Below are 57,671 nucleotides of genomic sequence, written 5' to 3'. Positions count from 1 at the left end.
ATAATGTAGACGCAACCCACTCAGCAGTTTTCCATCAGATCGAACTGTTAGCCATTGATGAGGGACTGACTTTTACAGACCTCAAAGGCACAGTCAAGATGTTTTTACAAGCGATGTTTGGTGACTTGCCCATCCGTTTTCGTGCCAGTTACTTCCCCTTTACTGAACCTTCGGCTGAAGTTGATTTGCAGTGGAATGGTCGCTGGCTAGAAGTGATGGGTTGCGGTATGGTTGACCCAAATGTGCTGAAATCTGTAGGCTATGACCCAGAAATTTATACTGGGTTTGCTGCTGGTTTTGGTGTAGAACGCTTTGCAATGGTGTTACATCAAATCGATGATATTCGCCGTTTGTATGCCAGTGATTTAAGATTTTTGCGGCAGTTTTAAACATCTACTGCAATCAAGGCAGCAAGAATAATGACTCAATCTTCTAGATTAGATCAAGTTCTAGACAGCATCGAAGAATTATCAATAGATGAACAAGAAATACTCATTGATCTGATCCGTCATCGATTAGCAGAACAACGACGTTCTGCTATTGCTGTGAATATCACGCAAGCACAAGCAGAGTACCAGTCTGGTAAAGTGTTTCGTGGCAATGTTAATCAAATCATGGATGAGTTAAACAAATGATGACTCTGGTTTTAGCATCATCGTTTAAACGAGCATTTAAGCGGTTGGTGCGACGACAACCAGAGTTGCAAGAGCGAATAGAAGAGCGTTTAACGCTTCTAGCATCTGACCCATTTGATCCACTGTTACAAACCCATAAGCTCAAAGGCAAATTGTCAGGAGCTTGGGCTTGTTCAGTGGATTACGATTGTCGTATTGTCTTTAACTTTGTGCAGAATCCCGAATCTGATCAAGAAGAAATTTTGCTCATCGATATTGGCTCTCATGATGAAGTCTATTAAACCAAAATAGGTGCATTCGTTAAAATACCTATATACCAATTACTGTTATGCGATATGACCTCAACCACGAGCAAAAAACTAACGCTTGAGGAATATTTAAAATATGAAGATCGCACTGATCACCAGTATGAACTAGTGGCTGGAGAACTAGTGAAAATGCCGCCTGAAAGCCCAAAAAATGTTCAGATAGCTCTGTTTTTACTAGTCAACTTTCTCAAGTTTGTTCCAGTCAATCGTGTGAGTAATAAAGCTGAAATTGTGATCAGTGGTTTTCGTGCAACTACTCGTGTGCCTGATTTAGTTGTGCTGACAGAAGAACTAGCAACAATTTTACAAGGTACAACTAGATCCACAATTACTTTAGATATGCCACCACCTGCATTGGTTGTTGAAGTTGTGTCTCCTGGTAAAGTGAATGAAGACCGAGACTATCGCTACAAACGTTCTGAGTATGCTGCGAGGGGAATTGCTGAATATTGGATTGTTGACCCGCAAGCTCATAAGATTACTGTACTCATATTAGTTGATGGGCTTTATGAAGAAACTATATTTGTAGAAAATGCAGTGATAGTTTCTAACGCTTTCGCACAATTAGAGCTAACCGCAGAGCAAGTACTTAATGCTGGGATTTGAGAGGTGCGCTTAACTAAGTAGGCAGTTAAAGTTTCAGGGTAAAATTTCGAGAATTATCCATATTTAAAATATATACTATGAGCCAATGGCTTTTTTACCACAAGATGCAATAATTGCAGAAGAAAAGCTAACTAAGTATCTGCTTGTACCGTTACCAAAAGACGATAAATCTAACTTTTTGGCTAAGGCTGGGTACACATTAGAAAATTGGCAACAACTGGAAAGGGATATCCGCACTCAAATTTTAACGCAACCTGCTGAAGAGATTGAAACAACTCGCTATGGTCAGAAGTATTTAATTCGTGCGTGTCTGCGAGGAATTAATGGCGTTGAAATCAACATAATAACTATTTGGATGATGACCAAAGATACAACAAAATTTGTTACCTTAGTGCCAGATACAGGAGCAAATTCATGAAGATACAGTACCCTCTATTCTCCCAAGTTGCCTTAGCGCAGGACTTACCGGAATACAACCTGAAGCGAGGTAATGTTGCCACAATTGTAGAACATTATCCTATGCCTGAAGGGGAAGAAGATGGGTATAGTCTGGAAGGATTTGATCTGCCCCATATAACTATAGAAGTATCAGCCTCTCAAATTATTCCTGTTGCTCAATTGCAGGAAGAAGAAATAATTTTAACTAAATTACGCAAGCTATCTGGAGCGAGACTGTTAGAATTACAAGACTATCTTGATTTTCTCTTACAAAAAGAAGATTCTGAGCATAAGAGTGCTTAGGAAATCTGATGTTAACGACAATTATCGCAATGTCCACAACGCCAATTAGTGGCATCTTGAGAAAAACCAAAGGAATTTAATAAAAACTGCCAACGACATTGTTTTGTTGTTAAATATAGCTGCATTTGTTTAACAGCTTGCAGTTGTGTGGCTGGCTGTTTCTGCACATTTGATTCAATTTTGTAATGGAAAGGATCAAGCCATTTTAATTGTCCGCTACTGTGAAGTAATGCTAATGCGACAGCAGCATCGGGAAATTGTCGCGTGACTGTATGAATATCGCCTTGCTTGGGTAATTTTTTGACTAATTGCTGTGCTGTTTGCAGCTGCGATCGCATTTTATCAGCAAAAAACTGTTGTCTTTGCTTATCGCCAGAATCTAACCATCCTGTAGGTTCACTCACCAGTGTCAATGCTTCGGCTGGTTTACCATCTCTTCCAGCACGGCCGATTTCCTGCACATATTCTGAGAGTAAATGTGGTGCGTGATAGTGGACAACCCATCTGACATCAGGCTTATTTATCCCCATCCCAAAAGCACAGGTACAAACCACAAACGGTATCTTACCACCTAACCAACTGGCTTCGACGGCGCGGCGTTCGACTGCACTTAACCCTGCGTGGTAACTGGCTGTCGGATAACCCATCTCGGCTAACCATGCTGCTAATTCTTCGCTATCGCGGCGGGTGCGAACATAAATTAAACCAGCTTGTGGCGATCGCTTTTGAATAAACTGGAGTAACTGTTGTTTTCTCCCCCGTGGTGTCCATGCGATGCGAACACTAGGATGCAAATTAGCACGGTAAGGATTCTGCCGAAAAATTTCCGGTTGCTCTAATTGTAAAACTGTTTGAATCACATTTTGCGCTAATGGATCAGCCGTCGCTGTAAAAGCAGCAATACTAATTTTCGTTCCTGGTGGTTTTGATTTGAGCAATGCCGGACGCACCGCCCCTAATCTGCGGTAAGCTGGTCGAAATGTATCTCCCCATTGCACCAAACAATGTGCTTCATCTAAAATCAAGCCATTGATTTGCAATTGTGGCTGAGATAATCTTTCCCAAACAGGTGGACTTAATAAAGTTTCTGGCGATAAATAAAGTAATCTTAGTTGTTGTTTTTCTAATGCTTGCAATGCTGCACGGCGTTGAGATGAAGCTAATTCACTATGCAAAAGTGCTGCACTCAGATGGCGTTGATGTAGTTCTTTTACTTGGTTTTCCATCAACGCTACCAAGGGAGAAATTACTAATGTTAATCCTGTTTGTAATAATGCTGGCAGTTGAAAACAAATAGATTTACCACCACCTGTTGGCATAATAATCAGAGCATCTTGCTGTGCTAACAAAGTTCTGATTATTTCTCCCTGTGGTGGACGAAAATCATCGTAACCCCAAATTTTTTGGAACGCTGCATGAACATCCTGCCAAGTGGTTTTTGTGGGTTGATTCATGCTGAGAAATAGTAGATGCGCCCTTGGTTTTCCACATTGAATATGAGGTTACTATGAATATAACTGCTGCTATTTAGCCTCAGCTTCAGTAATTTCCTCATAATTTTATGCCGCCAGCATTTAAAGTCGATTTTAGTTGTCCCGAACATGTTTGTATAACTGTGGAAATGTTCAGTCAGGAACAGCAATTGTTATTTTCTGCTTCTTATACACCTGAAAATTCCTCGTGTGAACTATTGGATGCACTCATAGCTCTTTTAAATGGTCAATATAAAGCAGTGGTTATGTGGAATACAGAACCAATTAGATATGAGTTTATCTTTGCCCAAAATGATAAACAGTTAACGTTGGATGTTGTCAAGCTTGTAAATTTACCAATTAACCAACAGCAAAATGAATTAGTGTTTAAAGTCAAGAGTTCTTGTATCTCTATGGTTTTAGCTTTTTGGCGTGCTTTACGTCATCTTGAAAGTTATGAAAATTTTGCACAGCACTGGGGAAGAAGTTTTCCTAAACGGGAAATGCGGTTATTAGAAAAATCAATTTTAGAGGTTAGATGAAGAGGCTAATCAAAAATTTTGATGTGCAGAAATTTTGGAATATTACCGTAATTATGAGGGCTACACTCATTTTTATATAAAAATATATTACGGTAATTTTACTGGATAAATAAAAAAAGCGTGCTATACTACTAAGCAGGATTACATAAAATAAAAAACCTGCAAGAGCAGGCTAAAAGATATATCGACGCTAAAGAAAACATAGCGATATTTTTCCATGTTGAGATTAGAGTAGTTGGGTAAGAGAATCTACTCTGAGAAATTTAGGATTTGTTTAATTTTGATATTTGCTGTCAAAGAAGTTTGGCTTTCAGCTTAGAGCTTTTGTCCTGTGTAAATAGAGCGAACTTCACCATTCCGACGGACGATTGCTTCGCCGTTGTTGACTTCTACTAAAGTCCAGCCACTAGTACCAATTGTTTCGCCAACATTGATGCGCCGAGTTACGCCATCAACTTGAAATAAAGCCGCAGATTTCTTACCTAACTCCAGTACACCTTCTAAGGTATGACTGGGTGCAGGTTGAGGGTTGGAGGCTAAATATACCTGTTGGGGGGTTTTTGGTGATGCAGCTACACTCGTTACAGGCGCTGAAGCAGCCCGCAGTGGTGCAACTGGTAAGGCGGGAAGGGGACTGGCTGATTGTCTGACAGTAATTGGGGCTGTACGTACAGCTACAGGTTTGAGATCAGTACGCACAGCAGCCGCTAACATATTGACACTGACAGGTTTACCTGGTTGCTTGGCAGTGTTTAAAGCTGTTTTGACGGCATTCGGCTGAGTTGTTTGTTTGGCGTTGGCTATTGGTGGTAGAGGTAAGGGAGTTCCGGGAAGCCTTGGTAGCCCGTAGCGCATGGGTGAAGGCGCTTGATAGACAGGAATGTAGATACGTTCAACAACACTGTTTGCTGAACGGTTAGAGGTGGGGGCTGTATTGTTAGCGGTCAAGGGAGATGGTAAGTTACCGATGGGTGAACTACCAGCATAAGCAATGGTATTCGGGTTAGAGGTTATGCGGTTGCGAAAAGATGCTTGATTAGTTTTTCCGCTCTGTTGGTCGATGATGGCTAACGAACCCAGCATGTAATCGGCTAAATCTGCCTCAATTTCTGCTTTGGTGGGTAATTGGGTTCCTGACATGAAGGCGGTTTGCTGTGTCCATCTGCCAGTGATCAAAGAGAGAACTTCTGCCCGTAGTAGATAAATCGTACCAGCGATCGCAATCCCGATGGCTGTTCCTAAAATCACCAGCTTGCTGAAAGCCCGTTTGATTTTCGGTCGTCTGATTCCCGAAGTCATTACGGGAGTATCCACTACAACTGTACTAGGGTGCTGATTTCTGACTTGAGGAACGCCTTGTACAGTGCTGACCATATTGGGCAGGATAATCTGCGGTATGTTCAGCGTTTGCAGTGGCTCGTAATCTGAGTAATACCAATCGTTTACAGATGTTTCTTCTCTAGAACGCTGTGGTATGCGGCCACCATACCTCACAGTATGGGAAGATAAACTGCCACTGCCATCTAAAATGTCGTCAATATCGGCAAACAAATCATCCATCAAGCCATCAGCATAAATTTCGATTGACCAAGGCTCGTTGCTAATTAATTCTTCTGATGGTTCCGGAACGATGAGATGGTTGTTGAATTCTTGTAACATAGGCATGATTTTGGGTTTTGTTTGCCAGGATTAAGTAATGCTCTTAACTCCTGGAAATCAGGATTTTGCAAAAATATCAAACTGCCAGCCTAAACTTGACGAGTTTATTTTTATGTGGTATTAAATTCAACGTAGTCTAGAGATTGCTGTTGATGCCAGGAAAAAATTCGTGTCATCAATCATACCAATCCCCTCCCTTCTACTATACTCACCCTTGTTAAAACTTTAACTTACGTTAATGCCGGAAAGTCTGTCTGGTGTTTGGTTTTACGCAATTCCAAATATATTAACAGTGCGTTAATATCCGCAGGATTAACACCCCCGATACGGGCAGCCTGACCAATAGTCAGTGGTTTTACTTGAGTTAATTTTTCCCGTGCCTCTTTAGAGAGAGTATCAATTTTGCCATAATCTAAATCCGCAGGTAGCTGGCGGTGGGCTTGTCGGGCGGTTTGTTCAATTTGGTTTTGTTGTCTGGCGAGATAGCCAGAATATTTGATGTCGATTTCTGCACCTTCTCTCTCCGCCTGGGTGAGACTGGAATTACCCAAACCGTATTTATGCAGGTCAACATAATGAAATCCTGGTCGCCGTAGCAAGTCAGCGAGGGTGATAGAACCTTTGATGGCTTGTTGGGTATCAGAGGCGATCGCTTTTCCGACTTCATCATGTTCTTTGATGCGGGTGGTGTATAATCTTTCTTTCTCTGCTGTAATTTGAGCTTGTTTAGTGGTGAATAATTGCCAACGGCGATCGTCAACTAAACCAATTTCCCGTCCTAAAGGCGTTAAGCGTTGGTCTGCATTATCCGAACGCAACAGCAAGCGATATTCAGACCGACTGGTTAGCATCCGGTAAGGTTCTCGTAGGTCTTTTGTACACAAATCATCTAGTAACGTGCCGATGTAACTTTGCTCACGCGGAAATACAATCATTTCCTGACCACGCACAAATCGCGCCGCGTTAATTCCGGCTACAATTCCTTGGGCTGCGGCTTCTTCATAGCCTGTTGTCCCATTAATTTGACCAGCACAAAACAACCCAGCAATTTTCTTCGTCATCATTGTGGGATAACACTGAGTCGCAGGTAAATAATCATATTCAACTGCATAAGCTGGACGCAGCATCACACAATTTTCCAAGCCTGGTAGACTCCGCAACATTTGTAATTGCAGAGTTTCTGGCAGACCCGTGGAAAAACCTTGAATATATAATTCAGGAATATCTCGCCCCTCTGGTTCAATAAAGATTTGATGGCTTTCCTTATCAACAAAGCGCACAATCTTATCTTCAATACTGGGACAGTAACGCGGCCCTTTCGCCTCTACCCAACCACCATAAACGGGTGATAAGTGTAAATTCTCTCTAATTAAACGGTGGGTTTCGGCAGTAGTACGGGTCATGTGACAAGGCATTTGTTCCCGTTCTACCCACACTTCTTGGTCAAAGCTAAACCAGCGAACTTCTGCATCTCCCGGCTGAATTTCCATCTTACTGTAGTCAACCGATCGCTTGTCTACCCGTGCCGGTGTCCCAGTTTTTAACCTTCCTGTTTCAAAACCCAAACGATTTAAAGTTGCAGTCAAACCCTCAGCCGCAAATTCTCCCGCACGTCCCGCCGCCATTGATTTGTTACCAACCCAAATCTTGCCACCCAAAAAAGTACCAGTGGTCAAAATCACTGTTTTACATGCAAACGCCACGCCGAAATAAGTTTCCACACCCACAACTTCATCGTTAGCACCCAAAACTAAATCTGTCGCCATCCCTTCCCGAATGGTCAAGTTTTCTTGATTTTCCACAATGGCTTTCATCACCGCCGCATATTCGCGCTTGTCTGTTTGGGCGCGTAATGCCCAGACCGCAGGCCCCCGTGAAGAGTTAAGGACACGCTTTTGCAAATATGTACGGTCTGCCATTTTGCCAATTTCCCCACCCAAAGCATCTACCTCATGGGTTAACTGAGATTTAGCTGGGCCACCTACGGCGGGGTTACAAGGTTGCCAAGCAATTTTATCTAAATTCAGTGTTAATAGCAGAGTCCGACAACCAAGACGGGCAGAGGCCAAGGCGGCTTCGCAACCAGAGTGACCTGCACCGACGACAATCACATCATAAGCGTCTTGGAATTCAATGGAATTGTGCATGGTCATACTTATACAACAGCAAGCTAAGAGTCATTGATATTTTAGCTGATCCAGTGCTTTCCAGGATGCGCCTTGTTAATAAAAAAGCTATCAAAAGAGCTAGGCATATAGTAGTAGAGAAAATCTCAATTTTAGGAATTATAATTATTAACTAAGTTCTATTTAAGAATTTAGTTAAATCTAGCTTATATGTTCTGAATGCAACTATTTTTACAATGCTTGCACAGGATAGACTATTCAGTATATTTACAAATTTAAGTAATTAATGAAACGTCTAATTAAACCAGCAAAATTTATCTTGACTGCTATTTTTATTTGTTTGGCATTGGTAGCTAGTAACAGTCTGCAACGCCATCAATCAGTTAATAATTTACAGTCTGAAAATCAATGCTTAGTTGCATCTGTATCTGGCTGTAGTGCTAATGCCCAAGAACCAAACCTATCCCAACCTGTTGCTAATGAACCATTAAGCCCACAAGAAAATTTTGTGGCTGCAATTATGCAAAGCTTAAAGGTAATGCCCGCACCAGAAACTTATGAATATACTTTACTCCGTTCCTACGGGGCGGCATTTATCAATTCAACTAGTAATGTAAAATTACCGCCAAAGTTAATTTTTGATAATGAAGTTGATACTCAAGAATTTCAGTCACAATTAACACTAGAAAGAGTTGTTGATACAAAAGATTGTTATTTACAAAAATCAGCAGCCGATGCTTTAAATAAAGCTAGATTACAGTTTAATATTCCTCTTAAATCAGGCTATGGTGCGAGTGATTGTCTGCGTAGTTACGCCACAAATTTAAGATTTTGGCATAAATATGCCAATAATAAAACTTTAGAAAAAGTCAAAGAAGGTAAAGAAACAGCAATTCTAGGCGTAGTTGCACCACCTGGAACATCTCAGCATCTTTGGGGGTTAGCAATTGATTTAGGTGTATCTAATGCAAAACAAAGGCAAATTCTGAATCAAAATGGCTGGTTTCAAACTGTAGTTAAAGATGTACCGCACTGGACTTATCTTGGTGTATCAGCAGAAGATTTGCCAAAGTTGGGTTTTAAAAATCAAGTTATTCAAGGAATTACTTATTGGTTAACACCTTTGTCGTAGTGAGTATTAGATCCCCGACTTCTTTTAGAAGTCGGGGATCTGGGCGTATTCATCAAATATGAATCATCCATTTACTAATTTTTCAATCTCAATAAGTTTGTCGTAGTACTTCTTCTATTGAACCTAGCTTGTGAAACTTCTCAATTAATTCGTGGGATTTACTTTTTCGCTGTTCTAGCATTATTTTTAATGGGGTGAGCAATTTAACATCTGGGTCATCATTCAAAGCAACCTCGGATGCTTGTAGAATTTTTGTGGCATTAGCAAAAATCTCTTCATTATCAAAACCTTCCCTAGCCGAAAGCTGGTGCAAAGCTGCATCAGGTACAGTTAATCTCCCCTGTAGAGTTTCATCTAATATCAAACCTTTTAATAATGCCAATAAAGCTGCATAAATATTAAAATCATCACAACTATCAAACGCTTTAAATTCTATACGTCCAATTTCTGCTGGAATACGAGCAACTTTGGTTAATGATGGGATGCTAGGAATTAATTGTTCTGGTTTTTCCACGAAAACCAGTGTTGCTGAACGTTTACCTGTTCTAATAAAAGTTCTGACTGATAATCCTTCCCACAAACTACCATTGTAAAAAGGTGAACTATAAGTAAAAGGGACGATATAAGGACTGTAATAAGTTAACTTTTGACCAATATCAATTAACTTTTCTGTAGACATATCTGCTACAGAAATATTTAAATCTGGCCCGTAACTGACCATGTAAATATTAGCAGTTTGCTCGTCAGGATAAGCTTGTAGTTGTTTGATTTCAAAATCGTTTAATGGGGGTTGGGGTTCAAAAGCTGTTTTGTAAGGGTTAAAACTAGCTAAAACTGGTGTGTAACCAAAGCTAACTGCTAATTCTTGCAGTAACCGAAAACTTTCTGATAATTCATTCACCGCACCTTGAATATCAGTATGTATGGTGGTTCTAATTTCAATACCTTTGGCTAAACAATCTATTGGTTGATCAGAATCAGCAAATCTTTCAAACCCTTCAATGTACCATCTTTTCTTTTTAATTCCAGCATCTCCTACACGTAGTTGAGGATAATCATTAGGGTATATGGGTAATTTTTCAACAATTTGAGCAAAATCGGCAAATTTAGTGTGGGTAAAATCGGCAAATTTACCTTCTTGGTTTAAGAACGCGACTTCATGCTCAATCCCAAAATAAAACATAGCTGATACCTTTGCTAATTATGTGTTCGGCTATATATAGCAGTCATGTTTGATATGTGGACAAGGGAGACAAGGGAGGAGAGGGTAGACAAGGTAGAGAGATGTTGATAAATCATTTAGGGCTGTTTTGGGAATATTGTTGAACAACCCTTGCTGATGCTGTTTGAGGTGGGTGTCTGCTGACCTAATTGATGAATTTCTACATATTTGATATCTATTCTCAATAGTCTATGTTTAATACTTGACTATTTGAGTGTGCTGTGAGCAGTATTCAAAAGTCACAAGTTAACAATTGCCCAGTACCTCCCCTACCTAGATTAATTATCCTATTACAAATTTAAGTATAAAAATTCTCAAGATTATTTTAAGAGTAGTTTAACTTGCAATGTGATCAGGAAGCGATCGCACTTTACTTGTAGTTAACAAAACAGCAAATCTTAAAAGCCTGTGAGTTAACTGTGCAATCAGTTACCTTCAAGTTAGCCTAGTAATCACTGAAAGAAGCTTGAGGAGTAAATGTATGACTAGTGTTGTACAATCCCCATACAGTAGTGAACAAATAGCCGCTTGGTTGCGTGGGCTGCTAACCATTGCTTGGGCAGATGGCAACTTTGATGACCATGAACAGCAGTTTATTGCAAGTCTGACCAAAGAAGAATTAGCACCGAGCCTAAAATGGGAGTCTTTAGAGGTAATTACACCAGAAGACTTAGCCGCCGCCTTGGGTAAAGGTACACCAGCAGCCGAAAATTTTTTACGTACAGCAGTGATGGTAGCGATCGCTGATGGTACATATTCTCCTAGCGAAGATCAAGTATTACATCAATTTTGCCAAGTTTTAGAACTACCAGAAGATATTATTGAGGCCTTGCGCCATACCTTAGAAATTCAAGATCCGCTAGTCTCATCCAAAGCGCCACCCCACTTACCACTCGACTCACTACGCGACTGGTTAGATGGGCTAGATGTTCAAGACCCCAGAGTTGCCCGCTTTTTATGTAAAATGATTCCCTCTCAATGTCCTTTTGAACGAGATGTCACCTTATTTGGGCGTAAAATTGTCCACATTCCACCCTTGTGTAAGATTAATCCACTTTATGAACAACTAGTTGGTTTACGTTTCCGCTCCCTCTCCTATTTAGCAGATGAATGCGGCGAGGATGTTACGCCATATATTTGAGTGCTGAGTGCTGAGTGTTGAGTTAAAAGTAGAGAATAAAGATAAAGCATTGATTAAAAAACTTATAATTTAGAACTCACAACTCAGCACTGTAGAAATATGCAATTCATTGATCAAGTAGCAATTGAAGTTGAAGCAGGTAAAGGTGGCGATGGTATTGTCGCTTTCCGCAGAGAAAAATATGTGCCGGCTGGCGGCCCCTCTGGTGGAAATGGCGGACGCGGCGGTTCTGTGATATTCCAGTCCGTAGAAAACCTCCAAACCCTCCTGGACTTTAGATATAACCATCTATTTAAGGCAGAAAATGGTGGTCGAGGCGGCCCTAATAACCGTACTGGCGCATCCGGGAAAGATTTAATCATCGAAGTTCCCTGCGGTACAGTGATTTATGATGCGGAAACTGATGAAATCATCGGCGATTTAATTGCACCAGAACAAACTTTAATTATTGCTGAAGGCGGTAAAGGTGGACTAGGCAATCAACATTTTTTAAGTAACCGCAACCGCGCCCCAGAATACGCCCTCCCTGGTTTAGAAGGAGAAAAAAAGTCTCTCCGTTTGGAGTTAAAACTATTAGCAGAAGTTGGAATTATTGGTTTACCAAATGCTGGTAAATCGACTTTGATTTCCTCATTATCAGCAGCTAGACCCAAAATTGCTGATTATCCTTTCACCACTCTGATACCAAATTTGGGTGTCGTGCGGAAACCCACGGGTGATGGTACAGTTTTTGCTGACATTCCTGGACTAATTGAAGGTGCAGCCCAAGGTGCAGGTTTGGGACATGATTTTTTACGTCACATTGAACGCACAAGGGTACTATTGCATTTAATTGACGCAACTAGTGATGATGTCATCAGAGATTACAATACTATTCAACAAGAATTGCAAGCTTATGGACGCGGTTTAGCAGAGCGTCCGCAAATTTTAGCACTGAATAAAATTGACGCAGTTGATAGAGAAGAAGTTGATCTAGATGCGTTGGCTACTCAATTAAATCACCTTGCTTATGCTCCAGTTTTCTTGATTTCTGCGGTCACTCGTACTGGTTTAGAGCCAATGTTACAAGAAGTTTGGAATGTTATTGACCAAATTAATGCTATTGAAGCCGAGCAAGTGTTGAGTTGAGTTAACTTAAAATAAACAATAAATATACCCAGATAAATTATTTGTGTTTATCTGCGGTTAATTACTCATTATTTTCGTAGTTATGCAGTTACAAGAACAACGCTACTATTCGCCTGAAGAATATTTAGAATTTGAGGTTAATTCAGAGGAAAAGCACGAATATATTGACGGGCAAATTATTCTTATGCCAGGTGGAACACCAAATCATAATAAACTTGCTGGTAATTTGTATGCCGCAATCCTTTACGCTATCAAGCGTCTGCATTACGAAGTGTATTCTAGTGACCAGCGTATATGGATACCTCAGAAACGTATCCTTACTTATCCTGATGTATCGGTAGTGAAAACTCCTTTGGAATATCAAGAAGGAAGAAGGGATACTTTAATTAACCCAGTGTTTATTGCTGAGGTGTTATCAAAATCTACTAAAAGTTATGACCGCGACGAAAAGTTTGCTGCTTATCGGACAATTCCTAGTTTTCAAGAATATATTCTGATTGACCAATATAAAATCCACGTTGAGCAGTATTACAAAACCGATAATAATAAGTGGATATTTTCTGAATATGAAGATGCAAATCTGCTGTTGAATTTATCTTCTATTCCTTGTCAGGTTTTGCTGGGGGATATTTACGATAAGGTAGATTTTAGTGTAGAGGAGTAAAAACCTCACACAAAGGCTCAGAGAAGAGAAAGAGCGTTAGAGTTGTAATTGAGCATAAATGCGTAGACGCAATTAGTAGCTTGTCCTAGACATCGGTTTCTACTCAACTATGACTGACACCAAAATTAAGAAAAAAGGCAAATCTCTACCGCCAAAGCTCATTATTGGTTTAGGTAAGTTTGTCTGGACGACTCTTTGGCATATTATGATGTCCCGACTCGCCCCCCGCAGTCAATCAGGGGAATATATTCGTCCCGACAGTCAGTTTAGAAGTGTTGTGAGTCAAGCTGAAGGTAACATTTACCAACCAGCAGCAGGACGTTATAAACTTTATGTTGGCTTGGGTTGTCCTTGGGCGCATCGCACACTAGTTGTCAGGGCGCTCAAAGGGTTGGAAGATGTGATCTCAGTCGTAACAGTTGAACCTTCGGCGGAGTCTGGGGGTTGGGTATTTACGAGCGAAGATGAAGGTTGTCAAACTCTCGCCCAATTGTATCAGCTTGCCCTACCTGGTTACACTGGGCGCTGTACAGTTCCAGTTTTATGGGACAAACAAACCAAAACCATTGTCAATAACGAAAGTGCGGAAATTATAGTCATTCTGAACTCAGAATTTAATCAGTTGGCGACAAATCCCACACTCAATCTCTACCCAGACGAACTCAAAGAAAAAATTGACTGGTGGAATCAAAAGATTTACACAAATATTAATAATGGCGTTTATCGCTGTGGTTTTGCTCAAACTCAAGCTGCATACAACCAAGCTTGTGATCAATTATTCGATACATTGGATGAAATTGATGCAGCGTTGAATAATAGCCGATATCTTTGTGGTAACAATGTCACTTTAGCGGATGTACGTTTGTTTACAACGCTATTTCGCTTTGACATTGTGTACTATGGATTGTTTAAGTGTAACCGCCACCGCATTCAAGACTATCCCAATTTGGGAGGCTACTTACGCGACTTATATCAGTTACCAGGTGTGGCTGGAACTTGTGATTTAGAAAGTGTCAAGCAAGACTATTATGGCAATCTTTTCCCGCTTAACCCTGGTGGAATTGTGCCGACTGGCCCTGATATGGCATTTATGTTAAAACCACATGGGCGTTTTAGTAAAATAACTTAAATCTTGCTAACTGAACTTCTAAGGCTTTAATAATAATTTTATTGAGTTCGGTACTATTTTTGAATTGCAGAATTTGTTGTGTTGGTAAATCAAAAGGAATTTTACCTTCTAAATCTGGGCGCTGCATGTGTGCTAACAAAATTTGCTCAGAGCGTTTACTTTGAATTGCATAGCCAATTTCTACGCAAACATTGGGACTAGGAATTAATTGCTGATTTTCTTGGCTATCAATGCTGGCGATGGCTGTAGTGTCGGCTATAAACAATAAACTCTTGCGGATTTTTCGCATCATGGCTTTATTTAAGCGCAGAATGCCATCACTCGGTCTATAGGATTCTACTAATGTTAAAGGTAGACGCGATCGCAGATTCAAAATTTCCAAGCTTTTTTGCAATCCCTCGCGCAAGGCTTCACTGGCTGCACTATACTCAGTTTGATAGCAGAAAAAAATGGTTGGATCTAATTGCGCTAACAATGCTTGTTTGGTGAAATAAATTTCATGACTAATCAAGTCAATATTAGCTACACAATAACCACCGCTACCTTCAATATAAAATTCAATATTTTCCCCTTCTAAATAACGCTCAAACCACACAGATTTTTTCACGTCATCACTATCTTCTAAAAAGTCTGCTCGCAAAGCCGAACGCAGTAGACTTTTTTTACTGAGACGAATATCTGCTGGGCGTTTTTCCAGTTGTGCAATCGGTTCGTAATCTTGAAGATACCATGCTCTGAGCGCAATAATTGACATAAGGCGCTATTTGAATTATTTAACTGTTTATTTCCATAGAATTCAGAATTTGCTAGGCGAATTGCCATTTGAGCTTACAGAAGTTATGAATCTGAAGAAGTTGCACAACCCCCACTCAATAACTTACTGCTGAATTCTGGATTCTACATTTTACTGCAATTAGCTGGCTACTAGCTTACACTGATTTACCTAAATACAACAACACCCAAGCATCTACTAGCTAAGATTATTTCCTCCTCTTGTTTCTTCTAGACAGGGATGCAACGTCTTTCACCACTTAAAACAAGCAATGAAAACCAGTTTACAGCGCCCCCTGATTTTCAATATTTGAGGAAATATCAGCGATCGCGTTGGGTGTTGTTGGGTTTGTACGAGACAGACATAAATTCAACAGCGTTTTACCTCTTCTTTTATTGCAATCTAGCTGTTTTATCTGCCAGGAAAGCCTAATTAGCTTTATTTATTAGAGTAACATTCAGTAGATTAGTATGGATATTTATGCAATTAAACTTTACTTTGAACAGGAGAATATCTAGCTGAACAGTCAGAAGTCATTACTGATAAATATTGGGTTGACCCGAATAAAATGACTTGTGATTTTTTGTTTTCAAAATAACACAAATGTTAAGAATATTTTTATTGTTATTACACTTTATGGAGAAAAGTAAAAACTCATCAGCTATTGTAAATCCATCTCTAGGTCTATTCTACAGCCTGCTTTTCTCTATTATTGATATGATGCAACAATCGAATTGGAATCTCAATCCAAAACTCTGTTCCTTTACCTATTTCAGAAATACAATCCATCATTCCACCATGTTTTTCAACAATAATTTGGTAACTAATTGCCAAGCCCAAACCTGTACCTTTACCTACTGCTTTGGTGGTGAAAAATGGATCAAAAATGCGTTTTCTGACATCTTCTGTCATTCCTGGCCCATTATCTGCGATGCGAATTAATATGCGTGATGTGTCATTAGCTAGTCTAGTAGAAATTGAAATCTTTGGCTTAGGAAGCTGAAATTTTTCCTGGGCTAAATCTCCTTGATTCTCCAAGACATCAATAGCATTTGTCAGAATGTTCATAAAGACTTGATTGATTTGTCCTGCATAACATTCTATCAATGGTAAATCACCATAATCTTTAAGAACATCAATGCCTGTAAAATTAGTAGTTGATTTCAGACGATGTTGCAAAATTAATAAAGTATTATCTATACCTTCATGTAAGTCAACTGGTTTATTTTCGGCTTCATCTAAGCGGGAAAAGTTGCGTAAAGATAAGACAATAGAACGAATGCGATCGGCTCCAACTTGCATGGAAGAAATCATTTTTGGTAAATCATCCGCCAAAAATTCTAAGTCAATGCTTCTAGCAGTGGAAATAATCTCAGCATGAGGTTGAGGATAGTGCAGTTGATAAAGCTCGATCATTTTTAACAAGTCTTGAGTATACCGATTTGCATAGTGTAAGTTACCGTAGATAAAGTTAACTGGGTTGTTAATTTCGTGGGCTACACCTGCTACTAGCTGACCCAAACTGGACATTTTTTCAGTTTGAATTAATTGCGTTTGTGCTGCTTGCAGTTCTAGTAAAGTTTGTTCTAATTGTGTAGCTTTTGCTCTGGCTTCGGCTTCAGATAGACAACTTTGTTCATAAAGTTGAGCTTGCTGAATTGCGATCGCAGCTTGATCTGCCAACTGTTGTAGTAAATTTATTTCTGTATCTTGCCAATCTCTGGACTTGGCACACTGATGCACAATCAGCAAACCCCAAAGTTGCAAACCAATATTGATGGGAACAACTAAATTAGCTTGTACTTGTATACTCTGTAAAAAATCTCGGTGACAATCACTTATAGAAGCTGTATTGACATTATTAATAGCTTTAACTTTACCTTGTGATAATAAAACTGTTGATTCATCGGGGATACAGCCTGCTGGTGTGGGAATTCCCAAAGTTGATAACCAAGATCCGTTGATTTCTTCAACAATTACCTGACCCTCAGATTCATCAGTTTTTTGATAAATCAGAACCCTGTCAGAATTAAGCAGTGAACGGACTTCATGAACAATAGTTTGTAAAGTAGTTTTCAAATCTAATGAACGGCGAATTTGTTCAGAAACTTGTTTAATTACCTTAGTAAACAATAAGGATTTTTCTAATTCCGCCGTTTTCTCTTGTACCCACAGTTCTAAATTGGCATTGAGTGTTTGTACTTCTTGGTACATTTGTTGTTGCTGAATAGCAATCGAAAAGCTATGAGACAAAGCCTGAGCAAGAGAAATTTCTTCATCTGTCCAAGCGATCGCTTGTCCTTTTTTTTCTTCTCGCCACACATCAAAAGAAATTTGTGGTAATTGTTGTTGGGGATTTTGTTCGCGTCGTCCAGCCCACAAGATTTCGGTGTTGAATTCTGGGCGAAACACACTCAACACACCAATGAATTTTTGGCGATAATGCAGAGGTATGACTAACATACCCCGAATTTGGGTTAACTGAAACGCAAATACCAAAACACGCAAATGTGCTTCATGGTAAAGATTGGTGGTCATCCAAATTTGACCTTGTTTGCATTCATCCATCCATTTTTGCCAAACAGGATGTTGTTCGATGATGCTAGTTTCTAACTCGAATGGAATTGTTGGTTGTTCGCCAAAGGTGTAAACTTCTGTGGTTGGTTCAATGTAAAGGCGGCCACCTATACCATCTAAGGCTGTGATCGTTTCTTCCAAAGCAGACTGTAATTCTAGTTTTGGTAATTGATGCAGTAGGGTCGTAACACGATTAATCGTCTCTTCTCGCTTTTGTCTTGCTAAAGTTTGGCTATAAAGATTACTTTGAGCAATAGCGATCGCTACTTGATCAACAACTTGCTGGACTAGAATCAGTTCTGCTGGCGCAATTTCTCGTGGTTGACTGTGGTGTGCTACCAATAGCCCCCAAAGCATTGGTTTGAGAGAATCACCTTGAACTTCGCTATGTAAAATTGGCACCACTAGCGAAGACTGCACCCCCATTGCTGTTAAATATTGAATGTGACAGGGGTCTACTTTTTGATCGTAGATATTTTCGCTTTCTAGAAGTTCTTCTTTAGCTGTGGGCGCTGGCAAAGATAACCCTAATTTGCCCTTCGATACATCCACAATTATCCGTGGCTGTCCTGATAACAGCATTTTTCTACTTTCCAGAGGAATATCGGCAGATGGAAAGTGCAACCCAATTAAGGATGGTAGTACTTGATCAGTCAGAGATTCAGCAATAACTTCACCACTACCATCAGCATCAAACCGATATATCATCACTCGGTCTGTAGCCAAAAACAAACGGATTTCGGCAACGGTAGCTGTTAAAATATCTGCCAGTTCCAGCGATCGCCTAATCCGGTTAATTATCCGGTGTAATAAACCCTCTTGACCAAAGGGAGGCTGCGAACCGCTTGGGTTATCAGTATATTCCATTGCCTACTAAACCTATAAAAAATAATTAAACTATGTTAGAAAAGTGCTGCTATACCCAGAGCCGCCATTTCTATCTTTGACTTTTAATAACAACGAGAAAATATTAATTGTCAACTAATTTTATACCTACTACAAAATGATGTATTCGGTAGGATTATGTAAATCAAGCAATTCCAAAATTGTCTCGATGAATCTAATTTTTTTTATAATTTTTTAATTTTTAATCGTCTCAATTAAGTAAATTTAGTGAAATAGTCTCTCAATTTTGTTGATTTAGGGAATGTCAGCATTCCCCCTTTCAGTACTCCGATACTTTTATGTGTATCTAATCTTGGCGACAATCCCTGGTAATTACGGTGTAAAGGCGTAAGTGACGAATTTCTTCGCGTACGTTCATCAGAATTTTACCTAGATGGTTATGACCAGTTTTATCTTGACCACAACCCCAAAAATAGTCAGTAGGAGAATTTTCCACAATCGTCTCATCGCCTGTGGCTAGTAAAACTTCTCGAATATCATTATGGGTAAGAAATTTTTTGAGTACTGCTTCCCGCATAACTTGAGTTTTCACCAAATCCCAATCTAAACGTACTGTCCTGGAACTACAACGCCCCAAGGCTGCGGCTTCTTCTGGTGTGGCAGCAGCATGAATCACAGGTATAATTGCTGCATCTTTGCTACCTACAAACTTTTGGGCTTGATAATAATGCTCAACTGTTGACCAATAAGTACCTTGGATTTGGATGGGATGGGAGGAAAAGTTAGAAAAACAGCCGTAAGGCTGCCAAACTTTGTAAAAGTAAATAGTCATTTGAAAATTTATGTTCATATATATTCAATCTATAGCAGTCCTAAAACTTTCTTGAAAAATCAAGATCCCCAACTACCTCAAAAAGTCGGGGATCTGAGTAGAGAGATTTTCAGAAAATTTTAAATATCGGTTAAAAAAACAGGTTTTCCACCTTGAGTGAGAGATGTAGTTAAAGCTGCCAGAATTTTGACTAAGTTTGTACCTACCCAACCTGATGACACAAGCGGCGGTTGATCCTGGATTATAGATTGAATAAAGCGATCGCACACTTGTTGTAAAGGTTCACCTGGATTTAGTTCAATCACTTCTCGGCTTTGATTCACCGGAATAAAAAGATTTCCTTGGCGTTCAAATTCACCATGTAATAAAGTCAATAAGGCATTCGGTGACATTTCATCAAAAATTAAACTACCCAGACTACCCACTACAGCCAAACGCCTTTGTTTATCAGGGTTTAGCCAGCACAAATGTATGTATGCTTGAAAGTTATTCGGGTAGGTCAGCGTTACCCAAACTAAATCTGCCAAATCAGATGGTGAGTTTTCTGCTGTTTGTAACCAAACTGTCCCTGTTGCTTGCACTTTTACAGGTACTTGTCCCAGCCAATTGTTAAAAATCGCAATATCATGAATTGCTAAGTCCCACAGCGCATCAACATCTTGGCGGACTGGCCCCAAGTGGGTGCGAGAAGCATAACCATAACGTAATTCACCCAATTTATTCGCCTCCACTACCGCTTTTCCCGCTGTAACGGCTGGGTGAAATAAATAAGTATGGTCAACCATCAAGATTAACTTTTGTAACTCTGCTAAATAGCACAGTTCCTCAGATTCCTTGGGGTCTAAAGTTAAAGGCTTTTCAGCTAAAACATGGTATCCCTGCTGGAGAGCATCTTTGATTAAATGATAGTGAGTTGTGGCTGGTGTGGCGATCGCAACTGCGGCTAAATCTGATATTTCCTGCAAAGCAGACCATTGAGTTGTTAATAATACATTCTCATCCAAATTAAATTGCTGTTTGACTGCTGTTAATCTTTCAGCATGAGGATCTAATACTGCTACCACACTTACTTGGGGATGTGCTAAAAAATTCCGCAGTAAATGTACTCCCCAACGCCCAACCCCAATAACTGCGATTTTAATCATTGGTTAATCGTCAAAAGTGAATAGTCAATAGTCAGCGTTAAAAATGCGATCGTCAACAGTAAAGATGCCAAATTTCTTGTTTATTATAAATTTTTTATGTATTTATTTATACAAATTCATGACAGTAATTTTTGGTGAGTGCAAACTCTGAGGTAATTTTTGGGAAAACTTAAATTTAGCTGACTGCCAAGGTATGCCTGAATTACTGGAACAAGCCAGTACGAAAAAATTTATCAGTTTTGGTAAATCTCAAACTAAAGCAATATCATCAATATGAAATGGATTAAGTCATCCGTATATTTTGCCGTCTTGTCCATACTGTGCGTAGATGTTCTGCCAATAGATAACTTCACAGCACAGGTAAAGGCTGAATCTTTCTCGAAAAAGCAAGGATGGCAAATTAGCCAAGCATTTAAGCCACCAAAGCGCGGAGATCCACCTGCAAGTTCTGGTGGTTCAACTCGCGGTTCTAGTTGTTTAAAAGGCAAGAAACAAATAGTCCCGCTCTTACCTCCAAATAAACTAGGTTTGACATTAGCTGAACGTCCAACATTTTTTGTGTTTGTACCCGAATCTTCAGTCAAAACAGCCAAGTTTGTGCTTTTAACTGATAAAGATGAGAACTCTGTTTACGAAACAACCTTGAAGCTGCCAAATAAACCTGGAATTATCAGTTTTAACTTACCTAAGACTGCCCCAGAATTGGCAGTAGGAAAAACATACCATTGGTATTTTACTGTTGTGTGCAACGCTCAAGATGCCAGCACAAATCCTTGGGTAGATGGTTGGGTAGAACGCACTGAAGCAGAAGCTTCATTATCAGCAGCCTTAGCCAAGGCGCAACCTCGCAAATTACCTAGCCTTTACGCTGAAGCTGGGATTTGGTATGAAGCACTAGCGACTTCAGCACAGTTACGCCGCAGTGATCCGAAAAATATCCGAGCCAGAATTGATTGGTGGACATTATTGAAATCAGTGAATTTAAATGCACTGGCTTCTGAGCAATTTGTTGAGTGATGTAAGAGTGACTAAAGAAGAATTAAGTAGTCATAATTCAGAATCCAGAAGCAACTAGTGAGGAAGAACTGCTACTAATTTAAGACACCCAAATTTTCAAGTTGGTAGTTTATCTAAGGTTGCACACAGAATGAATTCTGACTCCTGCATTCTATTTGATCAGTAAATAGGTAACAAAGAATACGGATAGGTAACTGGGACGTGCGAATTGAATGAAATACGAATTTGCTATACCCAGTACCTAAAATTATGATGTGGTCAAAACTTAAGCCGCGAATTTGGCAATGGCGGGGTGTTCTATTTGCTGTTCCCAGCATGACAGCCTTAGTGATTGGCTTAAGGTTGATGGGCTGGTTGCAACTATTAGAATTAGTAGCTTTGGATAATTTTTTCCAAATGCGTCCTTCAGAACCATTTGATAGCCGCATTGTGATTGTCGATATTAATGAAGCAGATATCCGTCGGCAAACACAATGGCCAATGACTGATGCTGCTTTGGCTAGTGTGTTAGAGAAAATCAAGCAACAAAAACCCAGGGCGATTGGTTTAGATATTTATCGTGATTTACCAGTTAATCCTGGTCATCAAGATTTAGTTAAAGTATTTAAATCGACACCTAATATTATTGGAGTCCAAAAAGTTTCTGATACTATTGATAGTTCTGCTGTGAATGCGTCGCCTGTATTGAAGCAACAGCATCAAATTGGGTCAAATGATTTACCGATAGATATTGATGGCAGAATTAGACGCGGATTGCTCTACGTTAATTTAAAAAATGACGAAGTTTTAGAAAGCTTTGCTCTGAAACTGGCTTTGTTATATTTAAAGCCTGAAGGGATTACCGAGCAACCATCAGCCCATAACCCAAACTATTTACAGTTAGGTAAAGGTATTTTTCCTATTTTTGAAGCTAATGATGGCAGTTATATTCGGGCAAATGCTGGCAGTTATCAAGTGTTGCTCAACTATCGAGGACGAATACAGAAGTTTCCGAGAATTTCTTTAACTCAAATCCAAACCAATCAGATTCCAGCCGATTTGCTGCGGGATAAAGTGGTACTAATTGGCGCAACTGCTGAAAGTTTAAAAGATTTATTTTATACGCCATATAGTAGTACTGTGTTTGCCATACCAGAGCGTATGGCTGGTGTGACGATTCATGCAAATTTAATTAGTCAAATTTTGAGTGCAGCTCTTGATGGTCGTCCACAAATTCAAAGTTTCCCTGAGCCTTTAGAATATTTGTGGATTTTGAGTTGGTCGATCGCAGGTGCAACTTTATGTTGGGTACAACGCCACAGCAGTCATCAAAAAATCCGCTTACCTATTAATGTGGTGTTAACTACTGGTACTTTAGTCGGTACGAGTTTTGTCGCTTTTTTAGCTGGTTGGTGGATTCCGGTTGTACCGCCATTTTTAGCATTAGCTGGTTCAGCGATCGCAGTTACCTACTACATTGCAGAAACCGCCAATGGAATGCGGAAAACCTTTGGGCGCTACCTGACTGATGAGGTAGTGGCTAATTTACTGGAAAATCCTACCGGCTTAACCATCGGTGGCGATCGCCGCAAAGTCACACTGCTATTTTCTGACTTACGTGGCTTTTCTGCTATGTCAGAACAATTGTTACCTGAAGAAGTTGTAACAATTCTGAATTTTTACTTAGGAACTATGACCGAGGTGATTAATCAATATAAAGGTACGATTAATGAGTTTATGGGTGACGGTATCTTTGTGATGTTTGGTGCGCCTGTGAATCGTCCTGATGATTCTCAAAGAGCGATCGCTTGTGCTATTGCCATGCAATTAGCAATGGAGCAAGTCAATGAACATAATAAAAAAATGAATCTCCCGATTCTGGAAATGGGTATCGGAATTAATACAGGTGAAGTTGTTGCAGGTAATATCGGTTCCCAAAAACGCGCTCAATATACAGTTATCGGTAGCCATGTTAACTTAGCTGCCCGTATAGAAACTTATACCGTAGGGGGACAAGTTTTAATTTCAGAAAATACCCTCAAAGATGCCGAAATTGAACTAAACATTGGCAGCCAAATGCAAATCCAGCCTAAAGGCATCAGAGAAGCAATCACTATTTACGAAGTTCGTGGTGTTGGTGGGCAATATAATTTGTTTCTGCCCCAAGAAGATGAAGGGATGGTCACTCTCAAGCAGCCAGTTTTAGTAGAGTATACAATTTTGCAAGGCAAACAAGCAGTTGGCACAGCATTTACGGGGGAATTGATTAGCCTTTCCGAAAAGATTGCACAGATGCGATCGCTCAATTCCTTAGAAGTCTTAAATAACCTGAAACTGAAATTACTTAATACCGAACTCACCACAGAAGAATTTATCTATGCCAAAGTCATGAAAAAATCTGACCTTGACGAACATCTGGTGACAATTCGCTTTACATCTGTACCACCAAAAGCGATCGCAGTTTTGGAGGCAGAAGGCAGTGGTTCGGCTACGCTCACCAACCGGAGGCAAGAGACAGGAGGCTAAAAGATTTCATTTCACACTTCATACTTCAGATTTCACACTTCATAAGAAATCGATATTATAGAAAAGTAGACAAAACTTAAAAAATATTTATCAAATGCTCATTGACTCGTCTGGCTTGTCCAAGGTCAAAGACTCGATAACTGAAAAAATCTTCTTCGGCCATGAACCCAGTGCCGAGTTAATTGCTATTCTTAGCGTTTACTTTGTCCAAGGGATTTTAGGACTGGCGCGTTTAGCTGTTAGCTTTTTCCTCAAGGATGAATTAATGCTGAGTCCAGCGCAGGTATCAGCATTATTTGGTGTTGTTGCCTTACCTTGGATGATTAAGCCGCTATTTGGCTTTATGTCTGATGGCTTGCCGATTTTTGGTTATCGTCGCCGCCCATATTTAGTATTGTCTGGGATATTGGGTGCTATTGCTTGGGTGAGTATGGCCACAATAGTTCATAGTAGCTGGGCGGCAACAGCTGCGATCGCCCTCAGTTCCCTGGCTGTAGCAGTCAGTGATGTCATAGTCGATTCCCTGGTTGTCGAACGAGCCAGAGTCGAATCCCAAGCAGATGCAGGCTCACTACAATCTTTATGTTGGGGTGCATCGGCTGTTGGGGGTTTAGTCACAGCATACTTTAGTGGTATCTTGCTCGAACATTTCACCACCCGCACAGTATTCTTTATTACCGCTTCTTTTCCGTTAATTGTGTCTGTGGCTGCTTGGTTTATTGCTGAGTCTCCCATTAATCAAGAAACTAACGATACTAGTAACACTCAAGACCTAAGTATTAAACATCAACTTAAACAACTACGCCAAGCAGTCAGCCAAAAAACAATTTGGCTACCAGCAGCTTTCGTCTTTATTTTGCAAGCTACTCCAACCGCCGAATCAGCTTTTTTCTACTTCAGTACCAACGAACTCCACTTTGAACCAGAATTTTTAGGCAGAGTCCGCCTAGTTACAAGTCTCGCCTCTTTATTAGGCATTTGGATTTTTCAACGCTTTCTCAAAAGTGTTTCATTCCGGCTCATATTTGGTTGGAGTACCGTAATTTCAGCAGCTTTAGGTATGACAATGTTGCTGTTGGTAACTCACACCAACCGGACTTTAGGTATAGATGACCACTGGTTTAGTTTGGGAGACAGCCTCATCCTCACTGTGATGGGACAAATTGCCTATATGCCAGTTTTGGTATTAGCCGCCAGACTTTGCCCCCCTGGAGTAGAAGCCACCTTATTTGCCTTATTAATGTCTGTATTTAACTTAGCTGGTATGGTCTCTTATGAATTTGGAGCCATCATTATGCACTGGCTAGGTATTACCGAGAGTAACTTTGACTCACTGTGGATTTTGGTAACTATCACCAATCTCAGCACCTTATTACCACTGGTATTTCTCAATTGGCTACCAAAAGATGACACCCAACCCCAAAGCTTACCAACTAGCAGCGAACCATTCATTCAAAATTTAATACTTCAAGAAGAAGAATCAAAAGTTATTGAATAAAGTGATTTTCATCAAACCAGCAAAGACATAAATAAACCTTGATGGATTTGAAAACAACTGTACTTTGATTTTACAAACTTATTGATATCCCTTTTTGCAGACATCAAAGTCTCACTTTTGAAGGGAGATTTATGAGTATCTAAAATGTTTTGCTAATCACAAGAGGACTGTTCAAATATCCTCTTAATCTTTGCTTCTCTGTGTCTCTGTGCGAAATCAATCAAACCATGCAGAATTTAACAAACCAACAAACACCAACTTTAGAAAAATCCTACACCCGTGAAGATTGGCAAGGAGGATATGAATCTCTCACCCAAGAATATGACTATTGGATTGATAATATAGAAGGACAAATCCCTTCAGAACTAGAAGGTACACTGTTTAGAAACGGCCCTGGTTTACTTGATATCAACGGACAACGTATTCATCATCCTTTTGATGGCGATGGGATGATTAGCCGCATCACCTTTACTAACGGCCGCGCTCATTTTCGCAACCGCTTTGTCCGCACCGAAGGTTATTTAGCAGAACAAAAAGCCAGAAAAATTCTTTATCGCGGTGTATTTGGTACCCAAAAACCCGGTGGTTGGCTGGCTAATATCTTCGACTTTAAAATTAAACATATTGCTAACACCAACGTTATTTATTTAGGTGATAAACTCCTAGCCTTGTGGGAAGCCGCTGAACCCTATCGCCTCGACCCTGACACCTTAGAAACATTAGGGAAAGATTATCTCAAGGGTACATTATCAGAAGGTGAAGCCTTTAGCGCCCATCCTCGAATTGACCCTAGTTGTGAACAAGATGGTGGTCAACCTTGCTTAGTCAATTTTTCAATTAAACCGGGACTGTCTACTTCAATTACAATTTTTGAGTTAAACCTTGCCGGAGAAGTTATCAGAAAACACGCCCATAGCGTTCCAGGGTTTTGTTTTATTCACGATTTTGTAATTACGCCTCATTACTGCATCTTCTTTCAAAATCCTGTGGCTTTTAATCCCATACCCTTCGCTTTGGGAATGCGTGGTGCAGGGGAATGTATTAAAGTACAACCAAACCAACCCACTAAAATTATTGTGATTCCGCGCTTTCCTCAGCCAGGACAAGCAGAGGTCAAAATTTTAGAAACCACATCAGGGTTTATTTTCCATCATGTAAATGCTTTTGGTATGGGTGATGAAATTTTTATTGACTCGATTTGTTATGACTCATTACCAGAGGTAGAACCAGCAAGCGATTTTCGCCAAGTTAATTTTGAAGCACTTAAACCAGGACAACTTTGGCGATTTTATATTAACCTCAATGATGGAACAGTAGAACGAAAGTTAATAGAAGCACGTTGTTGTGAGTTCCCGACTATCCATCCCGCGAAGGTAGGACGCGCTTATCGATATCTATATACAGGTGCGGCTCATACACCAAGTGGGAATGCTCCTTTACAAGCCATTTTAAAATTAGACCTAGAAACAGGCGAAAGACAACTTTGGAGTGCAGCACCCCGTGGTTTTATGGGTGAACCAATTTTTGTTCCCCGTCCCGGTGCAGAAACAGAAGATGACGGGTGGCTGTTAGCTTTGGTTTATGATGCTACGTATAACCGTACCGATGTAGTAATTTTAGATGCCAAGGATATAGAAAAAGGTGCGATCGCTCGCCTCCATCTCAAGCATCATATCCCCTATGGATTACATGGAAGTTTTACTGACGAAGTTTTCTGTTCAATTGATCCCTGACGTATAAATATTGATTCTTCACTGTTTATTAGGCACATTTCACGAGAACTGTGCTTTTTTTAACAAAAAACAAAATTGTAACAAAAACTACAGAAAATAATTCTTTTTTGAATATAGAGGATAAGCTAGGCATATATGTATCCGGTTCGCAAAGATACCGCGATGAGGAGAAACTTTTATGATTGCAACACCGACAATGCCTCTGGAAGCTGCTACGCCAGCCCATATATGCCCATTCGATCAAGCTTGTAGCTACTTAGAAGCAGCCGGGAAAGAATTAAGGTTAGACCAAGGTGTACTAGAAATTCTCAGCCACCCGCGCAAGGTGGTGACAGTTTCCATTCCTGTGAAACTAGATAATGGCGAAATACGGGTATTAGCAGGACATCGGGTACAACACTCTGATATTTTAGGCCCCTACAAAGGCGGAATTCGTTATCATCCGGCGGTCACACTGCGGGAAGTCTCAGCACTGGCTATGTTGATGACTTGGAAATGTGCGTTGTTGGGTATACCTTATGGTGGTGCGAAGGGAGGTATTGCCATTGATCCACAACAATATAGTGTGGGAGAGTTAGAACGCATTACCCGTCGTTACACTAGCGAACTAATTAAAGATATTGGCCCTTCCCTAGATATTCCCGCGCCAGATATGGGTACTTCTGCTCGTGAAATGGCTTGGATGATGGATACATATTCAGTTAATGTTGGTCATGCTGTCCCAGGGGTTGTGACTGGTAAACCCCTATCTGTAGGTGGTTCCCTTGGTAGAGACAAGGCCACCGGACGCGGCACAATGATTATTGTGCGGGAAGCTTTAGCAGACCAAGGCAGAACTTTAGCAGGAATACGAGTCGTTATTCAAGGTTTTGGTAATGTTGGTGGTGCAGCAGCTGAACTACTTCATCAAGCAGGCGCGAAAGTCATAGCGGTTTCTACAGCTACAGGTGGGGTATATGCGGCTGATGGGTTGGATATTCCAGCTTTAAAAGCTTACGCTGCCGAAAATCGTCACCATTTGGCTGGGTTCCCCAACGCTACAGTTATTACCAACGCTGAATTACTAACTTTACCTTGCGATGTCTTGATTCCGGCGGCTTTAGAAAACCAAATTACAGCAGAGAATGTCCATCAAATACAGGCGCAAATTATTGCCGAAGCAGCTAACGGCCCTGTAACTCTAGAAGCCAACCGAGTTTTAGAAGCGCGGGGTGTAACTGTACTACCAGATATTTTGGCTAATGCTGGGGGTGTGGTGGTGAGTTATTTGGAATGGGTGCAAGGTTTATCTTACTTATTTTGGGATGAAGAAAGAGTCAACCGGGAAATGGAACATTTGATGGTGCAAGCCTACCATCAAGTAATTCAACAGTCCAAACTTCGCCAAGTGCCTCTGCGGTTAGCAGCGTATACTTTGGGTGTAGGAAGAGTAGCACAGGCATTGAGCGATCGCGGTCTTTATCCTTGATCAAAAATCATATATATTCAGTAGAGATGTACCTCGGCACATCTCTACAACCATTCCATAATTTGATATTTGATAGATTTTTCCAGTTCTAGTCAGCCAAAATTAATATATGCTGAATCTTTGTATGTTAACTGTATTGATCAAGAAGATTCTAGGCTAAAAACTGAGAAAAATCTGTGCTGGATATCAAGCAAATACGGGAAAATCCCCAATTAGTACAAGAGCGGTTGAACGGTCGTAGCGGTAATTATGACATTCAGCCGATATTAGAGTTAGACAAGCAACAACGAGAACTGGAGGTGAACCGCAGTCAACTCCAAGCTCGGAGTAACGAAATTGGTAAACTTGTTGGTCAAAAGATAAAATCTGGTGTTAATCCTCAAGACCCAGAAATTCAAGCTTTGCGTGATGAAGGTAACTCCATTAAAGCTCAGTTGAGTGAACTGGAACCAAAAGAAAAAGAACTGAAAGCTGAAATTAACAGACTGATACTCGCTTTACCCAATTTACCGAGTGACTCTACACCTGTTGGCAAAGATGAGGAAAATAACGTTGAAGTTCGCCGTTGGGGTGACGAGTATATTCCACAAAACCCCAACATTCTGCCGCACTGGGAAATCGGCGAAAAACTAGGCATCCTCAATTTTGAGCGTGCTGTTAAAGTTGCCCAAAGCCGCTTTACTAGCTTAATTGGGGCTGGTGCAGCACTAGAAAGAGCATTAATTCAATTTATGCTCGATCGCCAAATTCAGGCAGGATATATAGAAGTGAGTCCGCCATTGTTAGTTAACACTGACTCACTGACAGCAACCGGTCAACTCCCGAAATTCGCCGAAGAAAGCTTTAAATGTGCTGATGATGATTTGTGGTTAATTCCCACAGCAGAAGTACCTGTGACAAACCTCTATCGCGGGGAAATTCTCGCTGCTGAAGACTTACCGATTTACCACTGTGCTTATACTCCCTGTTTTCGCCGGGAAGCTGGTAGTTATGGCCGCGATATGCGGGGGTTAATTCGCCTGCATCAATTTAACAAAGTGGAACTGGTAAAATTTGTCCAGCCTGAGACATCCTTTGACGAACTAGAAAAATTGGTGGGTAATGCCGAAGCAATTTTACAGGCATTAAAGCTACCTTATCGAGTAGTAAATTTATGTACTGGAGATTTAGGATTTTCCTCCACCAAAACCTACGATTTAGAAGTTTGGCTACCTTCGGCTGGCAAATACCGCGAAATTTCTAGCTGTTCTAACTTTGTAGACTTCCAAGCACGACGAGCTGATATTCGTTTTAAGGAAGCAGGTAAAAAAGGTACACAGTTTGTCCATACCCTCAACGGTTCCGGTTTAGCAATTGGACGTACTATGGCTGCGGTTTTGGAAAATTACCAGCAACCAGACGGGACGATTTTGATACCAGAAGCACTGCAACCTTATTTGGGGCGCGAGGTGTTGTAATCAAAGGTTATCTGTGGAGATTGGGTTTAGGGGTGAAAGGGTTTTGGATAAATACACAAGCCACTTGGCTCAAGTCGGGAAACCCTTTGTGAAGTATACCTCTATACCCAGTTTCTACAGACAATCTTGATTAGCCTAAATTACACAATCAATTTAAACTTTTTGAGCAGCTATCTTTTGTCTTTTTAAAGTTGCGGCACCTGTCATTGTAGCCAAGAAGATAGCCGCAAGAGTACTAGGTTCTGGAACTGATTGAGAAGTACCGACTTTGATTTGGAAGGCTAGGTTAGAACGAGCAGGTGCAGCACCAACCCAGCTAAATGCTGTTTTACCAGTTAGTGTAAAGGGTGCAGAAAGACCAGTGAGATGGAGATAATCTAAGTCTTTTGTAGTATTTGTACTTGCCGATGCTAAACTGCCTAACGCTGTACCATTAAGAACTAAATTAGTTAAAGAAACAGCGTTTTGAAGGTTACTACCACTACCTTTATTAGCAAAGGTGCGGATAAAGATATCTGTGACAGCACCGCTAAATTCTTGAGTCATTAATTGGAAAGTTTGGTTAGCATCAAACACTTTGTAAGTTACCTTGCTACCTGTATATTCCAAACTAAAATCCCAAACTTTACCATTACCCCAGACTAAATCTGCTTTAGCCACAGGTTGTCCTGGATTTACAGTTGCTCTCACATCTCGATTAATCCCTAATTCCCGCTCACCGTTGCCACCAAATCCATTGTTACCAATTCGAGCTTCAGCAACAAACAACTCCTTAAAATCTCCTTGGTCTAGGAGTAAATTAAAGTCTGTGTCATCAAAGCCTGGGTTAGCATCTTGTGATGTTAGAGGCGCGATTGTAACCGCTTTTGCTGGGTTAGGTAATATCAATAATCCCGATATCATTAACCCTAGGGTCAATAATAATTGACTATTAGCTCGGTATTTGGTTAAAAATGACATACATTCTCCACAAACAGCTATTTTCGACAATTTAGTAGTCTGCATCTGATAATATTTAGTTCTATTTTTTACTCAGTAAAACAATCCAGTCCTCATCAATTTTTAGCTTTGCGGTTCACTAAGTATGTTGATGAGTAGAGTTTTTTATATACCAGTAATAGAGATAGGTGATGTTTTGTGTTTTCAGAGTAAAACAAAGTCATCTCTGCTGTCGATAACTAGTAGCTAATTTTGATTGAAACTTTATATAAGATAAATTTTTAACTTTTTAATCAAATATACGTACGTATGCAACTAACAGCTTGATAAATATCATCTGTGTTCATCTAGGAACTTCTAAAGTCAATAAATATTCCATGACTCTGAGCAAGCTGGGGGAGCAAGAGCTGGTTTGAGCTTGGCAAATTGAATCTTGATATTTCTGGAATTACCCAACTGACAGCTTGTATCTAACAATGAAAGTTAAATTTCACCTTGCACACCAGCAAAACATATACCCACTCTTGGGGGTGAACATCATTGGTGATGCTGGTCTGTGGGTGATTAAGGGGTATTTACTTAACGTCAAACTCAATTTCTTTCTGTCAAACAGAATACTATTTTATAAATTCTCCGGATACACATTCAGAAACTCAGTAGCAGTGAATATTAGAGTTCAAAAGAAATATCTGCCATGCGTGTTACATTTTCGCTTTTAGTTTCTAGTGTGGTTCTCGGTTCTTTGGTATTTAACGGTTCAGACAGTTTAAATCGCTCACATACGCTAATTGGTGAGACAGGAGGCACAATGTTGTTATCAGCCAAACCAAAACCTAAACCCAAATCAAATGAGCCAGAAAATCCGACACCTCATCGCGGTAGTGGACGCAGAGATTTAATTGAGTCTCTGAATAATGCTTTTCCTGTTGGTTAGAATTCTTTTAGGCTAAAATCAGCGACTGATCAAAGAATCCAATAAAAATCAAAGCATTTTCCCCAATTTCTAGCAATTAGATCACATTTTATCCTCAAAGAAATTTAACATCATCGCAGTAGTTCTGCCCTTCTTTTCTTAAAATCACCTATTCCTTCAATCAGATAATTTCTTGTTTTTTGAAAATTTTTTGAGATTTTAAATTTTAAAATCCAGGAAGTTTCATTGAGATATTGTTGAACTTGGCATCTACCCGTTTCTCAGTGCGATCGCATCATCTTCGTGCCGGGAGCGGTAACATAAGAAAAAACTAATATTGATGCTGTATTATGGCAACCCAACTCAGTGCAGCTAAATCGCCAACTGACATGGTAATCTCTTGGGAAGCGTTACCCAATGATTATCATTTAGACGATAAACCTGTGGAGAATACCAATCAGCCAATTTTGGCTGGTGCGTTGCGTGAAAGCCTAGAAATTAGTGGTTTTATTCAATCACAGATGTTGATAGCCTCGAATTTTGGTCTTTGTGCAACTGTCAATGGACAATTGATTTTAAAAGCACCTGATTGGGTTTATGTTCCAGCAGTAAATCAAGTTATCAGCGATCGCAAAAGTTATACTCCTAATTTAGATGGTGAAGTACCTGCGATCGTCATGGAATTTCTCTCTGATATTGAACAAGAACGTCAACGCGCTGAACAAGAATGTCAGCAAAAAGAACGATTAATGGCTTATCTTGCATCTCAAGGCATTGACCCGAATAATTTGCCTCCTTTGAAGTAGCTAATAAAGGCGAACATTTGTTCGCCTTTATTAATTTAAACACTAGTTTTCTCTGTTTCTATCTCGCTCTTTTTGATGCCGTTGATGAACATTGGCACAAACTTTTCCATAAATTCTTGTGGGTTACGCTGCCAAGCTTTTTGTGCTGCTTGAATTCTAATAAATTGCAACTCCGGTGCAAACAAGGTTTGTGGTAGGCGTTCCATTAGGTATTGGGGACGTTCCCAGAGTGGCATGGTATTGGCTACTTCCACCAGTCTTGTTACACCTCGAAGTTCTGCACCCAGAGTAATATCCATACCTGACTCATAAGCAGCCTGTTCAATTGCGGCATATTTGCGCTTGGCTTGCTCGACTTTTTGCCGATGTTCTGGACTTTTATCGGCTATTTTGCCTAACCAACGGTTTCCCCAACGGACGTGTCCGGCTTCTTCTGGCAGAATTTTTTCGATAGTTTCGCGGATTTTGATGTTTTCTTCTGTCTGTGGTGCTTGTTTGAGGGCATAAATATGGGCAGAGAAATACTCACAACCGCGTTTTTCGGTAACGTTAATTGCTGCCAAGGCGGCAATGAGACCATCTTCTAATTTATCGCTTGCTTCGTAACTATCTTTGTCAAGCAATCGCTCGAATTCATCAATATAACTCACTCCAGGGGGATTGCCGACATTAGCTCCCAGGTCTATTAGTAAATCGGTTAACCACATGGCATGACGCGCTTCATCTGCAATGTGGTGAGATAAATCCTTGATCAGTTCTCGTGGCTGTCCGTTGAGTTTTTCAATTACTTCTGTTAAGTCTTTGCAACTGCGCTGTTCGTTGTAACGGTAGCGATTTAGGGTTATCAGGTGTAATTCGCGATCGCTAACTACCCGTTTTAAGATATCTCTCGCACCTAGATTCCCCTGAAATTTCCGTGGATAAGTAACTGTCATAGTGTGAAGTTTTCTTAAGTATCATTTTTGATGCTATCTTAGTTTTTCTTTACTTGCCGGAAACGGAAATGATTGATTTTTCTAAAGGTAATTTTTGGTAAAAATATCAGCAATTCATGACTTTTGGGATTTTCCCTCACGCAAAAATACTCATTTCAGTCACCTAAATATTAAGTTTTATTTCTTTTTTAGCGTTAAAATCAAAACGGTAGCTTAAGCTACAGAATTTTTGCTATATTAATAAATGAAAGAACTATCAGCTAAAAAATATAACTAAACCTTAAGGGGGACTGAAGTATGTCTATTCAAGAAAAATCTCGTGCATTGATGGCGCGTCAATATCAGCAAGTTAAAAACCGTCAACAATCAATGCTGATGCGTTCTGCACAAGAACTTGGTCTTCCTGAAGAAGTGTCCCATTATTGGAATCCCATTCAAGGCAAGATCGACCAAACTACACGCACAATTTATGGCAGTAGTCATGCTGCAATGAGCTAAAGTTAGTAGGTGACAGGGGAAAGGTTACAGTGATAGGGTAAAAGTTTTTATCCCATTACTGCTGTTGCTTTATTAAAGAGTTGGCAAAAGTGTTAATTCATAAAAAAAGCCACCCCTAAAGGGTGGCTTAGAAATCACTACAGGTTGCAATTAGCAGTCGTAGTAGAGATAAAACTCATAAGGATGAGGACGTAACTGCAACTGCTCAACTTCATTAGCTAGTTTGTAGTCAATCCAGTTTTGGATAAAGTCTTCTGTGAATACGCCTGTTTCGGTTAAGAAGGCGTGGTCATTCTCTAGGGCGGCTAATGCTTTATCTAGAGAACCTGGGGTAGAAGGAACTTTTGCCAACTCTTCTGGAGACAGTTCATAGATATTTTTATCTAGAGGCTCGCCGGGATCAATTTTGTTCTTGATACCATCCAAGCCAGCACAAAGCATAGCTGCAAATGCCAAGTAAGGGTTAGATGTAGCGTCTGGACAACGGAACTCTAAGCGTTTTGCTTTGGGGTTAGTGCCAGAGAGAGGAATACGCACAGAAGCAGAACGGTTTCCTTGGGAGTAAGCCAAGTTAACAGGTGCTTCGTAACCTGGTACTAGGCGTTTGTAGGAGTTGGTTGTGGGGTTGGTAATAGCTAATAGTGCTGGTGCGTGTTTGAGAATGCCACCAATGTAATGTAGCGCCATTTCACTCAAGCCAGCATACTTATCGCCTGCAAATAAAGGCTTGCCGTCTTTCCAAATGGACTGGTGACAGTGCATACCGGAACCGTTATCGCCAAAAATTGGTTTTGGCATGAAGGTAACGGTTTTGCCGTATTTCTTAGCTACGTTCTTAATGACATATTTGTAAGTCATCAACCAGTCAGCCGCTTCAATTAACTTACCAAAGCGGAAGCCGAGTTCGCACTGACCACCAGTTGCAACTTCGTGGTGTTGCTTTTCAATGGGGACACCACATTTTGCCATTGTCAGCAACATTTCTGTCCGAATGTCTTGGAAACTGTCGGTAGGCGAAACTGGGAAATAACCTTCTTTGAAGCGTGGTTTGTAACCCAAGTTGGGGCCTTCTTGTCTACCAGAGTTCCAACGACCTTCTACAGAGTCTACATAGTAGTAGCCGGAGTTGGCGGTTTGGTCAAAGCGGACATCATCAAAAATGAAGAATTCAGCTTCAGGGCCAAAGAAAGTAGTATCACCAATACCAGTAGAAACTAGATAATCAACAGCTTTTTGAGCAATAACCCGTGGACAACGGTTGTACCATTCCCCTGTACGGGGTTCCTTAATGCTACAAATTATGCTTAAGGTTGGCTCTGCCATGAATGGGTCGATCCAAGCTGTGTTGGGATCTAACACCATTGTCATGTCTGATTCTTCAATACCTTTCCAACCCCGAATACTGGAACCGTCGAAAGGTACGCCATCAGTGAATGAACTTTCATCGATTTGGTTATGGTACACGGTCAAGTGCTGCCATGTTCCTGGTGTATCGATGAATTTCAGATCAATCATCTGAATGTTTTGGTCTTGGATCAATTTCAAGACTTCTTGTGGGGTTGTCATTTTTACTCCTTCTCTGCCAATTTCCTATTGTAAAACCAGAATCTGCCAAAGCATTCTAACCCTACTGATCCGCACCAAGTTGTGACACACCTGGATTATCGTAAAGATTTGAGATTACATAATTATGTAGTCTTTGTTACAGATTCCCTGGATTACAGGTTATATTAACCTTTCGCACGGCATCTGTAAAAACAAGAAAGTTCATTTCATCGGGGGCAACTTTGGCATAGAATCCTTAAGTAGCGGATAGATTGTTTTTGTGCAGAACTTATTTTAAATAGCACAAAAATTTACTGGTGCGTAAGTGCAGCCAAATAAATATCAAACCATAGATAGTAACGATTGGGAGAAAAGGAATGCGCGATGCAGTTACAACTTTAATTAAGAATTATGACGTAGCTGGACGTTATTTTGACCGGAATGCGATCGACAGTCTGAAATCCTATTTTGAAAGTGGTACAGCACGGGTACAAGCGGCGGCTGCTATCAATTCAAATGCGGCTGCAATTGTCAAGCAAGCTGGTTCTAAATTATTTGAAGAATTACCAGAATTGATTCGTCCCGGTGGAAATGCCTATACAACTCGTCGTTATGCGGCTTGTTTACGCGATATGGACTATTACCTCCGCTACGCTACTTATGCGCTAGTTGCAGGTAACACCAATGTGTTAGATGAGCGTGTATTACAAGGCTTGAGAGAAACTTACAATTCTTTAGGTGTACCTATTGGGCCGACGGTTCGTGGTGTGCAAATCATGAAGGATATCGTCAAGGAACAAGTAGCAGCAGCAGGCGTAACTAATGCAGCTTTTGTTGAAGAGCCTTTTGACCATATCACCCGCGAGTTAAGCGAGCAGGATGTTTAAAGCTGAGAGAGAGACTAGAGGCTAAGGACTAGTTTTGTTTTCGGCTTGTCAACCTAAAATATATGTCTGCTATCTAAATTTTTGTAAAGCGATCGCCTCTTGTGTTTGAGAAGAAGCGATCGCTTTTTTTTTACAGCTATTGTACTTGAGGAGTAATCTTCAACCGATGTCTGTCAGAAATATCTATCATGTCGCAGTTGTTCAAGCATTGTTAGCAGCAGGTATCCCTTGAACAAAAATACTATGCTTATAAAGTATACTATAATACATAATGTATGACTAATGCCAATAGTTTCATGAGCATTAATGATCTAGAATTTTTGCATGGTGCGGCTTTTCTACGACTCCTTAAAGGAACATCTCATGTATCCATAAGTTATTTATCTTGCATTCATCCGTCTCTTTATCTCACTGAAAGTCAAAATAAACAATCCGCTATTTTATTTAAAATATCAAAAAAACCTAATTCCTCTTGGTCATTTAGCTTCAGTTCACAGGAAGAATTTGCACTGATCAGCTTTCATAAAAGCTATCCTGATATCAAACTTTTTATAGCCTTAATTTGTCATCGAGATGGGATTTGTTGTCTATCAGAAGAACAATTATGGACAATCCTGGATCAAAATGAGGGTTTAGCAAATCAGCGTATTTCTGTGAAGCGAGAACTAAGAGGAAGCTATTATGTTAAAGGTACAGGGAGAGTTCCTTTAGAGCGGACAATCCCTCAAAATAATTGGCCAGATGCAATTTTATCAGCATAAAAAACTTATGACACATACTCCTATTGAAATAAATGGCGACTGTATTGATAGATTAATTAAAAAATTAGAGAAAAAAATTGGGCAGAAAGAAACAAATAAGCTTAAAGAGACTGCTATTGAAGTTGTTCAAAATTGTGTCAATGTTTATTCAGCAAACTTTGGTGTTGGTGATGTTGGAAAAAATAGCAAAGGGATAGTCGGTCAACTTTATAAAGGACAAGACCCTATTCCAAATGGTACAACCGGACTTATTTATGGTCGAGTTCAAAGTGGTAAAACTAATACAACTATTGCAACTTTAGCACTGGCTCATGAAAATAATTTTCGTTGTTTTATTGTCTTAACCTCTAACAATACATGGTTAGGAGAACAAACTGCAAACCGTTTTAATAATCAAATCGAAGGAGGCCCTGTTATTTTTGATTGGGAAGCATGGAAAGAAGACCCAGTTAATTTTGCAAAAACTAAAATTACACCCTATATCAGAGATACAGGTGTGGTTTTAGTTACAACAAAAAATATCTCTCACTTGAAGAGATTATTGATAGTTTTAAAAACTGCTAAAGTTAAAAATTTTCCCACATTAATTTTTGATGATGAAGCAGACAACGCTAGTTTAAATACGAATGAATCTAAACAGGCTAAACACGGAAAAGATGTGGTTTCTGACAGTTCAACTTTTGTACACATAGGTGAGATACGTCAAGAAGTTGCCAATCATATTTATATTCAAGTTACTGCGACTCCTCAAAGTTTGTTATTGCAAAAACTATCCCATCCTTGTAGTCCACAATTTTGTGCAGCACTACCAGAACCAGGAGAGAGTTATATGGGAGGTGAATTATTTTTTACTGAAAAAAGTAACTACTGTTGTATTGTAGATGCTGAAGAAATTAACGAACTTAAGAAACAAAAAGGTGAAAACCCTGGTAATCAATGGATAATTCCTGATGGATTGAGGTTTGCACTTTGTTGCTTTTTTCTAGGTTCAACTTATAAAATGCTATCTTCTGATAAAGAAGATGCAACATATTCTTTTCTTGCTCATATTTGTTATAAACAAGATATTCATAACGTCTTAGAGAAAGTTATTAGTCAATTTGTAATTAATTTAGATCAAGCGATTAGAGAGAAGAATTCAGCAACGAAAAACAAACAAGCCATAAAATGGTTAGAGCAAGCTTATGAAGAATTGAATAAAACTGTTGATAACTTACCACCATTCAATGAACTAATAGATGAATTAAAAATTCAGCTAAGACGTGCAATACCTAAAATAATTAATGCAAATAACCCTGATAAAGAGCCTAACTATAATCCTGGTATGAATATACTAATCGGTGGTAATAGATTAGGTAGAGGAGTAACAATTGACGGGTTAATGGTAACTTACTATGGGCGTGATGCAAAACAAAAGGTAATCGATACAGTTCATCAACACGCTCGAATGTATGGTTATCGTCCACAATTAAAAGATGTTACTCGTCTCTTTTTAGCAGAGCATATACTTGAGTCTTTTCGCTCAATTCACGAAGCAGATGAAGCAATGCGTCAAGCTATAGGAGAAGATATTAATAACATTCAAATTCAACCTGTCTGGATAGGAGGAAATCTTAAACCGACTCGCTCTAATGTTTTAGATCCCTCTGTCATTAATGTATTAAAACCAGGAAAATTGATTTTTCCTCAAAGTCCAGTTTATAAACAAGAAGAAATTAAGGATGATTTTCAAAAAATCACAAATCTTTTAATTCAATATCAAAATGACGAAGAATATGTCGAGGTAAATATAGAGTTTATTATTGAGATAATCAGTTATACAAAAAGTTATTATGTTCCCTCCGAAGTATGGGAAAATCAACGTGTTATCAAAGCATTAACAGATATGAAATCAAAGGGTTTGAAAAAAGGTCGTTTAAACGTTCGCAGAGGTAAAAGAAACAATAAAGAAGGATTAGAGATGAAAAGGCAAGAGCCTTTTAAATGGTTTCCACAATACGGCTTCGGTACCGGTGATTGGTCAAAAGATGCCCAAAAGAAATATCCTGATGTTCCAACTTTGATTATTTGCTATCACAAAGGAGAAAAAAATAAAGGGTGGGATGAACATCCTATTTATCTACCTATGTTGGTATTACCTAAACAAAAATTTGTTTTAATGTTTAATTATGCAGAAGATGAGTAATCGATGAAAATGCTATTTTAGGTTAAATAGTAATTCTATACACTCACTATTAGTAAGTTTAAATTGATGTGCTTCTAACGCCATAGTGCAGAAACTAGTTTAGACTGGTGAGTTTAGTGAGTGTTAGTGAATGAATAATCGAGTTATGACAGACTGCTATCCCTAAGAGCAATTAGCTGTAAGCTGTTGTAGTGCGTATTTCACTATCTAATATGGCGACGATTAACGACAACTACCTGAAGCTGAAGGCTGGCTATCTGTTCCCGGAAATTGCGCGGCGGGTAAATGCTTTTGCGGAAGCTAACCCTAATGCTAAAGTTATTCGTTTGGGAATTGGCGATGTTACCGAACCTTTACCAGAAGCGTGCCGCACAGCGATGATTAAAGCTGTGGAAGAAATGGGCGATCGCGCAACTTTTAAAGGCTACGGGCCAGAACAAGGTTATGCTTGGTTAAGGGAAAAAATTGCGGCTCAGGATTTTCAAGCACGCGGCGCAGACATCGATGCCTCAGAAATCTTTATTTCTGATGGTTCCAAGTGCGACACTGGTAATATTCTCGATATCTTTGGTAACAACAACGTCATTGCTGTCACTGACCCTGTGTATCCTGTATATGTAGATACCAATGTGATGGCGGGTCATACAGGTGTAGCTAATGATAAAGGTGAGTTTGCAGGTTTAGTATATCTGCCTGTGACAGCAGAAAATAACTTCACTGCGGAAATTCCGCAGGAAAAAGTTGATTTAATTTACCTTTGTTTCCCCAATAACCCCACTGGTGCAACTGCAACCAAAGAACATCTCAAAGCTTGGGTAGACTATGCCAAAGCCAACGGTTCAATTATTTTCTTTGATGCAGCTTACGAAGCTTATATTACAGATCCGAGCTTACCTCATTCTATTTACGAAATTGAAGGTGCGCGAGATTGTGCGATCGAATTTCGGTCTTTTTCTAAAAATGCAGGCTTTACCGGAACCCGTTGTGCTTTAACTGTCGTTCCCAAAACCTTAACAGCCAAAGCCGCAGATGGTTCCGATGTGGAACTGTGGAAACTGTGGAACCGCCGCCAGTCTACCAAGTTCAATGGCGTGTCTTATATTGTGCAACGGGGTGCGGAAGCAGTTTATTTTGAAGATGGACAAGCACAAACCAAGGCTTTGGTAAGTTTCTATTTAGAAAACGCCAAAATTATTCGAGAAAAACTCACCGCCGCCGGACTCGCAGTTTATGGCGGTGTCAATGCGCCTTATGTTTGGGTAAAAACTCCCAATGGGTTATCAAGTTGGGATTTCTTTGATAAATTGCTGCATACTTGCAATGTAGTTGGTACACCTGGTTCTGGCTTTGGTGCTGCGGGTGAAGGCTACTTCCGCATTTCCGCATTCAACAGCCGGGAAAATGTCGAAGAAGCGATGAAGCGAATTACAGAAAAGTTTAAGGTGTAGAAACTTGTGGTGGGCAATGCCCACCAGAACTGATGCACAAAGATTTTTGGTTGAGACTTGGTGTAGGATTTTAGACACCTACATCCTGATTATCGGGAAATTTTGACAAACGCCTTATCACCTTTAATTTGAACTGGATAGGAGTGTAAAGGGACATCAGCAGTTAAACATTTCCCTGTATCTAGTTGATATTGAAACCCGTGAGTAGGACAGGTGATGATGCCATTTTCTACCTTTCCGCCGTCCAATGGTGAGGCGAGATGAGAACAAGCATTGCGGTAACAGGTAATGCGATCGCCTTGACGATATAAAATCAGTGAATGTCCGCCAACTTTACTTGCCAATATCCCCCCATCGGGAATTTGTTCTACTGTTGCTACCCTCACCCAAGCAGTTGTAATTGTGGGCGGAAAAGGAGTAGTTAAACCAGTACTGCTATTATCTCCCGTGGAGCGATCGCCAACTGCAACCACTTGCGTAATTTCTGGACAATAATTTTTAATTGCCTGTTCGACTCCCTGAGATAAAGTCAAATTGGAAGCTGGACAACTGCTGCAAGTTCCGATTAACCTAACTTCTACCGTATCTGGTGGTTTAAAAGCAACTAATTCTATATCTCCATTGTGGCTTTTTAACCCTGGACGTACTTCATCAAGGGCAGCTTGAATGCGTTGTAATATTGGTGGTAGCGGTGGTTTAACTAAGTCATGATATAGCAAAACTGCATACACAACTTCATCATCAGCAGCATGGCGCAAAGCTGACACTGACTCTTGTTTCAGGCTTTTAATTAACCTTGTCAGTGCTTCTTTATGCAAAGCTTCAATTGCTCGTTTTAAACCGACAGCTACACACCTTTGACTTTCATCCCACTCAGATATAATTGCCTCAAAGCGGTTAATTTCTGCAATAAATTCTTCGAGGTTGGTCATCAATAAAAGTATGAAGTGTGAAGTGTGAAATGATGGAGGCTGTTGAATAATTCATTATTTCATTTTGAAATCTTTCAGTAAAAAAGGCATCAAACACCCTGTAATTAAACTAGATATAGTGATGGGAATACATAAAGGAATTTCTGCTTGAGCGAGTGATAATAGTGATAGCAAACCAGCACCAATTCCAATTGCAGTGCGCTGAATAAAATACATAGGTTCGCGTAATAGCTTACCCCGGAAAAATAACTTAGCAGAAAACCAACCTAATTGAAACATTTTTCCTCCTAGTATTTATTTAACAAAGTTAATAAAGTAAAACCTAAAAGTATTGCTGGAATTGCACCAGCCGGAGCAAATAACGCCCCTAACATTGCCGAAAAAGAATAACCAATATCTTTACCTGCTAAAATCATCCCGCCAATTGCACCGCCAATCATCGAGATAACTGTTGCGATAATTAGCCACAAAAATCCAGTAACTATGTTGATGTCACTAGACACCATACTCGTGAGAAAATCACTCACATTAAAATTGCTCAATAACTCACTCATTTTTCTTCCTTCGCGCTCTTTGCGTCCTTTGCGGTTCGTTAATAAATCGTCAGAATTCAGAATTTATAATGACTGTTACATAACTAGAATATTCATTTACCAAATATTCCCCTGATTCTTTAAATCTTCTGACTCCTGAATTCCTTACAATAAGCCTAACTACTAGCCCTAATTTCTCCTTCTACATCTTTTAATGCCTGCACGACTAACTCAGCTTGTTCTAACTGCTGATATTCGGTAAAGATTGACCAAGCTTCTTGATAGTAATTACGTGCTTGTAAAAGATTATTAGGATTACCTAATTCTGGCTTTTCCGGATTATCAGGTAAATTGAATAAGGCGTTAGCTTTGTTAGAAATTGTGTTAGCATATTCTAAAGGTGTATCCCTAGAATTACGCACTTTTAACGCCTCATTGTATGCTGCGATCGCCTTTAAATTATTATCGATAGGATGAGAACTAACTAAATACTGCAAAGCATTCCCCAAGTTGTTTTGCAGCATGGCATATTCTCTAGGATGGTCAATCAAATTAATATGCTTTAAGGCAACTTCAAATGATTGCACAGCTAACCCCTGGCGTAAATATTCCCGTTCTGAAGCCATTGGCATCGACAGGTAAGCGATCGCAATATTGTTGTATAAAATCGCGTAATCTTGCGGGTAATTTTCCCAGGTAAACACCCGCAAAGCTTCATGATAAGCCTGAATACTATCACTAATTCGCGCTAAATTATACGGCGCTAGAGATTGCAACACCAAGCCATAATTCATCTGCGCCTCTGCAACTTCCTCCGGCGTGGCTAACTCTTGTAAGATTGGTAATGCTTCTTCATAACCAGCCTTGGCTTGTAGCAGCAATTCTGTATCCGTGTGGGGAATAATCTGCAAAGTTCCAGCCATTCCCACCTGCGCCTTAGCTTTGAGCAGTGGATACTCATTCCCAGACATTTCATAAGCACGATAATACAATCCAACTGCATTTCGCAAATCCTGGGCAGTTTTCGGCTTCTTTTGAAACCCTTGTGCCATTTCGATGAGCATCTGGATTTTTTCTGCTGTCGTTGCTGACTCCGAAGCGATCGCTGCTACAGCTGCTTTCACTGCCGAATCTGTAATGCTAGGTGTCATAATTACCCTACTCTAGCTATTAAGAAAATTACTCGATTCCCGCCCTAAAAATACACACAAATTTCCTCACTACCAAAGGCTATTAAAGTGTGAATTATGAAGTGTGAAGTATGAATAAATACACCCATACATTTAGCTGGAGAGCAATTAATTATGGGTAACTTATTGATGCTGTGGTTTGTAGTGAGACATCAAAGCATAAATTTCAGACTTCAGACTTTACACTTCATACTTTATTCCCCAGTTTCCTTACTATAAAACACTCTATTTTCAAAAATCTAGAGGAGAATTAACAATATTATTATCAAAATTCTATACTCTCCTGATTAAAATTATTTTCTGTATCACTAGTAAACTAAATATATTATTTGATAGCTATAAATACCTATTTAAACTATCAAAATTTCAACTATTATTGCCTCTGCATCATATTTACATCATCCTTAAGATAATTAATTTTTTTTGAAAAAATAAAAATATAATAAAAAAATCCCTTATGGTGAAGAATAAACATCAAAAACAGGTGAGACTCTACAACGCTGATCACCTGGATAAAAAATCAACCAACACATAGCCAATGACTAACGTACTCTGGCTGCAAGGTGGTGCCTGTTCGGGCAACACCATGTCGTTTCTAAATGCCGAAGAACCGACAGTATGCGACCTCATATCTGACTTTGGCATTAAAGTGCTTTGGCATCCTTCCTTGGGGTTGGAATTAGGCAATAACTTACAAACCTTGCTGTGGGACTGCATTTTAGGTAACATCCCTTTGGATATTTTGGTATTTGAAGGCAGTGTAGTAAATGCCCCCAACGGCACAGGTGAATGGAATCGCTTTGCCGATCGCCCCATGAAAGATTGGTTAATCGACCTAGCCAAAGCTGCAAGTTTTATTGTTGCTGTCGGAGATTGTGCTACTTGGGGCGGAATTCCCGCAATGTCGCCCAACCCCAGCGAATCCCAAGGCTTACAATTTCTCAAACGGCAAGAAGGCGGCTTTTTAGGTAAAGACTTCCGCTCCAAATCCGGCTTACCTGTAATCAACATTCCAGGATGTCCAGCACACCCTGATTGGATAACGCAGATATTAGTGGCGATCGCTACCGGACGCATCGGCGATATTGCTTTAGATGAACTGAATCGCCCCCAAACCTTCTTTAACACCTTTACCCAAACAGGCTGTACTCGCAACGTCCACTTTGCCTACAAAGCCACAACCGCCGAATTTGGTCAACGCAAAGGCTGTCTGTTCTACGACTTAGGCTGTCGCGGCCCCATGACTCATTCATCCTGCAACCGCATCCTCTGGAACCGCGTCTCATCCAAAACCCGCGCCGGAATGCCCTGTTTAGGTTGTACAGAACCAGAATTTCCCTTCTTTGACCTCAAACCCGGAACTGTATTTAAAACCCAAACCGTCATGGGAGTTCCCAAAGAACTACCACCAGGAGTCAACAAAAAAGACTACGCCCTCCTCACAATGGTCGCTAAAGATGCAGCACCACCTTGGGCAGAGGAGGATTTTTTCACAGTTTAGTAATTAATTACAGTGCTTTGGTTGATGAGTTGAGGCGGTATTTTGAAACTGTTGATTTCACTGCAAGATTCAATTAAGGTGTGATATTTTGTGAGCAAACTACGTATTAGTTGCAACTGTAGTGAAGCCACAAAGGAGTAAATATATGGGTGCAGAAAATCTTGATGACGAAGATTTATACTGTCATGCGGATCTTGACTGGATGACAATCAAAAGTTCAGATGTTAATGCTGTTGTAAATGCTTTAGAGTTAGAGAATATTCAACAAGGAAGGTTCAGTTATTTCGGAGATACAGCTAATACTTTCGTGTTTCCTACTCCAAATGATTGGATAATCATTTTTCATCAGTGGAAACCAAGGGGAAGTTCCGCAGAATATCTGAATGCAATGCAGCAAATAGTAACTGAATTAAGCCAGAAATTTGGTGAGGCACAGGCTTTTGCAGCTTACGAAGATGTCATCTCCTACGCGCATTGGATACTCGCACAAAATGGCATTCTGATTAGATCATTTGCAAAAGCAGGTGAAACCGATCTATTTCGTAATTTTGGAGAAGTTACAGAAGCAGAAAGTTTCATCGACTGGACAGATGCAGAACTATTTCCAGGAATGCCAGAAGTTATCCGACTATCCCAAAAATGGAGTACAGAACCAATCTTCTCTAACCATCCAGAGGATGTAGTGGGTGTACTTGGATATAAGCACTTGCAACTTTAAGCATCAACGACATCTGAATTAATATCTACCGCAACTGCCTCAACTGTTATTACCGCATCACTGACTACATATCAATGAAAACAGGAGAGGAAAATGGGCAAACAAACATTAGACATTTCACCCGTCGGAAGAGTCGAGGGTGATTTAGATGTCCGCGTGGAAATTGCCGACGGCTATGTAGTCAACGCCTGGACTCACGCCGAACTATTTCGCGGCTTTGAAATCATCCTCCGTGGCAAAGACCCCCAAGCCGGATTAATTGTCACACCCCGGATTTGCGGTATCTGTGGCGGTTCTCACTTAACTTCTGCATCTTGGGCGTTAGATACAGCCTGGGGTACAGAAGTGCCACGCAACGCCATCTTAGCCAGAAACCTCGGTCAAATTGTCGAAACTATCCAAAGTATCCCCCGTTACTTTTATGGATTGTTCGCCATTGACTTAACAAATAAAAACTATCGTAGTAGTCGCTTCTATGATGAAGCAGTCCGCCGCTTTTCTGCCTTCACAGGCAAATCTTACGAACTCGGTGTGACCATTTCCGCCAAACCCGTAGAAATTTACGCCTTACTAGGTGGACAATGGCCGCACAGCAGTTATATGGTGCCTGGTGGTGTGATGTGCGCCCCCACCCTCACCGACATTACCCGCGCCTGGGCGATTTTAGAATACTTCCGCACCAACTGGTTAGAACCAGTATGGTTAGGCTGTTCTTTAGAACGCTACGAAGAAATTCAGACTTACGATGACTTCATGAACTGGTTAGATGAAGACATCAAACATCGTGAATCTGACTTAGGCTTTTATTGGCGGATGGGTCTAGATATTGGTCTAGATAAATATGGTGCAGGTGTCGGTAAATACGTCACTTGGGGATATTTAGCCCACGAAGATAGATACCAAAAGCCGACTATTGAAGGGCGCAATGCAGCGATGATTATGAAGAGTGGCGTGTATGATAGCTTCACCGACACGCACACCTTGATGGATCAATCCTTCGCCCGTGAGAATTTAACCCATTCTTGGTACGATGAAGGGACAGCAGATATTCATCCGAGCGATCGCACTACAAAACCCATCGCTAACAATACAAAAGACTTCGATAATGCCTATTCTTGGGCAAGTGCAGTATTACACAAAGACTTCGGACGATTAGAAGCAGGCCCCTTAGCGCGTCAGTTAGTAGCAGGTGGTAATCACGGCGAATCTTGGCAACATCATGATGGCTTCATTTTAGATGTATTCAAGAAAATGGGCGGTGCAAATATTCACGTCCGTCAGTTAGCCAGACTCCACGAAATCGTCAAACTATATCGCCAAGCCGAACACTGCTTGCGCGAGTTCAAGTTAAACGACCCTTGGTATATTAAACCCACAGAAAAAGACGGCAAAGGTTGGGGCGCAACGGAAGCGGCGCGGGGTGCTTTGTGTCACTGGGTAGACATAGAAGGCGGTAAGATTAAGAACTACCAAGTTATTGCCCCTGGTACTTGGAATATCGGCCCCCGTGACGGTCAAAATAAACGCGGCCCCATTGAAGAAGCGTTAGTAGGGACACCTATTGAAGATCCGACCGATCCTGTGGAAGTTGGACACGTCGCGCGATCTTTTGATTCCTGTCTTGTGTGTACAGTCCACGCCCACGATGCGAAGACTGGTGAGGAGTTGGCGCGTTTTCGGACTGCGTAAGTTTAAACGCAGAGAGTTTGTTATGAGTATGGCTAATGGCTAGTCATTTAGTTAGTCATTAGCTTATTCCGTATCACATCAAGTTTGAGAATGGCCCCGAAGTTTATCAATAACTTCTATTCCCAGCAGATTTTTCATTTGAAGGAGTTTGGTAGAAAATTGATTTTCCATAGCAAGTAAAACATGACAACTAGCTTTACAACCAATAACTATTTGATAAGCCTCAATTACTGCTTGATACTTAACACATTGAAACAATCCCCGAACTATATCTGAATCATCAGAGATCCTAGATTTTACTTCAACAGCTACCCACTCTTGTTCAAGCTGAAAAAGCACATCAACCGTATCTCCTAAAGGCAAACTATATTCTGTTTTACCAGTAATATTTTTAGGTAATCCTACCACATCAGGATTTGAGCAAATATAACTCTTCAAATTTTGATGAAATTCGCTTTCGCCTTCATTCCCTTGTCTACGTTGAATAGCGTCAAATAAACTTAAACTTGAATTATCCTTCACAGGTTGAGGGCTAAGGTTACAGTGTGCAAGAACTCTATTCCAGTGTGGATATGTGTAAACTTCGTGGAGTAGTCTATCAACAATTAATTGCTTTTCTTTAGGAGTAAGCTTGCTAAATTCTTCTTTAGGAATAAATTTTTCAACACCTTCACCCGGTAAACCTATTCTTTTATTCAAAACTAAAAGGTTGATGGGTGGAATTTCATAGCCCCTCTCTTCTGATAACTCTTGGAGAGTGTTACCTATACTACCCAAAACATAATTCAAATTTCTTGGATTATTTATCTCTAGCTCATCAGCTAACTCAAAATAAAACATTGTTTGATTTGCGGTAGCTTTTGCTATAAGTAATGGTAAAGCTTTACGTGCGCGTTGCTGATATAACTTATTACCGCGTAAGAATGATTTTGCTTTTTGTGCTGTTCCCATAGGTTAATATTCTTTGTGATCAACTACACATAGATTTCCCACAAAGCCAGCAATATCAACAAAAATCGCTTTCTCATTCACTACAATCAGCTATTTGTATAATTTGGTAATGCTGGCTAAAAGCGATCGCACAGAATCCCTTTAGAATTACGGAATGAACAAACGACTAACGCCCAAGTAGTTTTCAATATCCAGTACAATTTCAACAATACGCGCACTACATTGTTCTCGATACTCTCGCTCAATAAGTCTATCCAAACTACTAATTGTAATTACAGGTAGTGTGGTTAATGTGCCTTCTTCACGAATTGTTTGTTCGAGTGAATCCTCGCCTTTAGCGTTTCTATTCGCTGTTAAAAGAAGCATCTGATTAGACTGTGCAAACCGCCAGATAAGTCGATCATTGGTATCAGCAGCTAAACCCACCTCGCTCAGAGTTACAAAACGAATTGACAAAAGCTCTAGCCAACCTTCAGCAGCCAGTGTTCCTTGAAACAAAACCACATAGCCTGTCAGATTGTAATCAACCAGAAAAATCATCCATTTAGACCAAGTTTCGCCTTCCAAGCCAGAAGTTTAGCATAAATCTCTTCCTGTCCTGGCTTTGGTTGCATTTTAGCTATTTGTGCAAGGCGATCGCGGTTTTTCTCTTCCCAGTATTTACGTAGCTCTTGAGTTTCTTTTAAAACTGTTTGATATTCTGCTTCTACTTCAGCACGGTTGGCGTTAATATATGCAAGTGCAGCATCAAGTTGTTCTTCTGTTAAAGGAAGCCAATTTCGGATCAATTGAGGTGTCCATCCAGCCAAAAGGTGATCCATAACATCATAAATAGTGATGCGTGTTCCAGCGATCGTCAGTCCACGTTCTGTACGGATAATAGCTGATTTCTCGTTAAATACTGGAGTCATACCTGTAACCTCACAGATTTTTCTATATCATTACTGAACTGACATATTTCATTGCTCAAGTAGTCGCCTCACTTGAGCCAAAGCTTCATCTCCTGGTATGGGTTGTACAGAATTACTTCTAATCTCATCACGCCGCATTCTTGCTTCAGTAATCCAAGCGGCTTGAATGGTGGGATCTGTATCGAACTCCAAACTTTCCATAATCTTTTCTGCCAAAAGCGCCCTTGATGCACTAGGCAAAGATAAAATTTCTGCTGTGAGTTGCTCAATGGATTGCATAGCTTGTTACACAAAGCTGAATTGTGCTTACACCGTAACCATAATCTAACATAGCAGCACATCAACCTTGTATCATGACTCTATATTTGGATAAGCGCGATCGCACGATACATTGCGTAGACTATCTTACTTACGTTATACAAGAATCAGTTACTCAGTAAACAACAAAAATCAATGACTATTTCAAAGATTTACGTACTTCCGCTTGCAAGTATGATAGTTCTGACTAGTAGTTTACTTGTAAAAATTCCTACCGCGCATTCTTCTGATTTTGATACAGCAAATTCTGTACTTAATAGCTCAAAAGCTGCTGATGAAATTGTTGATAGAGATGTTCTGGAAAAAGGACAAGTCTTTGTAGTTCAAACAAGAAGCAAAGGAGTTGAAATTATAGAAGCGGGTAGAGTGATGACTACGACAAGAAATTTTCTGGTCACAATAGAAGATGAGAACGGGAAAATTCTGCGAGTCTTTCATCGTTTAGGTAGAGGGTCAGACCTCATCGCCACTGCTAGGATGCAAAAAGAGGAAGCCATTCAATTATTAAAATCAGGCGGTGTGATTGTAGAAGAACTTTAAAGACAGATGCGATCGCTCATTCACTACAAACAGCTATTTGTATAATTTGGTAAGAGGATGTTTGAAAAGTATTGGGCGAATAGAATTCACTACTACACAAGCAAAGTCCACCTGCGTGGACTAACACAAAATCAAAGTTTTCAAACCCACGTAGGTGGGTTTCGTCTGTGTAGCTGCGATTTCCAATCGCCCAGTAAGTAATAATTTAGGCTTTTCAAACAACCTCTAATGCTGGCTAAAAGCGATCGCACATTCTTGAGTGTGCAGTTTCTGTACAAAGTTCTTGCAAACTCATGACCGTAGATGTTGTAATTATCACTTGAGAGAATAATTATTTAGCAAATTACCTACTGTCAGCAATTGCTTACATATCAAAAATTCCGTATTAAAAATAATCAATGCACATTTAGCACCCACACTGACAAATTACGATGATAGTTTTTGCAGTTCTGCTAAGTTGCTGGAGAAAAAAGTATTTTTCATTACTTGAATTGATGTTGTCAATTTAACTATAAACTGATGATTAATCCTTCAATATTTATTCTGCCAATTTGCCTGTTTATTGGGAGTAAACCCGGAAGCCAGGTAGGAGGATGGGAATAAGTACTAGTAAATGACCAACAATTTTGCTAATGAGAATTTGGACTGCAATAGTTGTACTAACTTCTTCTTGGCTAGTTTCCGGGTTGGTAGCTTCTCAGCCAATCAATGCTAAAGTAGCGATCGCCGCCGATAAAACAGCATCATCTCGGTCTATTTCTCAAGCAAGCAATACTAAAAAGCCGATTGCGATCGACAAAGCTGAGTTTGGGATAGCGAGAGTTGATGCTAGAGGTAAAGTTAACTTCATCCCCACATTCAGAGTACCACTACAAGAAGGTAGTAAATATGGGTGGCGAATTCAACTCAAAGACTACCAAGGCGAAGTTACATGGCGAGAAGTCTTACGCTTGCCAAAACCTCCAGAAACTTGGGCTACAGATGATGGTGAAAACTTTTCAGTCTCGGCTGACGGTACAGAGTCGGTAATGAGGCGCAAAACTACAGCGAATGATGGTGTGATTCAAAACTATTGGACGATCGCAGCAGGTGATCCTCCTGGTAAACATAAAATACAGGTATACATTGATGACCGTTTGATTGCAACTTTCGATTTTGAAGTTTTTCCTATGGACAGAAAAGAATCATCCGGGAGAAATCGCAGTTTGTAGAAATTTTCAACTATTCGTGAAAAACAAGATCCCCGACTTCTTGAAGAAGTCGGGGATCTGATTGAGTACGAGATGTGAACAGAGACGTTGCATTGCAACGTCTCTAATTTTTAGCCAATAGATTCTAGATTTAGCTTGACGACTTTTTTCTTTTCTTCTTCAGCTTTAGGCAATGTCAAATTCAAAATACCATCTTTATAATCAGCAGTCACATTGGTATTTTGAATGCGAGTTGGTAAAGGAATCAAGCGTTGGAATTTACCATAGTGAAATTCACTCTTGGTAACGCCTTTGCCTTCTGTTTTGGTTTCAGATTTACGTTCACCGCTAACATAGACAGCTTTTTCTGTAACTTGCACATCTAAGTCTTTGGCTGCAATTCCTGGCAGTTCTAGTTTGAGATGAATTGCTTCTTCAGTTTCTTGTAATTCCGCAGCCGGAACTTTTGCCAAGGTTCTGTCAAGTAAAGTAGATGGTAGCATTTCTTCTTCAAATAAACGGTTAATTTGTCTTTGGAGAGTGTTAACTTCTTGCCAAGGATTCCAACGTACTAGTGTCATGTCTCTACCTCATTTAATTTCTCAGTTTTTGTAGTTGATTTAGGTTTAAATCATTTGCTTTGTTCTTATGGTATTCACAAACTCTAGGGGTGTAAATTCGGTTTTTAGCACCAATTTCATCATGATTACCGAATATTTTGATTAGTACGGTAAACCCCCATAATATAGGTGTGGCAAACTGAATATAAATTCTAATTATTGATATATCACTGGTTGTTTTGAGAATTCATGGATATGATTCATACATAATAATTTTAGAAAATTTAGTTAAATGAGGATAAATGTTATCAAAATAGCAGAATTACATCATTGATTAATTGTAAATTTTGTATTCATTCTATTTGATTGTTAAAATCATATTTTCATCATCCTTTTGTAATAAATCAATAAATTATGATAAACAGTTGGCTTTATCTCATTACAGCAATATTGTTTGAAGTCGCCGGGACAACTTCTATGAAATTGTCTGAGGGATTTACAAGAACTATTCCTTCGGTGTTAATTTTTGTTTGTTATGGAGTATGTTTTAGCTTTTTGACTTTAGCTCTCAAAAAAATTGAAGTCAGCGTTGCTTATTCTGTGTGGTCTGGGTTAGGAACAACTGTAATCGCTACTATTGGTGTAATTTGGTTTCGGGAATCAATGTCTTGGGTGAAATTTATATCAATAGCATTAATTATTATTGGTGTGATTGGGGTAAATTCTACTAAATAAAAAAAGCCCTCATCCATTTTATTATGAATGAGGTAAGGATAGGAGTAATCAACAAGGACTTCCTGTTATATATGTCCTTTTCGAGATAAAGAAGTTTGAGATTAATCGCTACAAGAAAAATAGTAGCAATCTCTCAAAAAGTAAGCAAAATAAGCAACCAACCTAAACCGTCCGTTGTTAATGCTTTAGCATGTATAGTGTAGTAAAACTTGGCTCATCAAGCCCGCAAGTTATTTCCCATTCATAATTTAGCAACGATGCTCATGTATATGTAGCCAACTTGGCAGCAATCAGCAAAACTAGTTTATTCAAAGTGTAAAGTTCCACGTTTTATTTGTTCGCTTTCGATGGCTTCAAATAAAGCGCGGAAATTACCTTCGCCAAAACCTTGTGCTTGAAAACGCCGTTCAATAAACTCAAAGAAAAATGTTGGCTGTCCAAAAATAGGTTGAGTAAAAATTTGGAGTAATAATGCGTTTTGGGTATTAGCTTGCCAATCTACTAAAATTTCTTGCTGGGCGATCGCTTCTAATTCTAAGGGTGATAAGCGAAATTCTGTCCGCTTTTTTAATTGGGAGTAGTAAGTCTGAGGGACTGACAATAAAGATAAACCACGGGTACGTAATTGGGCGATCGCACTAATTAAGTTTGATGTTCGCAAAGCAATGTGTTGAATACCTGCGCCGCGATTGACATCCAAGAACTCTTGAATTTGCGAATTGGGAGAAGTTGGTTCATTAATTGGCAATTGTACACTGCCATTCCGGGAAACTAGCACCTGGCTGTACAATCCAGAGCGATCAGTTTTAATTTTAAACGCTTGTTGTGGTTGCAAATCTAAAACGTTTTTGTACCAAGCCACAGCAAATTCTAACTCACCCACTGGTACATTTAAAACTATATGATCAATGGCGCTAAACATGGGGCGATCGCGTGCTTCCCAATTCACACTGGCTGATTTTTCCATTAAAGTATGAGTCATTCCACCCCAAGCTGCAATTTTACTGCACCTATAGTCGGCATATTCTTGGATGGGTTCTAAGATTGTCGCACCTTGGGCTGCTGCTTGAGCGATCGCAGTTTCCACATCTGGTACAGTAAAAGCAATATCCGCCACCCCAGGAGGATGTTGGCACAAAAACTCTGCAACCGGACTTGTAGGCAATAATGGTGAAGATAGTAAAAAACAGACAGCACCACTCTGCACCATTTCAGTATGAGTGTGTTCTGAACTTATTCCACTATTAACTGCGGTAAATCCCAGATAGTATACGAACCAATCCCGCCAAAATGCGGCATCTTCTACATAGAAATGAACGTGAGCAATTTCCATAAATCCTGAAAATCTAGCTTGAGAGCTTATCTATGTGTAAATTCTGCCTTTTTTGCTAGATTATCAAGTCCTTCCTAAGCAATAATTATGTAAGCATCTTACATAATTACACCTAAATAATCAAGAGCTTGCATAATAGGACTTTAATTTGAATCTGTACACCCACAAACTACTCTTTACTCTACCTAGGAATGTTATAAAAGGTTATTTAACTGCTATTTGCCAACTTTTTGCAGTTTGTTTGAGTTGATAAGAACTACAGGATCGCAGAAATTTAATGAAATTGCCACTTAATTGCAAGCCTTTAATTTGTTCTGTAATCGGTTTACCATATTGCTGCTTAAACTCACTACTTAAAGGGCCAATATCAATGTAACTTCCAGGTGAATTATTAGTTAATTTATAAATAATATTTTTTATTGCTTGTTCTAAATCTGCCTTACTTTTAATAGTTATCTTTTGATGTTCCGTAATATTAGCTTTATCCGTTACAATTTCAAATAAGGTGATATACACCGGGGCATCTGAATCAACTTGATGCAGCACAAATTCGGCTGGATATTGCTCAAATATTTCTCTAGACTTCTTACCTGGAAAGTGTTTTTCAGCTACTTGAGTAATACTTATTGTATACTTATTTTTGTAATTTTGTGAAATAGTAGCTAACTTAACCCAATGACTATGATTACAGGCTTGTTCTGTTTTAATTAACTCTTTAATTTGTTGAATAAATTGAGCGATCGCCGGAATTTCTGGTATATTAGTACACTTTCTCACCAGTTGACCTGTAGCACTATTTAATACTGTAATATCTTCACCTTGTTGGCTCACTTGATATACTATTAACCCATGTTGGCGGAGATGATTACATAAATTAGTCATCACTTTATCAGAAGAACAAACTAAAACTTCTCTCGCTTTTGGATATCTCTCATAAATAGATGAACCAAAAGTAATCATTTTACCATCAGCATTATCTTTACCTACAGGTACATGAATTAAATCGTAACCACGTCCATGCAACTCGACATCAAGTTTACCCATGCTACACCAATTAGCAAAGGCAATTTTAATTTGAATCGGACAAGTACAAACTGTTGTTAAAAACTTCTCGGTTTCCGAGTTGATTTGTAAGTTTTCGGCATCTAATAATAAAACTGCCGTCTCTGTTGGATGAGCAAAAGAATAACAGACAAGTGTTTCTTCTGCTTCAGTAGGCTGCACTTGGGTGATACTACCTGAGCCATTTAACTCAGTTGTTTTAGCATAGCTCATAAACTACCACAGGTAATTTAGCTTAGATGATTAAATTATTATCCAAGCCAAGAAATTACCCATGTTATATCTGTGCAGTAAACTATCTGATAACCGTAAAACTCCTGAAAAAAAATTCCCTCAAATCCCCGACTTCTTTGAGAAGTCGGGGATCTGAACATCACCAATTTTTAGAAAAATGATCAGTATATTACCCAATCTAAAGAGATAGAAATTTATCTACATCTATCTCTGTTTATCTGTGGTTAATTATTCTTGCTACTTACTGGAATAAGAACAGCTATAGAGATATAAATTAAAAAACAAATATGGATAACTTTCCTCTCTAACCCCTAGCCTCTAACCCCTAGCCTCTATTTTCATATTTACCACCAAGGCGGGTTAACACATATTCTCTTGTACGAACATCAAGGGCGTTAGAGAAAATCTTTTTTGTGAGTCCAAATTCTACCATTTGCCCAATACGATGTTCATTGGTGGAGAAAAAAGCCGTGAAATCAGATATGCGCGTGACTTGTTGTAGGTTATGGCTAATGATTACCATTGTTAATTCCGATCGCAAACGCAAACTCTGAATTAATCCTTCCACTTTTGTCGCAGCTACAGGATCAAGCCCAAAACAAGGTTCATCCATGAGAATGACTTTTGGTTTGACGGCTAAAGCACGGGCGATACAAAGTCGCTGTTGTTGTCCACCAGAAAGCTCTAAAGCAGATTTATGCAGCTTATTTTTGACTTCATCCCACAGATCAGCGTCTTTGATGGCAGATTCGACAATTTGATCTAATTCAACTTTCGGCCGCCATCCCAGTATTTTCACTCCATAGGCAACGTTATCATAAACGCTCATAGGAAATAAATTTGGCTTAGGCAGCACTATACTAACTTGACGGCGTAAGCGGTTTAAATTAACTCGACGTTCATAAATATTTTGATTGTAAAATTCTACTTTTCCTTCAACGTGAACTTCCGCTTCTAATTCATTCATCCGATTGAGGCTTTTAATAAAAGTAGACTTACCACAACCACTAGGGCCAATAATTGCTGTGACTTTATCCTGGTAAATATCCATTGATACTCCTTCCAGGATTTTTTGGGTGTTGTAGTAAAGGCTAAGATTTTTAACTTTGATTGCTGGAATTAGCTTATTCATACCAGAAATTTGTAAGTGTATTGATGTTGACTAAACGCAATCATGAAAATCCGTGGCTCTGTATACTACACTGGTGATCAAACTAGAAGTTGACTTTCTTCGTTTAAGCTATACAGCAAATATACTGATATTAGATATCTGTATAAATTTAGGGTAAAAAGTTACTACTGCTATCAATGTTTACTGTAAAATATGCTACCATGAAAACCAAAATTTTTTCGGTTTTTTGTTAATGAATTGCAGCATTTTCGGGATTAATTTTAAGGTATGACCTGCAATTAACAATATTTATTACTGCTTAAGTAAGCTCTTCTTTAAAAATGCAAACTATTTTTTAAAATTTAAATAAATTTTTGACGGTAATTGATATTTTTTTGCTGAATCGGATAAGTGAAGTAATTGACCCCAAATCTAAAAAGTAGGCGATCGCCATAATATTAACCTGAAGATAAATAATCCATACTTGCATCTAATACTGTTACTAACTGCATAGTTAGCTTATTTTGCCTGATAAAGTTTCAACTATTACTTGTATTATTAGTAGTAGATGTTACCCTTTGATAACTGCCTGAAAGAGGGGGGTGACAGCAATAAATATTTTTCTTCAATCAAAGCATCTACTTTCGCTTTAAGCACTAATAATTCTGCTAAAGACAAATTATCTAAATTTTGCATAATTTCATCGATATGTGATGTTTTGGAAATATTTCTAAATAGAGATATAGATTTATAGCGTTTTCCAGTCTAATGAGATACAGTAATTAGATAAGATATAGATTATGAGAAGATATAAATGAAAGCATACTCACTTGACTTTCGGCAGAAAATAATTGATGCGTACTTAGAGGGTGGGATCTCACAAAGACAGTT

At 39.6% G+C, this 57,671-nt stretch carries 54 protein-coding genes (1 of these 54 running past the window's edge); 31 read left to right on the top strand and 23 right to left on the bottom strand.

Features of this window, described 5'->3' with window-relative positions:
* From pheS to H6G75_RS24750, 6 genes are all read left to right on the top strand, one after another.
* Positions 1-389, top strand: partial view of a phenylalanine--tRNA ligase subunit alpha gene (gene pheS, locus H6G75_RS24775; protein WP_190594095.1) — the 3' end only. 604 nt of this gene lie to the left of the window's left edge; 389 of the gene's 993 nt are visible here — the last part of the coding sequence; its start codon lies beyond the left edge, outside the window; its stop codon occupies positions 387-389.
* A 30-nt stretch (positions 390-419) separates the two neighbouring features.
* Entirely contained in the window at positions 420-635 is a 216-nt protein-coding gene (locus tag H6G75_RS24770) for a hypothetical protein (RefSeq protein WP_190970209.1), read from the top strand.
* Complete coding sequence (locus H6G75_RS24765) at positions 632-916, top strand: type II toxin-antitoxin system mRNA interferase toxin, RelE/StbE family (RefSeq protein WP_190594099.1); 285 nt, start codon at positions 632-634, stop codon at positions 914-916. Before H6G75_RS24770 ends, H6G75_RS24765 begins: the two co-directional genes overlap by 4 nt.
* 54 nt (positions 917-970) lie before the next feature.
* Complete coding sequence (locus H6G75_RS24760; RefSeq protein WP_190982590.1) at positions 971-1,549, top strand: Uma2 family endonuclease; 579 nt, start codon at positions 971-973, stop codon at positions 1,547-1,549.
* A gap of 85 nt (positions 1,550-1,634) precedes the next feature.
* Positions 1,635-1,967 (top strand): DUF6883 domain-containing protein, encoded by a 333-nt coding sequence (locus H6G75_RS24755; RefSeq protein WP_190982589.1) that lies wholly within the window; start codon positions 1,635-1,637, stop codon positions 1,965-1,967.
* Positions 1,964-2,290: a DUF4926 domain-containing protein gene (locus H6G75_RS24750; RefSeq protein WP_190982588.1), complete on the top strand. Its 327-nt coding sequence runs from the start codon at positions 1,964-1,966 to the stop codon at positions 2,288-2,290. The genes H6G75_RS24755 and H6G75_RS24750 overlap by 4 nt, the downstream gene beginning before the upstream one ends.
* Before the next feature lie 11 nt (positions 2,291-2,301).
* Here H6G75_RS24750 and H6G75_RS24745 read toward each other — a convergent pair whose 3' ends face one another.
* Positions 2,302-3,744 carry an ATP-dependent DNA helicase RecQ gene (locus H6G75_RS24745; RefSeq protein ID WP_190982587.1) on the bottom strand — a complete coding sequence of 481 codons (1,443 nt, stop codon included), beginning with the start codon at positions 3,742-3,744 and terminating at the stop codon, positions 2,302-2,304.
* Between the two features lie 107 nt (positions 3,745-3,851).
* Between H6G75_RS24745 and H6G75_RS24740 the strand changes: the two genes are divergently transcribed.
* Positions 3,852-4,304 carry a hypothetical protein gene (locus tag H6G75_RS24740; protein ID WP_190982586.1) on the top strand — a complete coding sequence of 151 codons (453 nt, stop codon included), beginning with the start codon at positions 3,852-3,854 and terminating at the stop codon, positions 4,302-4,304.
* A 315-nt stretch (positions 4,305-4,619) separates the two neighbouring features.
* On the opposite strand, the gene H6G75_RS24735 is transcribed toward H6G75_RS24740, so the two are convergent.
* On the bottom strand, positions 4,620-5,969 hold the full coding sequence (locus H6G75_RS24735; protein WP_313934908.1) for a hypothetical protein: 1,350 nt from the start codon (positions 5,967-5,969) through the stop codon (positions 4,620-4,622).
* A 224-nt stretch (positions 5,970-6,193) separates the two neighbouring features.
* Positions 6,194-8,116 carry a tRNA uridine-5-carboxymethylaminomethyl(34) synthesis enzyme MnmG gene (gene mnmG / locus H6G75_RS24730; protein ID WP_190982585.1) on the bottom strand — a complete coding sequence of 641 codons (1,923 nt, stop codon included), beginning with the start codon at positions 8,114-8,116 and terminating at the stop codon, positions 6,194-6,196.
* A 259-nt stretch (positions 8,117-8,375) separates the two neighbouring features.
* Between mnmG and H6G75_RS24725 the strand changes: the two genes are divergently transcribed.
* Entirely contained in the window at positions 8,376-9,221 is an 846-nt protein-coding gene (locus tag H6G75_RS24725) for a D-alanyl-D-alanine carboxypeptidase family protein (protein ID WP_190982584.1), read from the top strand.
* Between the two features lie 88 nt (positions 9,222-9,309).
* Here H6G75_RS24725 and H6G75_RS24720 read toward each other — a convergent pair whose 3' ends face one another.
* Positions 9,310-10,404 (bottom strand): glutamate--cysteine ligase, encoded by a 1,095-nt coding sequence (locus H6G75_RS24720; protein WP_190982583.1) that lies wholly within the window; start codon positions 10,402-10,404, stop codon positions 9,310-9,312.
* A gap of 520 nt (positions 10,405-10,924) precedes the next feature.
* Between H6G75_RS24720 and H6G75_RS24715 the strand changes: the two genes are divergently transcribed.
* From H6G75_RS24715 to H6G75_RS24700, 4 genes are all read left to right on the top strand, one after another.
* Entirely contained in the window at positions 10,925-11,584 is a 660-nt protein-coding gene (locus H6G75_RS24715) for a Mo-dependent nitrogenase C-terminal domain-containing protein (RefSeq protein ID WP_190982582.1), read from the top strand.
* Between the two features lie 99 nt (positions 11,585-11,683).
* Positions 11,684-12,712, top strand: a complete 1,029-nt coding sequence (gene obgE / locus H6G75_RS24710; protein WP_190982581.1) for a GTPase ObgE — start codon at positions 11,684-11,686, stop codon at positions 12,710-12,712.
* Positions 12,713-12,794: 82 nt separating this feature from the next.
* Entirely contained in the window at positions 12,795-13,376 is a 582-nt protein-coding gene (locus H6G75_RS24705) for a Uma2 family endonuclease (RefSeq protein ID WP_190982580.1), read from the top strand.
* Between the two features lie 109 nt (positions 13,377-13,485).
* Positions 13,486-14,505, top strand: coding sequence for a glutathione S-transferase family protein (locus H6G75_RS24700; RefSeq protein WP_190982579.1), 1,020 nt, complete (start codon positions 13,486-13,488; stop codon positions 14,503-14,505).
* Here H6G75_RS24700 and H6G75_RS24695 read toward each other — a convergent pair.
* The 4 genes from H6G75_RS24695 to H6G75_RS24680 form a co-directional block, all read right to left on the bottom strand.
* On the bottom strand, positions 14,489-15,259 hold the full coding sequence (locus H6G75_RS24695; RefSeq protein ID WP_190982578.1) for a hypothetical protein: 771 nt from the start codon (positions 15,257-15,259) through the stop codon (positions 14,489-14,491). The genes H6G75_RS24700 and H6G75_RS24695 overlap by 17 nt on opposite strands.
* Before the next feature lie 702 nt (positions 15,260-15,961).
* Entirely contained in the window at positions 15,962-18,721 is a 2,760-nt protein-coding gene (locus tag H6G75_RS24690; RefSeq protein ID WP_190982577.1) for a GAF domain-containing protein, read from the bottom strand.
* A gap of 325 nt (positions 18,722-19,046) precedes the next feature.
* Positions 19,047-19,532, bottom strand: a complete 486-nt coding sequence (locus H6G75_RS24685) for an NADAR family protein (RefSeq protein ID WP_190982576.1) — start codon at positions 19,530-19,532, stop codon at positions 19,047-19,049.
* A 119-nt stretch (positions 19,533-19,651) separates the two neighbouring features.
* Positions 19,652-20,677: a Gfo/Idh/MocA family protein gene (locus H6G75_RS24680; RefSeq protein WP_190982575.1), complete on the bottom strand. Its 1,026-nt coding sequence runs from the start codon at positions 20,675-20,677 to the stop codon at positions 19,652-19,654.
* Positions 20,678-20,950: 273 nt separating this feature from the next.
* Between H6G75_RS24680 and H6G75_RS24675 the strand changes: the two genes are divergently transcribed.
* The 6 genes from H6G75_RS24675 to serS all read left to right on the top strand — a co-directional run bounded on the left by H6G75_RS24675 (position 20,951) and on the right by serS (position 30,355).
* Entirely contained in the window at positions 20,951-21,694 is a 744-nt protein-coding gene (locus H6G75_RS24675; RefSeq protein ID WP_190982574.1) for a DUF928 domain-containing protein, read from the top strand.
* Between the two features lie 249 nt (positions 21,695-21,943).
* Positions 21,944-24,199: a CHASE2 domain-containing protein gene (locus H6G75_RS24670; RefSeq protein ID WP_190982573.1), complete on the top strand. Its 2,256-nt coding sequence runs from the start codon at positions 21,944-21,946 to the stop codon at positions 24,197-24,199.
* Between the two features lie 94 nt (positions 24,200-24,293).
* Positions 24,294-25,697, top strand: coding sequence for a folate/biopterin family MFS transporter (locus tag H6G75_RS24665; protein WP_190982572.1), 1,404 nt, complete (start codon positions 24,294-24,296; stop codon positions 25,695-25,697).
* A 227-nt stretch (positions 25,698-25,924) separates the two neighbouring features.
* A complete protein-coding gene (locus H6G75_RS24660) occupies positions 25,925-27,430 on the top strand; it encodes a carotenoid oxygenase family protein (RefSeq protein ID WP_190982571.1) in 1,506 nt (501 codons plus the stop codon).
* A 178-nt stretch (positions 27,431-27,608) separates the two neighbouring features.
* Positions 27,609-28,898 (top strand): Glu/Leu/Phe/Val dehydrogenase, encoded by a 1,290-nt coding sequence (locus H6G75_RS24655; protein ID WP_190982570.1) that lies wholly within the window; start codon positions 27,609-27,611, stop codon positions 28,896-28,898.
* Between the two features lie 176 nt (positions 28,899-29,074).
* A complete protein-coding gene (gene serS, locus H6G75_RS24650) occupies positions 29,075-30,355 on the top strand; it encodes a serine--tRNA ligase (RefSeq protein WP_190982569.1) in 1,281 nt (426 codons plus the stop codon).
* A 153-nt stretch (positions 30,356-30,508) separates the two neighbouring features.
* On the opposite strand, the gene H6G75_RS24645 is transcribed toward serS, so the two are convergent.
* The gene (locus tag H6G75_RS24645) at positions 30,509-31,315 is read right to left on the bottom strand and encodes a choice-of-anchor W domain-containing protein (protein ID WP_190982568.1); all 807 of its coding nucleotides are present in this window, start codon (positions 31,313-31,315) and stop codon (positions 30,509-30,511) included.
* A gap of 673 nt (positions 31,316-31,988) precedes the next feature.
* Here H6G75_RS24645 and patX point away from each other — a divergent pair.
* On the top strand, positions 31,989-32,228 hold the full coding sequence (gene patX / locus H6G75_RS24640) for a heterocyst-inhibiting protein PatX (protein WP_190982567.1): 240 nt from the start codon (positions 31,989-31,991) through the stop codon (positions 32,226-32,228).
* A gap of 329 nt (positions 32,229-32,557) precedes the next feature.
* Positions 32,558-33,013 carry a hypothetical protein gene (locus H6G75_RS24635; protein WP_190982566.1) on the top strand — a complete coding sequence of 152 codons (456 nt, stop codon included), beginning with the start codon at positions 32,558-32,560 and terminating at the stop codon, positions 33,011-33,013.
* 35 nt (positions 33,014-33,048) lie between these two features.
* On the opposite strand, the gene H6G75_RS24630 is transcribed toward H6G75_RS24635, so the two are convergent.
* Positions 33,049-33,948: a ferritin-like domain-containing protein gene (locus tag H6G75_RS24630; RefSeq protein ID WP_190982565.1), complete on the bottom strand. Its 900-nt coding sequence runs from the start codon at positions 33,946-33,948 to the stop codon at positions 33,049-33,051.
* A 297-nt stretch (positions 33,949-34,245) separates the two neighbouring features.
* Here H6G75_RS24630 and H6G75_RS24625 point away from each other — a divergent pair, with 297 nt between their 5' ends.
* Positions 34,246-34,446, top strand: coding sequence for a hypothetical protein (locus tag H6G75_RS24625; RefSeq protein WP_062297512.1), 201 nt, complete (start codon positions 34,246-34,248; stop codon positions 34,444-34,446).
* Between the two features lie 150 nt (positions 34,447-34,596).
* Here H6G75_RS24625 and glnA read toward each other — a convergent pair whose 3' ends face one another.
* The gene (glnA, locus tag H6G75_RS24620; RefSeq protein ID WP_190982564.1) at positions 34,597-36,012 is read right to left on the bottom strand and encodes a type I glutamate--ammonia ligase; all 1,416 of its coding nucleotides are present in this window, start codon (positions 36,010-36,012) and stop codon (positions 34,597-34,599) included.
* Between the two features lie 356 nt (positions 36,013-36,368).
* Here glnA and apcB point away from each other — a divergent pair, with 356 nt between their 5' ends.
* The 4 genes from apcB (at position 36,369) to H6G75_RS24600 (ending at position 41,272) form a co-directional block, all read left to right on the top strand.
* Positions 36,369-36,878, top strand: coding sequence for an allophycocyanin subunit beta (apcB, locus tag H6G75_RS24615; RefSeq protein ID WP_190982563.1), 510 nt, complete (start codon positions 36,369-36,371; stop codon positions 36,876-36,878).
* Positions 36,879-37,174: 296 nt separating this feature from the next.
* Positions 37,175-37,639: a hypothetical protein gene (locus tag H6G75_RS24610; protein WP_190982562.1), complete on the top strand. Its 465-nt coding sequence runs from the start codon at positions 37,175-37,177 to the stop codon at positions 37,637-37,639.
* Positions 37,640-37,646: 7 nt separating this feature from the next.
* Positions 37,647-39,824, top strand: coding sequence for a Z1 domain-containing protein (locus H6G75_RS24605; protein ID WP_190982561.1), 2,178 nt, complete (start codon positions 37,647-37,649; stop codon positions 39,822-39,824).
* 212 nt (positions 39,825-40,036) lie between these two features.
* A complete protein-coding gene (locus H6G75_RS24600) occupies positions 40,037-41,272 on the top strand; it encodes an LL-diaminopimelate aminotransferase (RefSeq protein ID WP_190982560.1) in 1,236 nt (411 codons plus the stop codon).
* An 89-nt stretch (positions 41,273-41,361) separates the two neighbouring features.
* On the opposite strand, the gene H6G75_RS24595 is transcribed toward H6G75_RS24600, so the two are convergent.
* From H6G75_RS24595 to H6G75_RS24580, 4 genes are all read right to left on the bottom strand, one after another.
* The gene (locus H6G75_RS24595; protein ID WP_190982559.1) at positions 41,362-42,204 is read right to left on the bottom strand and encodes a NifU family protein; all 843 of its coding nucleotides are present in this window, start codon (positions 42,202-42,204) and stop codon (positions 41,362-41,364) included.
* A 54-nt stretch (positions 42,205-42,258) separates the two neighbouring features.
* Complete coding sequence (locus H6G75_RS24590; RefSeq protein ID WP_190982558.1) at positions 42,259-42,483, bottom strand: hypothetical protein; 225 nt, start codon at positions 42,481-42,483, stop codon at positions 42,259-42,261.
* A gap of 8 nt (positions 42,484-42,491) precedes the next feature.
* Positions 42,492-42,758, bottom strand: a complete 267-nt coding sequence (locus tag H6G75_RS24585) for a hypothetical protein (RefSeq protein WP_190982557.1) — start codon at positions 42,756-42,758, stop codon at positions 42,492-42,494.
* Between the two features lie 155 nt (positions 42,759-42,913).
* Positions 42,914-43,888, bottom strand: a complete 975-nt coding sequence (locus tag H6G75_RS24580) for a hypothetical protein (protein ID WP_190982556.1) — start codon at positions 43,886-43,888, stop codon at positions 42,914-42,916.
* A 577-nt stretch (positions 43,889-44,465) separates the two neighbouring features.
* On the opposite strand from H6G75_RS24580, the gene H6G75_RS24575 reads away from it, so the two are divergent.
* From H6G75_RS24575 to H6G75_RS24565, 3 genes are all read left to right on the top strand, one after another.
* Positions 44,466-45,428, top strand: a complete 963-nt coding sequence (locus tag H6G75_RS24575; RefSeq protein WP_190982555.1) for a hydrogenase small subunit — start codon at positions 44,466-44,468, stop codon at positions 45,426-45,428.
* Positions 45,429-45,573: 145 nt separating this feature from the next.
* Entirely contained in the window at positions 45,574-46,146 is a 573-nt protein-coding gene (locus H6G75_RS24570) for a hypothetical protein (protein ID WP_190982554.1), read from the top strand.
* Between the two features lie 93 nt (positions 46,147-46,239).
* Positions 46,240-47,835 carry a nickel-dependent hydrogenase large subunit gene (locus tag H6G75_RS24565; protein ID WP_190982553.1) on the top strand — a complete coding sequence of 532 codons (1,596 nt, stop codon included), beginning with the start codon at positions 46,240-46,242 and terminating at the stop codon, positions 47,833-47,835.
* Positions 47,836-47,913: 78 nt separating this feature from the next.
* Here the strand turns inward: H6G75_RS24565 and H6G75_RS24560 are convergent, their stop codons facing one another.
* From H6G75_RS24560 to H6G75_RS24545, 4 genes are all read right to left on the bottom strand, one after another.
* A complete protein-coding gene (locus H6G75_RS24560) occupies positions 47,914-48,786 on the bottom strand; it encodes a hypothetical protein (RefSeq protein ID WP_190982552.1) in 873 nt (290 codons plus the stop codon).
* A gap of 147 nt (positions 48,787-48,933) precedes the next feature.
* Positions 48,934-49,326, bottom strand: a complete 393-nt coding sequence (locus tag H6G75_RS24555) for an ACP S-malonyltransferase (RefSeq protein ID WP_190675380.1) — start codon at positions 49,324-49,326, stop codon at positions 48,934-48,936.
* Positions 49,323-49,697: a DUF433 domain-containing protein gene (locus tag H6G75_RS24550; RefSeq protein WP_190982551.1), complete on the bottom strand. Its 375-nt coding sequence runs from the start codon at positions 49,695-49,697 to the stop codon at positions 49,323-49,325. Before H6G75_RS24550 ends, H6G75_RS24555 begins: the two co-directional genes overlap by 4 nt.
* A 48-nt stretch (positions 49,698-49,745) precedes the next feature.
* A complete protein-coding gene (locus tag H6G75_RS24545; RefSeq protein ID WP_190982550.1) occupies positions 49,746-49,976 on the bottom strand; it encodes an addiction module protein in 231 nt (76 codons plus the stop codon).
* A 174-nt stretch (positions 49,977-50,150) separates the two neighbouring features.
* On the opposite strand from H6G75_RS24545, the gene H6G75_RS24540 reads away from it, so the two are divergent.
* Both H6G75_RS24540 and H6G75_RS24535 read left to right on the top strand, forming a co-directional pair.
* Positions 50,151-50,555 carry a hypothetical protein gene (locus H6G75_RS24540; RefSeq protein ID WP_242051632.1) on the top strand — a complete coding sequence of 135 codons (405 nt, stop codon included), beginning with the start codon at positions 50,151-50,153 and terminating at the stop codon, positions 50,553-50,555.
* 632 nt (positions 50,556-51,187) lie between these two features.
* Positions 51,188-51,766 (top strand): hypothetical protein, encoded by a 579-nt coding sequence (locus tag H6G75_RS24535; RefSeq protein ID WP_190982549.1) that lies wholly within the window; start codon positions 51,188-51,190, stop codon positions 51,764-51,766.
* A 110-nt stretch (positions 51,767-51,876) separates the two neighbouring features.
* On the opposite strand, the gene H6G75_RS24530 is transcribed toward H6G75_RS24535, so the two are convergent.
* Positions 51,877-52,326, bottom strand: a complete 450-nt coding sequence (locus tag H6G75_RS24530; RefSeq protein ID WP_190982548.1) for an Hsp20/alpha crystallin family protein — start codon at positions 52,324-52,326, stop codon at positions 51,877-51,879.
* A gap of 393 nt (positions 52,327-52,719) precedes the next feature.
* Between H6G75_RS24530 and H6G75_RS24525 the strand changes: the two genes are divergently transcribed.
* Complete coding sequence (locus tag H6G75_RS24525) at positions 52,720-53,040, top strand: multidrug efflux SMR transporter (protein ID WP_190982547.1); 321 nt, start codon at positions 52,720-52,722, stop codon at positions 53,038-53,040.
* A gap of 304 nt (positions 53,041-53,344) precedes the next feature.
* Here the strand turns inward: H6G75_RS24525 and hppD are convergent, their stop codons facing one another.
* The 3 genes from hppD to H6G75_RS24510 all read right to left on the bottom strand — a co-directional run bounded on the left by hppD (position 53,345) and on the right by H6G75_RS24510 (position 56,801).
* A complete protein-coding gene (hppD, locus tag H6G75_RS24520; RefSeq protein WP_190982546.1) occupies positions 53,345-54,373 on the bottom strand; it encodes a 4-hydroxyphenylpyruvate dioxygenase in 1,029 nt (342 codons plus the stop codon).
* 204 nt (positions 54,374-54,577) lie between these two features.
* Positions 54,578-55,648, bottom strand: a complete 1,071-nt coding sequence (locus H6G75_RS24515) for an NYN domain-containing protein (RefSeq protein ID WP_190982545.1) — start codon at positions 55,646-55,648, stop codon at positions 54,578-54,580.
* Between the two features lie 346 nt (positions 55,649-55,994).
* A complete protein-coding gene (locus H6G75_RS24510; RefSeq protein WP_190982544.1) occupies positions 55,995-56,801 on the bottom strand; it encodes a phosphate ABC transporter ATP-binding protein in 807 nt (268 codons plus the stop codon).
* Positions 56,802-57,671: the final 870 nt, after the last annotated feature.

This window comes from Nostoc sp. FACHB-280 (assembly GCF_014697615.1).
Taxonomy (GTDB): domain Bacteria; phylum Cyanobacteriota; class Cyanobacteriia; order Cyanobacteriales; family Nostocaceae; genus Nostoc_B.
The sequence above is the reverse complement of the archived record's forward strand: the minus strand, read 5'-3'. Positions and strand labels throughout refer to the sequence as shown.

Bases quoted from the DNA above. Each gene is read 5' to 3' on its own strand.
- H6G75_RS24770 (WP_190970209.1), top strand. From the start codon at position 420: ATGACTCAATCTTCTAGATTAGATCAAGTTCTAGACAGCATCGAAGAA.
- H6G75_RS24765 (WP_190594099.1), top strand. From the start codon at position 632: ATGATGACTCTGGTTTTAGCATCATCGTTTAAACGAGCATTTAAGCGG.
- H6G75_RS24760 (WP_190982590.1), top strand. From the start codon at position 971: ATGACCTCAACCACGAGCAAAAAACTAACGCTTGAGGAATATTTAAAA.
- H6G75_RS24755 (WP_190982589.1), top strand. From the start codon at position 1,635: ATGGCTTTTTTACCACAAGATGCAATAATTGCAGAAGAAAAGCTAACT.
- H6G75_RS24750 (WP_190982588.1), top strand. From the start codon at position 1,964: ATGAAGATACAGTACCCTCTATTCTCCCAAGTTGCCTTAGCGCAGGAC.
- H6G75_RS24745 (WP_190982587.1), bottom strand. From the start codon at position 3,744: ATGAATCAACCCACAAAAACCACTTGGCAGGATGTTCATGCAGCGTTC.
- H6G75_RS24740 (WP_190982586.1), top strand. From the start codon at position 3,852: ATGCCGCCAGCATTTAAAGTCGATTTTAGTTGTCCCGAACATGTTTGT.
- H6G75_RS24735 (WP_313934908.1), bottom strand. From the start codon at position 5,969: ATGCCTATGTTACAAGAATTCAACAACCATCTCATCGTTCCGGAACCA.
- mnmG (WP_190982585.1), bottom strand. From the start codon at position 8,116: ATGACCATGCACAATTCCATTGAATTCCAAGACGCTTATGATGTGATT.
- H6G75_RS24725 (WP_190982584.1), top strand. From the start codon at position 8,376: ATGAAACGTCTAATTAAACCAGCAAAATTTATCTTGACTGCTATTTTT.
- H6G75_RS24720 (WP_190982583.1), bottom strand. From the start codon at position 10,404: ATGTTTTATTTTGGGATTGAGCATGAAGTCGCGTTCTTAAACCAAGAA.
- H6G75_RS24715 (WP_190982582.1), top strand. From the start codon at position 10,925: ATGACTAGTGTTGTACAATCCCCATACAGTAGTGAACAAATAGCCGCT.
- obgE (WP_190982581.1), top strand. From the start codon at position 11,684: ATGCAATTCATTGATCAAGTAGCAATTGAAGTTGAAGCAGGTAAAGGT.
- H6G75_RS24705 (WP_190982580.1), top strand. From the start codon at position 12,795: ATGCAGTTACAAGAACAACGCTACTATTCGCCTGAAGAATATTTAGAA.
- H6G75_RS24700 (WP_190982579.1), top strand. From the start codon at position 13,486: ATGACTGACACCAAAATTAAGAAAAAAGGCAAATCTCTACCGCCAAAG.
- H6G75_RS24695 (WP_190982578.1), bottom strand. From the start codon at position 15,259: ATGTCAATTATTGCGCTCAGAGCATGGTATCTTCAAGATTACGAACCG.
- H6G75_RS24690 (WP_190982577.1), bottom strand. From the start codon at position 18,721: ATGGAATATACTGATAACCCAAGCGGTTCGCAGCCTCCCTTTGGTCAA.
- H6G75_RS24685 (WP_190982576.1), bottom strand. From the start codon at position 19,532: ATGACTATTTACTTTTACAAAGTTTGGCAGCCTTACGGCTGTTTTTCT.
- H6G75_RS24680 (WP_190982575.1), bottom strand. From the start codon at position 20,677: ATGATTAAAATCGCAGTTATTGGGGTTGGGCGTTGGGGAGTACATTTA.
- H6G75_RS24675 (WP_190982574.1), top strand. From the start codon at position 20,951: ATGAAATGGATTAAGTCATCCGTATATTTTGCCGTCTTGTCCATACTG.
- H6G75_RS24670 (WP_190982573.1), top strand. From the start codon at position 21,944: ATGATGTGGTCAAAACTTAAGCCGCGAATTTGGCAATGGCGGGGTGTT.
- H6G75_RS24665 (WP_190982572.1), top strand. From the start codon at position 24,294: ATGCTCATTGACTCGTCTGGCTTGTCCAAGGTCAAAGACTCGATAACT.
- H6G75_RS24660 (WP_190982571.1), top strand. From the start codon at position 25,925: ATGCAGAATTTAACAAACCAACAAACACCAACTTTAGAAAAATCCTAC.
- H6G75_RS24655 (WP_190982570.1), top strand. From the start codon at position 27,609: ATGATTGCAACACCGACAATGCCTCTGGAAGCTGCTACGCCAGCCCAT.
- H6G75_RS24645 (WP_190982568.1), bottom strand. From the start codon at position 31,315: ATGTCATTTTTAACCAAATACCGAGCTAATAGTCAATTATTATTGACC.
- patX (WP_190982567.1), top strand. From the start codon at position 31,989: ATGCGTGTTACATTTTCGCTTTTAGTTTCTAGTGTGGTTCTCGGTTCT.
- H6G75_RS24635 (WP_190982566.1), top strand. From the start codon at position 32,558: ATGGCAACCCAACTCAGTGCAGCTAAATCGCCAACTGACATGGTAATC.
- H6G75_RS24630 (WP_190982565.1), bottom strand. From the start codon at position 33,948: ATGACAGTTACTTATCCACGGAAATTTCAGGGGAATCTAGGTGCGAGA.
- H6G75_RS24625 (WP_062297512.1), top strand. From the start codon at position 34,246: ATGTCTATTCAAGAAAAATCTCGTGCATTGATGGCGCGTCAATATCAG.
- glnA (WP_190982564.1), bottom strand. From the start codon at position 36,012: ATGACAACCCCACAAGAAGTCTTGAAATTGATCCAAGACCAAAACATT.
- apcB (WP_190982563.1), top strand. From the start codon at position 36,369: ATGCGCGATGCAGTTACAACTTTAATTAAGAATTATGACGTAGCTGGA.
- H6G75_RS24610 (WP_190982562.1), top strand. From the start codon at position 37,175: ATGAGCATTAATGATCTAGAATTTTTGCATGGTGCGGCTTTTCTACGA.
- H6G75_RS24605 (WP_190982561.1), top strand. From the start codon at position 37,647: ATGACACATACTCCTATTGAAATAAATGGCGACTGTATTGATAGATTA.
- H6G75_RS24600 (WP_190982560.1), top strand. From the start codon at position 40,037: ATGGCGACGATTAACGACAACTACCTGAAGCTGAAGGCTGGCTATCTG.
- H6G75_RS24595 (WP_190982559.1), bottom strand. From the start codon at position 42,204: ATGACCAACCTCGAAGAATTTATTGCAGAAATTAACCGCTTTGAGGCA.
- H6G75_RS24590 (WP_190982558.1), bottom strand. From the start codon at position 42,483: ATGTTTCAATTAGGTTGGTTTTCTGCTAAGTTATTTTTCCGGGGTAAG.
- H6G75_RS24585 (WP_190982557.1), bottom strand. From the start codon at position 42,758: ATGAGTGAGTTATTGAGCAATTTTAATGTGAGTGATTTTCTCACGAGT.
- H6G75_RS24580 (WP_190982556.1), bottom strand. From the start codon at position 43,888: ATGACACCTAGCATTACAGATTCGGCAGTGAAAGCAGCTGTAGCAGCG.
- H6G75_RS24575 (WP_190982555.1), top strand. From the start codon at position 44,466: ATGACTAACGTACTCTGGCTGCAAGGTGGTGCCTGTTCGGGCAACACC.
- H6G75_RS24570 (WP_190982554.1), top strand. From the start codon at position 45,574: ATGGGTGCAGAAAATCTTGATGACGAAGATTTATACTGTCATGCGGAT.
- H6G75_RS24565 (WP_190982553.1), top strand. From the start codon at position 46,240: ATGGGCAAACAAACATTAGACATTTCACCCGTCGGAAGAGTCGAGGGT.
- H6G75_RS24560 (WP_190982552.1), bottom strand. From the start codon at position 48,786: ATGGGAACAGCACAAAAAGCAAAATCATTCTTACGCGGTAATAAGTTA.
- H6G75_RS24555 (WP_190675380.1), bottom strand. From the start codon at position 49,326: ATGATTTTTCTGGTTGATTACAATCTGACAGGCTATGTGGTTTTGTTT.
- H6G75_RS24550 (WP_190982551.1), bottom strand. From the start codon at position 49,697: ATGACTCCAGTATTTAACGAGAAATCAGCTATTATCCGTACAGAACGT.
- H6G75_RS24545 (WP_190982550.1), bottom strand. From the start codon at position 49,976: ATGCAATCCATTGAGCAACTCACAGCAGAAATTTTATCTTTGCCTAGT.
- H6G75_RS24540 (WP_242051632.1), top strand. From the start codon at position 50,151: ATGACTATTTCAAAGATTTACGTACTTCCGCTTGCAAGTATGATAGTT.
- H6G75_RS24535 (WP_190982549.1), top strand. From the start codon at position 51,188: ATGAGAATTTGGACTGCAATAGTTGTACTAACTTCTTCTTGGCTAGTT.
- H6G75_RS24530 (WP_190982548.1), bottom strand. From the start codon at position 52,326: ATGACACTAGTACGTTGGAATCCTTGGCAAGAAGTTAACACTCTCCAA.
- H6G75_RS24525 (WP_190982547.1), top strand. From the start codon at position 52,720: ATGATAAACAGTTGGCTTTATCTCATTACAGCAATATTGTTTGAAGTC.
- hppD (WP_190982546.1), bottom strand. From the start codon at position 54,373: ATGGAAATTGCTCACGTTCATTTCTATGTAGAAGATGCCGCATTTTGG.
- H6G75_RS24515 (WP_190982545.1), bottom strand. From the start codon at position 55,648: ATGAGCTATGCTAAAACAACTGAGTTAAATGGCTCAGGTAGTATCACC.
- H6G75_RS24510 (WP_190982544.1), bottom strand. From the start codon at position 56,801: ATGAATAAGCTAATTCCAGCAATCAAAGTTAAAAATCTTAGCCTTTAC.